This is a genomic window from Pseudomonas sp. RIT-562, assembly GCF_026241895.1.
Taxonomy (GTDB): domain Bacteria; phylum Pseudomonadota; class Gammaproteobacteria; order Pseudomonadales; family Pseudomonadaceae; genus Aquipseudomonas; species Aquipseudomonas mandelii_F.
Map to the genome: position 1 here is coordinate 56,569 of NZ_JAPJIV010000009.1, position 56,485 is coordinate 113,053.

The following is a 56,485-nucleotide window of genomic DNA, read 5'->3' on the forward strand; positions in this document are numbered from 1 at the left end:
ATCGAGATCCCGGCCTGTTGCAAAGTGGACAGGCTGCGCGGCAACACCTGGCCCTTGGGGAAACTCCCGGAGCTCAGCGCTACGAAACCGGGCGGTGCCAGATGATTAAACACGGCTTCGGACAGGATGCTGCGGCAGCTGTTGGCCGTGCACATGAACAGGACTCGCATGAGGTGCTCCTGCCGCCTCGGCGGCCATAAAAGAAGGGGTTTCAGCAGCAGGTGGCTTCACGCACGGGCCGTCCATCCATGTTCTGCAGGCGGGAGGTGTTGTCCGTGAGCCAGTCGGCGTTGGCGGTCGCCGTTGCTTGCAGGATGTCGCGAACCCAGCCCGGCAGTTTCGGATTGAGGCGGTAATAGACCCACTGGCCCTGCCGCCGATCCAGCAGCAACCCATTGCTGCGCAGTTGCGCAAGGTGGCGGCTGATTTTCGGTTGGCTGTCGTCGAGCGCACACATCAATTCGCAGACACACAGCTCGCCCTGTTGGGCAATCAGCAGAGTGGCGCGGACTCGGGTCTCGTCGGCGAGGCTCTTGAACAGTTCAAGGGGGGTGATCATCGCAAGCGCTCTTAACATATGGATAGCCAAATATACGGATATCCATATGTGTTAAGCAAGTCGGAATTTCCAGCCGCGCTTATCCGAGGTGGCGCCGCGAGTCTGCGCGCAGCGCGTGCTCCAGGAAGTCGATGAATGCGCGCACTTTGGAATTCAGCGCAGAACGCTCGGGGACACATGCATAGATGTCCATCGGCTCAGGCTGCGCCGTGGCAGCGTCTGGATGATGCGATTCGAACAACGGCACCAAGCGTCCGAGTTCGATCAGCGGCTGAGCGACGAAGTCTGCGAGGCGCGCGATACCGCCGCCATTCACGGCAATTTGCGCGAGCATGTCGATGTCATCGCAGACAAATTCAGGGTTGGTTTTGACCTCGAACGAATGGCCGTTGCGCACGAAATTCCACGGCAGGTAGCGCCCATCAGTGGGATAGCGAAACACCAGGCACGCATGTTTGTGCAAATCCTCGGGGGCCGCAGGTACACCGGCACGCTGCAGATAGGCAGGGGAGGCGCAGAACATAAAGGGGCGCGAGGCAATCTGGCGGGCGACCAGGCTTTCGCTCAACTGCGCCTTGATCCGGATGCTGACGTCGATGCCCTCCAGGCGGTGATCGACGCGCCGGTCAGTGCTGATCAGCTCGATGTCGATACGCGGGTAGGCGGTCTTGAAAGCGGGCATCAAGGGTGCCAGCACATGGCGACCGAATGCCGCCGTGGTCGCCGCGCGCAGAGCACCTTGCGGCTCGCTGGTCATGGTGGCCGATTGCGCGGCGAGGTCGATGTCGCGCGGAATGTGCCGGACTTTCTCGAAGTAGCGCGCACCGCTTTCAGTCAGCGCCATGCTGCGAGTGGTCCGCGACAGCAGGCGTACACCCAGGTGCGCCTCCAGCCGCGACAGGCTCTGGCTGACGGCCGCCGCACTCTGGCCCTGGGCGCGGGCTGCGGCGGCAATGCTGCCGGTTTCCACGACCCGAATGAAAGTGTTGATCAAACCCAGAGTATCCATTAACTGCCAGTCTGCTCGATTCGTTGATAATTTTTAGTATTGATTCAATGGCAGGCCAGGTACTGGTTGACTGTGAGGATTGTTAACGTTGGCGCTTATTGATTATCCGAGAGCCACAGATGACTGCCGAGTCCACGACATACACCTCCAGACTGCGCTTGCCGAACCGTGCTTCGCCTTACGTATTCGCCCTTTACATGGCGACAATAATGGCGTTCCTGATGTGTTTGGTGATCACCTTAGCCGAATTCGGACTAGATGAGCATTACCTGGGAAATGTGATGAATGCTTATCGGGTAGCGATGCCGTCGGCGTTTGTGTGCGTGCTGGTGGTCAGGCCGATGGTTGCCAGGCTTGTGGCGTGGACTGTGCACGCACGGTAGGCGCGTCCGACCGTATCAGCTATCAGTTGCCGTGTTCGGATCCTGAGCAGCCTCAGCTTGCATTTTCAGTCGGTCAGCCTTGCTGATGTATTTCTCCTTGGCCGGCGCCAGTTTGGCACTGGCCTTTTTCGCGTGGGCCTTCAACAACTGCTTTATTTTTTTCTGACGGTTCATTTTTCTCTGCCCAACTTGTAAGTTCAGCAATGATATCAGCTTACAAATTGAGACAGATTCCCATATGGACATAACCTCCTGCGACCTTCCTGGGCTGTGTCGCGCGAGGTGTTGCTCGGCAAGGGTTTTTGCGAGTCAGCGCCTGGGTGCTGGACGGCAACGAACGCGCCAGTCACTTCTACCGCAAACTCGGCTTCACGGCAGAGGCGGCCAGCCAGCGCACTTTCGAGGAGAACGGCGAGCCGTTGCCGCTGACTCGCTATAACCTTCAGCTCAACGCTGGGTTGTGATCAATGGCGGGCCCAGGAATTCGCTGATCAGTGTGGTCACCTGCTGCTGGATCAACTCTCGAGACCGCCCGCCGTCGCCATCCGCGCAAATCATGCCATCTCCCGGCGACGCCTCCTCGATCAACGCCACCGCGCCAGGTTTGCACACCGCCATGAAGCTGAAATGACTGGCGTCGCTGATCTCGACGTAACGATTCGACGCCTTGGGCAGGCGCCTGGCGAGATCAGCCGATTCCAGCTCGGCGGGAAGGTCTGCAGAAGGCACGCCCGCAGCGATCACCAGTGTCGGCACTGGAAATGCCGCAAGGCTGGCATCGGTCATTCCGCGTGATTGGCCCAAGTCCAGGCTGACGATGGAGGTGACACGTTCGTCGCGCAAATCGGCAGCCAGCCGGGCTTTCGCGGCCGGGGTGCTGGCGGGGTTGATCTGTTGATAGACCGAGCAGCTGGCCAGCTTCGTGTGAACTTTGCAGTCCTGGTCGAAGCGCTCGGGGTCAAAACGTGCCCCGGCGATTTCCAACGCGGTCCAGCCGCCAAGCGAATGACCCACTACGGCAATCTGACCCTTGGCAACCGCGCCAAACTGCTGCGGCTGAGCCAGGACCGCGTCGATGGCCCGGCTCAAGTCGGCAGGGCGCTGCCATAACTGTGCAGCGGCTTGGGGGTTGGTGTCCTTGCTGGTGGTACCAGGGTGATTGACCGCAGCCACGATGTAACCCTTATGCGCCAATGCACTGGCCAGCCACACCTGATTGCCCCAGTTGCCGCGAAAGCCGTGGGAAATCACCACCAGCGGATGCTCGCCGGCGGCCACTGGCGCGTCGCGCACGGCAAGGGCTCCGACAAAGACCGGATTGTCGGCGATCAATTGCGCAGTGGCCGTGGTGGTACTGGGGTACCAGACGACCATTTCCAGCGGGCGCTCGTTTTGCGGGTCGGGCAGCGTGGTGGTGTGGAACCCGATAGGGGGAGTGTCAGCGACTGCACTGGTGGCCAGGCAGAGGAGCAGAAGGGTACCGATAGCGGTTTTCATTGTTTTTATCGTCCTTGAGTGGATGCAGCACGCGCATTAAAGCGCAAATCATGCCGTGGTCTGGCGACTTCACACAATGTCGATTAGGTGCGGCTGGTTGGTGTGCTTGTAGCAGCTGCCGAAGGCTGCGTTCGTGGCGTCTCTGATGAGTCGGCCCTGTTTCCAGAAGGTCTAGTCCTTATAAGGTTTGCTATGGGGTCAGAGCTTGTCAGGCGGATAGTTGGAAAACGTCGCATTGAGCGCTTCGGTGACCAGATCTTTTAGAATTGGTTTGGAGGTCGAATCCATCTCCCTTCCTATGTCGGACTGTTGCGCCATGACTTTCGGCACGTACCTGGACGACCGAAATTCCTTTGCCAGCGATGCCAACTCCTCTGGAGAAAAGAATTTTTCATATGCGAGGACAATATTCTGATCCCACATCGGCTGGTATTTAGGTAAAGCGCATTGATCTCTTTTGATACTGCCGTAGATGCGCCTGCACGGCCCAGTTTTTTCGCGATCACCGCGAAAGTTACGGTTTGCTGCGCAACTGAAAGCGCGATGCCAGGAAGGTTTCGACCAATTTGTGCCTGGCTGACAAACGCCTGAGCATCCCGATGTGATCGGGTTTCAGCGGACGATGCGTTCGGGGGGAGGAAGAACATCGCAAGGGCGAGGGTGACAGACTTTATCCTTGTCATTATCCGGCTCCATCAGTGTTGAAAATTGGTTTTACGCAATACTTGGCACAAATTTTCGAGCATAGGCTGAATTGTTGGAGTCGGTAGATAAATTCTTTTCACTGCTCTTGTAGGAAAAGTCTTCTTTGTTGTAGCGAAATTTCCTAATCGTTGTTTTTGGCCTGCCAAGGGGGCGCGACGCAGTTAGCGTCCGCCTTATGATTTGCGCCGCCCTGATACTCACCCGGTCTGCTGCGCTTGCCCGGAGGACGGGATGAAAACTCATAGTTTCCAGGAGGAAATCACCGTGAATGCAACTGTGCGCCCTGTCTACACCAACGAAGTCTCCCAGGAGTATCTCGACAAGCTAAACAAGCCACCTTTCACCGAGGAAGAGCTAGCACGATTTAATGAGCATTTCTTGGCGGCTGAACGTCAACGGCAAATTACAACCGAGAAACATCCGGCCATCGCCGTATTCCTGTTCGCACTCGAGGGAAGCCAAACCCGCGATGGTGGCGTTGTCCAGGACGGGACAGCAACGTCCAACTACCACCTCGAAGACGGTCAGACTGTGCAGGGGGCGCGAAAAGGCGACTACGTCATATATCCCGATGGCAGTAAGGCACAAATCATCACGGGGGCCGGACGAGCCTACGGTGATGACGCGCTGGTCGGGAGCTTGCTCAGCAACGGCGACGAAATTATTAATTCTCCGCAAGGCGCCTGCGTTTGTGTGCAGTACAAGGGGCTCCCAATGCCTGATGATTTCCTTCCATCTGTCAATGGTTAAGCGATGAATACGTGGCGCTGATCAGTTACTTTCCGGCGCCGCGCAACACCAATCAGCCGAAAATAAATAAATCGCAATTTACAGTCGGAATCTGCCTGAAACCGACCGTATTAAAGTGGAGAGGTAATCGATGAGCGTGGGATATTTCATTGGTCTGAACGACAAGACCACCTGTGGCGGAAAAGTCCTGGATGGTGACAACAGGCTCATGATGTACGGACTGGCACATGCGCGCGAAGGCGACCGGGTCACGTGTGGAGAGGACGGGGAAACTTATAAGATCGTCGGTGGCATCTCGCACATGATCAGCCACGGAAAACACGTCGCCGGCACGCTGGACAGCTACAGCAGCTGTCCCTGTGAAGCCCGTCTTATCCCCTCGGTATTCACTGCCACCTACGTCAATGCGTCGAAGCCTGCGCGTCAGGCCGCGAGCAGCGTGGCTCAACCGATCGCTCCAGCGGCCACTTCCAATCCGGCAGCGCCGCAGCAGTCTGCTTTCGCCCCTTCTGCCAGCCCTATACCACCACCCTTCAACAGGGTTGAGCCACAGGAACCCGGCTTTTATGTTGTGCCCAAGAGCATGACCCGCGAAGCCTTGGAAGCTTCACTTTTCCCCGCCCCCGATCCGGCCGTAGTCAGAAAATTCCGGGCACTCAACCCGGGGCATGGCAATTTCAAAGCCGGGTCTTTGATTGTGCTGAGCGATCCGAACAACTCGTCCTGCACTTATCAGGAAGCTCAGCTGATGCAGGCGGCTCAAGAGGTGAGTGCAGCACTTGATCCGCTCACAGATCAGGAAGCCGAATTCCTGCTGCGTCACGGCGCCGAGATCGCCAGTTTTATGGGCCAGACTTCCACCTGGCTTGGCGTTAGCGCGGTAGTGATGGAGAAGCATCTGACCAACCTGCGCGATACCCTTCAAGCCATGGAGCGCTTGCATCAAGACAGTTATCGCCAGCACGGACATTTGAAATCGCCTCAGTTCCACGCCGATCGTCAGCGTCTTCTCGGTCAGCTTGATGCGCATTTGCTAAATTCCACTCGGGTGCGTGGCCAGACAACTTTGGGTGATCACCCAAAGTTAAAAAAGGCCTTAGGGATTTCGACTCGCAGCTTGGTGCATCATTGGGACAAGGCCGGCGCGCCGGGGCAGATACCGGGGTATGCGACGCATGTTGACTCGACCAGTCGGGCGGCTAAATACATGAAGGCAGGTGGCTACATCGGTATTGCCATTGGTGGAGTTTCGTCGTTGCTGGCTGTGCAGGAAGTCTGTAATGGCGGATCTGAAACAGCTTGCGAGAAGGTCAGATTGAGGGAAGGCGGAAAATTCGCACTATCAACCGCTGGCGGATATTTGGGCGGAGAAATAGGCTTCTCCGTTAGCGCTCCTATTTGCGTTGCTCTTACGGTTTCTACGGGAGTTGGAGGTGTGATCTGCGTAGCGACCTTGGTTGGCGTTGGTGCGTGGGCTGGTACGAAAGTTGGTGCTAATGCAGGAGAGATTATGGGGGATAAGCTCTATGGAAGCTTGCGTCAATGATTGACCAGTGGTCTCCATGGATCGCGGTGGTTGTTATTGCTGGGCCGTATTTTCTGGTGATCGTAAGTATTGGATTCAGCTTTTACATTAGTCAACGTCACTTGGATGCAATGTTGGAAGCTTTACCAAATAGTCGTCACGTTCTTATTTGGGGAGCGGGTCTACGCTATCAAGGATCGTTCGCACGTCTAATGCTGGTCGCTAAACTTGGAGGGGTAGTTCTTTGGTCAGGACCTTGCGTTCGCGCGGGTGAGATGGATGCAGGGGATTTAAAGAATTTTCCTCCTGATTTAAAGAGATTGCTCCAAGTAAAGCTGGTTCTGACGATCGTTATTGTTATCTGGATGGCGCTGGGGTACGTCTTAGTAATGTAGAGTTAAGGAAAACGGACTTGAATGGACTGCTGGGAAAAATAAAAACAGCATAAATACTGGGAATGGATGCATTTTTCTTCCTCTTTTTTAATGAATAAATCCGTCCCCTTTTTCGGTCCCCTTTTTTCGAGGGAATGACCGGTGAGGAAGCGGGGGAGATTGTTGTCAGAGAAATTTACAGTGATAATTGATGAGTTTTCGAAATCTTCGCTAGCGATTGGGCTTTTGATCACCCCAATGGTGCTGAGTATTGCCAGTTTTATATTCAGTATCTATCTAAGTCGCCGTCATTTGGATGCCATCATGGAGGCACTAATAACTAGCCGTTTTTTAATTGTCTGGGGTGCCGGTTGGGGTCGGCAAGGCTGGGTTGGAGGAATAATACTGATTACGAAAGTCGCTGGAATTTTTGTAATGCCCACTGTACATATACGCTACGGGGAGGTGGACGCTATCGAGATAAGAGATTTTCCTCGCCATCTTAAGCGTCTGCTCATAATTTATGTGGTTATGGTGGCTGTTTCAATAGTTTGGGCTGCATTTATGGTCTTACTGTTTAAGCTTTGATTAGTAAGCTGAGTGAATTCTATAGCTTGTACGTTATTGGATTCTCACGAAAAGCGGACTAGAGATAGAGGGGCACAAAAGGGCATGGAACTGCACAAAAGGAGAAAAGGGGACAGATCTGTTTTTTACAAGGTGGCCTTGTATGGAAGAGTAATAACGGGACGTGTTCATTTATTTGTCTTCGTTTTCGATAAATAAATCTTTCCCCTTTTTTTCCATTTTTACGTTTAAGTTGCTAACTCGCGAACTCATTTCAGTGCCACGCATTGATTCACACGCCCGCGTCATCGTTCACGTCCATCGCGGGCGAGCTCGCTCCTACAGGGGGGCAATGGTGATGAGCTAGGGCGAGCACTTTGATCTAGCCTTAGATGATCTCACTCGGGAGAAAAATCATGCCCACCCCAGTCAGTCATCTATGTGCCTTAACTTTGGGTATTTTGTATTGCACAACCGCATCCGCCCAAGGCGCAGCAGACCCCCAACACCCCCCAGCGATACTCCCACTCGAATCCGAAACAGCCCCAGCACTCGTCGCCTATCCACCCCTGGCCGAGCCGCTAGCCCGTGGTGTGGTGATCATCCAGTATCGAACCGAGCACGCGCGAATCATGCCGGTATTTGGCAAGGCGGCCGTTGAGGTATCACCGCGTCTCAGTCACCTGCACGTGACCGTCGACGACTGGAAGGGCACCTGGGCGCATACCAGTGAAGACCCCATCATCCTGGTCGGCCTGACGCCTGGTGCGCACAAGGTTTTGCTTGAAGTGGCCGATCCGACACACAAGATCCTCACCAGTACGACCGTGAGTTTTATCGTGCCAGAGAAGACGCCAATGGCTGTCGCCCACTGATCAACCGTCGGTCACCTCCAGCGCTGTTTTTCGCCTCGAGGGCCAAACTTGAACGTGCGACTCTAAACGGAGGCGTACGAAAATGAGCACTACCTTACTGAGCGCCATGACCGCAGCGCTGCTCACCGCAACCTGCCTCACCGCGCTTGCCGACCCACCGAAAAAGCACAACCGGACAACCAACGTGGATGAACCTGCAGCCTTCCAGACCTCTGCTCCGACGGCTTCGGAAGACGGCTATTCCGCAGACGGCTCATCCGGACACATCCAGGCAGTTGGAAGAACCGGTTCACACTCGATGCACCCCAGTGCGCCAGTAGCATCCGAGCAATTTGCTGACGATGATACGAAGGCGCAAATACAGACTGGAGATCAATAGCGACAGGCTCTCTGGAGCAACCGATATCAGCGCATAAGTGTTCGACGCCCGCAGCCGTCAACGGCCTTTGCTGGACTGACGCTCATCCAGCATGGCACCCACCTTTGGCCTTCGCGGGCCTCAATCACTCGCCAGCCGCAGCCGTCCAGCGCCCCCGATAAACTCCCGGTGGACACCCCAACCACCTCAAGCACGCTCGATTGAAGCTCTGCACATCGCCGTATCCCAGTCGATCGGAAATTTCCACCAGCTCCAGTTCCGCGTCCTGCAACAAGTCCTCGGCTTTGTAGCGTCGATACTCTTCCAGCAGCTCGGAGAAACTCCATCCCAGCGCTTTCAGCCGCCGCGCCGCCGTACGCTCGAGCTTGTGCTGCTCGGTGCAGAACTGCTGCCAGTGGGCATTGGCTATGTCCGCGATCAGGTAATCACTCACCTGCTCCAGTTCCTTGGCAATCAGGTCGGTGGGCTCGATCAGCGTGATGGTGCCGCCGGTGGGCAGGCTCTTGCCCATCCCCGAATCCACCTGGCCTTTTTCGCCCTGCGGCAACAGGCTGCCGAACTGGTACTGCGCGCGCCGGCTCATCGCGTTACTGGCGTAGACGTTTTCGCTCATCACGTGTTCCATGAACCCGGAGGGCGCGAACACCTTGACCTTGCCAGCGCGCACGTCGGCCTCGTCGATGACCCCGCGCACGCCGCCAAAATGGTCAACGTGGGTGTGGCTGTAGATCACCGCCACCACCGGTTTGTGCGGTCGATTGTGGTAGTACAGGTCCAGCGCGGCCTTGGCTGTCTCGGCCATGGTCAGGGGGTCGATGATGATCAGGCCATCGTCGCCTTCGATGATGGTCGTGTGCCAGGCACGCCGTGATCAGACAGGTCAGCAGGCCGCGAGGGCTCATAGGAAAGCGGGGCATGGTGTCTCCGATTTTTATCGTTATGGTTAGACCAGCCTCCAGGTTAGGGCCCCGAGGGAGCGGGGCGGCAATCGTTAACGGACAAAAAATATGCAGGGGCGTGGCGATGGCCAACATAGACGACAGGCCGGGTTGATCTAGCCTTGCGTGACGCCCGCCGGGAGAAAAATCCCCTGTCCAGTCTTGTGAGCATTGATCCACTCCCGGCTATAACGCAGCACCCTGTCCGCCAGCGCCGTCGGAAAATGAATGAACCCATGTGCGCACTCCGGCAACTGATGTACCTCAACCTGCGCAACTTTGCCCCAGCGTTCTGCGATATCAAGCGTGTCGTCGCGCAGTGGGTCCAGCTCACCGACAAACATCAGCGCCGGTGGCAGGCCGCTGAAGTCGCCGTACAGCGGCGACAGGGGAGGCTGGCGGCGTTGTGCATCGCTCAATTCAGGGGTGAGCATGCGCAGCGCCTCGACCATCCCCGGGCCGTCCAGTAACAGCGTATCGGGACCTGCGGTGCGTACGCTTGGCGTGCCGGTAAGGTCGTAGACTCCGTAATAGAGCATCGCGCCGCGCACTCGCTTGAGCAACTGCGGCCAGGCTTTCAAACTCAGCAGGGTCGCCGCCGCGAGATGCGCGCCAGCGGATTCGCCGACGACGATCACCGGCAGTCCGGCAAACTCTTCACACTCACTGCCGAGCAACCAGCGAGCGGCGCCCAGGCAATCATTCATCAGCTCGGCAATCGGCGTCGACACCGCCAGCCGGTAATCGACCGAGACGGTGGCAACATTGCAGGCCTTGACCATCGCCAGGTTAAAAGCGTCATCCATCTGCGCATTGCCAATCACCCAGCCGCCACCGTGGAAGTCCAGCACCACCCCTTGGACTTTGCCTTCGGGGCGTATTATCCGCAGGGGCACGGCTACTCCATCCACGGCAATTTTCCGAGTTTCAGCGGTCAGCCCATGCCTGGCCAACTGCTGGTCACCGCGCAGCTGGCTGATGCGCAAGAGTGCCTGGATCACCCGTGGCGTTACTCGATTACGGATTTTGAATCGCGGCATCCACGCGAGTTTTTTGTTGAACTGGCGCATCTGCGCCAATTCAGCGGGGTCACATTTGGCAAATTCCATGTGCACTCTCGGCTCAGGGGATGGAAGTCTTCGCAGGCTCCTAGCGGATCAACGCGCTGATCGCATGGAGCTCTTGAGAAGCGCATGCATTATCCGTTGCCCGTACAAGCCCACGCCGAGGCCGGACACGATAAGAACCACCGCCACGATTTTGTTGAGCGACAGGTTCTCATTGAAAATCAGCGCCGAACCGAGCAGGCCGAATACCGGCACCAGCAACGATAAAGGTGCGACCGTGGACACCGGATATCGTTTCATCAATGAGTTCCACACCCAGTAGCCCAACAGCGTATTGGGGTAGACCTGGAACAGGATCGACAAGACTGCGCGGTAGTCCAGCTGGCTGATCAACGCGTGGTAACCCGTTGAGCCGTGGACCAAATAATCCAGGGCAAACAGCGGGATTGGCGAAAACGCACTGGACCACACCAGGAAGGCGAAAACCTGGGGAGTCCTGGCTTTCTTGTTGATGACGTTGGCGGCACTCCAGGCCAGCGCTCCCAGCAGGACCAACAGCAGGCCTGCGGTGGTGACGGTTCCGTCAGCGATGCCGATGATGCTCAACAAACCGCACAGGGCCAGACCCATGCCGGCGTACTGGAAGCGTGAAATCGATTCCTCGAAGATCCACGAGCCCAGCACGATGGTGAAAAAAGCGCTTAATTGAAGCACCAGCGAAGCAATACCCGCCGAGAGGCCGCACTGGATGCCGAGGTTGACCACTCCCCAGAGTCCGATACCGAATACCAGGCCGTAACCGACGATATAGCGCCACTGCACATCAGGTTTCGCAACGAAGAAAATCGCCGGGATCGCGCACAGCGTGAAGCGGATGCCGGCCAGAATGAATGGATCGACGGTGGTCAGGCCCAGTTTGATTACCGAAAAATTCACGCCCCATATGGCAGTGATCGTGATGGCGAGTAGCAGATGCCTGGCTGTCATGAGGACCTTCCTTGCTGAGGCATTGAACGAGCGTTGAGCAACCAGACCACCAGTGCCGAAGCGCTGATCAGGGCGCCCAGCAGGCTGACGGCTGACCAGCCCCACAGTGCATAGACCTGGGTCGCGGCCGCTGCCCCCAGCGCGCTGCCCACCGAGTAGAAACACATGTAGGCGCCGACCATGCGGCTTTGGGCGTCGGGACGTGCGGCGAAGATGATGCTCTGGTTGGTGACGTGCACGGCCTGCACCGCAAAATCAAGCAGGATCACGCCGCAGACCAGCGCAAAAAGGGACGTCTCGGCGAAGCTGATGGGCAGCCAGGACAGCGTCAGCAGCCCGAGGGAAATACCGGTCACCCGTTGCCCCAGTCCCCGATCGGCCCAGCGCCCGGACCTGCGGGCAGCCAGTGCGCCAGCGACCCCGGCCAGGCCAAACAGACCGATGGCAGTGTGCGATAGCGAAAGTGGCGGGGCGCTCAGGGGCAACACCATGGCAGTCCACAGCACCGAAAATGCCGCGAAGATCAGCAACGCCAGCAAACCCTTGGCTCGCAGCGTCGGCTCGCTGATGAATAGCTTGAACAGCGAACCGATCAGCGCCAGGTACGACTCCCGCTGCGCAGGCGTCGCTGTGACGGGCACCAACTTGCACAGCACTGCCGCGATGGTCAGCATCAAGCCCGAGGACACGAAGTAAACCGCGCGCCAGCCCGCAAAGTCAGCGATCAGGCCCGAGGTGAAGCGCGCCAGCAGGATGCCCAGCACTATGCCGCTGGTGACCGTCCCTACGGCCTGGCCCCGTTGTGACGGGGTGGCGAGCACGGCGGCGTAAGCCACGAGTATTTGCACCACCACCGCCAGCACGCCTACTGCGATCATCGCGCCCAACAGGGCCAGCCATTGCTGAGCGGCGCCGACTGCTGCGAGGGCGACTGCCGACAGCAGGAGCTGGGTCAGGATCAACCGTTTGCGATTGACCAGGTCCCCCAGTGGCACGATGAACAGCAGCCCCAGGGCATAGCCCACCTGAGTCGCCGTGACCACGATGCCGATCATCGATGAGGCGACGCCCAGGCTCTGCGCCATTGAATCGAGCAGCGGTTGCGCGAAGTAGACGTTGGCGACGGCCAGGGCGCAGGTCACCGAGAACAGCAAGGTTAGCGCCGGGGAAAGGCCCGGTGTCTCCTTGGTTGACGCTAGAGTGATTGATTGGGCATCTGCTGGCATGGGCGCCTCCGTGGCGGTAAGCTGGTTGCAATTAGAAACTAGTTCAATTGTTGCGGTATCTAGTTTTAAATTGCAACCACATAGCGCGAGGCAGGACGATGCTTGATAACAATTCACCGCCAGGCAGCGAGTGCCCGGTCGCGAGGACACTGGAAGCCATTGGCGATCGCTGGTCGCTGATGATCATTCGCGACGCTTTCGACGATATTCGAAGGTTCAGCGAATTTCAGAAGAGCCTGGGCGTGGCGAAAAATATCCTCGCATCGCGCTTGAAGACGCTGGTTGAGGTTGGGGTGTTCGACGTGTGCCCGGCGTCGGATGGCAGCGCGTACAAGGAGTACGTGCTGACGGACAAGGGCCGGCAGATTTTTCCGGTGGTCGTCAGCATGAGGCAGTGGGGGGAGCGGTTTTTGTTTGAGGCGGGGGAGACGCGGTCGGTGTTATTGGACAAGGCATCAGGGGAGCCCTTGATGCCGATCGAGGTTCGCTCGGCAAGTGGCCAGCCGCTTGGACCTGCTGATTGCCGTCGGGTAAGAGTGGTTGCACCGGACGTGTAGGAGCCCGGCTTGCCGGCGATGGCGGTTTTGCGGGCGTCATCGCTGGCAAGCCAGGCTCCTACGGTTGATCCGGGTGTATGGGGGAATTGGGTTCGACACAAATCCGTAGGAGCCCGGCTTGCCGGCGATGGCGATCTTGTGGATGTCATCGCTGGCAAGCCAGGCTCCTACGGTTGATGCGGGTGTACGCGGGGATTGGGCTGGGCACAAATCCGTAGGAGCCCGGCTTGCCGGCGATGGCGATCTTGTGGATGTCATCGCTGGCAAGCCAGGCTCCTACGGTTGATCGGGGTGTACGCGGATTTGGGTTCGACACAAATCCGTAGGAGCCCGGCTTGCCGGCGATGGCGATCTTGCGGGCGTCATCGCTGGCAAGCCAGGCTCCTACGGTTGATTCGGGTGTATGCGGGAATTGGGCTTGGCGCATATCCGTAGGAGCCCGGCTTGCCGGCGATGGCGATCTTGTGAATGTCATCGCTGGCAAGCCAGGCTCCTACGGTTGATCGGGGTGTATGGGGGATTTGGGTTCGACACAAATCCGTAGGAGCCCGGCTTGCCGGCGATGGCGGTCTTGCGGGCGCCATCGCTGGCAAGCCAGGCTCCTACGGGGGATTGGGGTGTACGCGGGAATTGGGCTTGGCGCATATCCGTAGGAGCCCGGCTTGCCGGCGATGGCGATCTTGCGGGCGCTATCGCTGGCAAGCCAGGCTCCTACAGGGATTGGGGTGTACGCGGGAATTGGGCTTGGCGCATATCCGTAGGAGCCCGGCTTGCCGGCGATGGCGATCTTGCGGGCGCTATCGCTGGCAAGCCAGGCTCCTACGGTTGATCCGGGTGTATGCGGGAATTGGGCTTGGCGCATATCCGTAGGAGCCCGGCTTGCCGGCGATGGCGGTCTTGCGGGCGCCATCGCTGGCAAGCCAGGCTCCTACGGTTGATGCGGGTGTATGCGGGATTGGGCTGGCACACATCCGTAGGAGCCCGGCTTGCCGGCGATGGCGGTCTTGCGGGCGCCATCGCTGGCAAGCCAGGCTCCTACGGTTGATTCGGGTGTATGCGGAATTGGGTTCGACACAAATCCGTAGGAGCCCGGCTTGCCGGCGATGGCGGTCTTGCGGGCGCCATCGCTGGCAAGCCAGGCTCCTACGGTTGATCGGGGTGTACGCGGAATTGGGTTCGACACAAATCCGTAGGAGCCCGGCTTGCCGGCGATGGCGATCTTGTGAATGTCATCGCTGGCAAGCCAGGCTCCTACGGTTGATCCGGGTGTATGGGGGATTTGGGTTCGACACAAATCCGTAGGAGCCCGGCTTGCCGGCGATGGCGATCGTGCGGGCGCTATCGCTGGCAAGCCAGGCTCCTACGGTTGATGCGGGTGTACGCGGGGATTGGGCTGGGCACAAATCCGTAGGAGCCCGGCTTGCCGGCGATGGCGATCTTGTGGATGTCATCGCTGGCAAGCCAGGCTCCTACGGTTGATCGGGGTGTACGCGGAATTGGGTTCGACACAAATCCGTAGGAGCCCGGCTTTCCGGCGATGGCGGTCTTGCGGGCGCCATCGCTGGCAAGCCAGGCTCCTACGGTTATTCGGGTGTATGGGGGATTTGGATTCGGCGCACATCCGTAGGAGCCCGGCTTGCCGGCGATGGCGATTTGGTGAGCGCCATCGCTGGCAAGCCAGGCTCCTACGGTTTGGTTGCAAGTCGTACAGCATCCGCCTGGCAGCTCAATCCAGATCCTGCGCCTGATGCCGCTGCGCAACCTGGGTCGCTTCATCGCCCCAGGTCCGGTTGACCCGCTGGCCACGGATCACCGCAGGCCGCTTGGCGATCTTCTCCGCCCAGCGTTGCAGATGAGTGTATTGCTCCGCCGAAAGAAACTCCGAAGCCGAATAAACGTTGTTGCGCACCAACTCGCCATACCAGGGCCAGACCGCGATATCGGCAATCGAGTAGCTGTCGCCAGCGAGGTACGGGCTCTCCGCCAGGCGACGATCGAGCACATCCAGCTGACGCTTGGCCTCCATGGTAAAGCGATTGATCGGGTACTCGAATTTCTCCGGCGCATACGCATAAAAATGCCCGAAGCCGCCGCCCAGATACGGCGCCGCGCCCATCTGCCAGAACAGCCAGTTCAGGGTTTCGGTCCGTCCCGCGAGGTCGGTGGGCAGGAACTCGCCAAACTTCTCGGCCAGGTACAGCAGGATGGCGCCGGACTCGAACACGCGAATAGGCGGCTGCGCACTGCGATCCAGCAACGCGGGAATCTTCGAGTTTGGATTGATCTCGACAAAACCACTGGAGAACTGGTCACCCTCGCCGATGCGGATCAACCACGCATCGTACTCGGCGTCGGTGTGCCCCAGCGCCAGCAGCTCTTCAAGCAGAATCGTGACTTTGACGCCATTGGGCGTCGCCAGTGAATACAGCTGCAACGGGTGCTTGCCCACCGGCAGGGTTTTCTCGTGAGTCGGGCCAGCGGTGGGGCGGTTGATGTTGGCGAACTGGCCACCGGACGGGGCGTTGTTCACCCAGACTCGTGGCGGGACGTAGGGTGCTTTACTCATCGGATAAGCCTCAGGATTTATCGATAACTAAGAGGTGTGAGCCGGTCGTGGTCGCGAAGTGTTCATCGGATCAAGGTGCTGAGCTTACAGGTATCGCCCGTGAGCGAGTATTGCCGATTCAAAGGCCAGCGCCTGCGGGAAATCCATCGTTAAATGCACTTTTATAAAGCGCGACGCCGGCTCGCGCGCACCAGTTGGAAGCGAAAACCACCCGTTCTCCTGAAGTCGTTTCGCCTCCTGCTGCTGCCTGCATAGTCTCTAAACGTCATTTTCCAACGCCTGCCAACTCTGGCACAAAGCCTGCAGGTCCCCCATCAGGTCTACCGGAAAACATCCGGTCAGGCTGCCCCCTCGATCAACGACGATCGATCGGCCAGACAGGTCATGGGCAACAGCGGAGGATCAGGCGAAGTCGCCCGATTGATCCCGCATAAGAACAGGCAAAGACGCCTGGAACCGCAAGGTTTCAGGCGTTTTTTTTTGCTTTTTTAACCGTGATGGGCTTTGTCGGGTGCTTTATATGAATTCCAATGTTGCCGCGTTGAACGAGTTGAAAACCCTGATCGTGGTCGGTAACGGCATGGTCGGTCATCATTGCGTCGAGCAACTGATCGAACGCGGTGCCCTGGAACACTACCAGCTGCACGTGTTCAGCGAGGAACCGATGCGTGCCTACGATCGAGTGCACCTTTCCGAGTACTTCACCGGCCGGGATGCTGAATCCCTGGCACTGTCGGATGCCGCGCTGTACCAGACGCCAGGCGTCACGCTGCACCTCGGGGTACCGGTGCTGGAAATCGACCGCGAGCGTTGTCAGGTGGTCACCGCACAAGGCTGCATCGCCTACGACAAGTTGGTGCTGGCCACCGGATCTTATCCATTCGTGCCGCCGATCGAGGGCGCCGAGGGCGACTCGCGGCTGGTGTACCGCACCCTTCAAGACCTCGACGCCATTCGCGCCGCTGCAGTCAACGCCCGACGTGGCGTGGTGGTGGGCGGTGGCCTGCTCGGGCTCGAAGCCGCCAACGCGCTGAAAAGCCTGGGCCTTGAAGCACACGTGGTGGAGTTTGCCCCGCGCCTGATGCCGGTGCAGCTGGACGACCTCGGTGGCCTGGCACTCAAGTCGCAGATCGAACGGCTTGGCGTTGGCGTGCACTTGTCGCGTGCCACTCAGTCGATCAGCGCGGGTGAGGAATACCGTTACCGGATGAATTTTGCCAATGACGAATTCCTCGAAACCGACCTGATCGTCTTCTCCGCCGGGATCCGCGCCCAGGACGCCTTGGCCCGCCAGTCGAACCTGGAGATCGGGCCGCGCGGCGGAGTGGTGATCAATGACGAATGCCTGAGCTGCGACCCGAACATCTACGCGATCGGCGAGTGCGCGTCCTGGAATGGCAGCCTGTTCGGCCTGGTCGCGCCGGGCTACCAAATGGCCCGGGGCGTCGCCGCACTGTTGTGCAATCAGGCCGCCGAGCCGTTCATTGGCGCCGACATGTCGACCAAACTCAAGCTGCTGGGGGTCGACGTAGGCTCCATCGGCGACGCCCACGCCCACACTCCGGGCTCGCGCAGCTATCAGTTCATCGACGAAGCGACGGCCAGCTATCGACGCCTGGTGGTGGACGCGGCGGGCAAGCATGTCCTGGGCGCGGTGCTGGTGGGCGACAACAGCTACTACGACACCCTGCTGCAATACATGCAAAACAGCATTGCGCTGCCGCAGGAACCTGCCAGCCTGATCTTGCCGTCGTCCGCCGGCGCGCCTGTGCTAGGCCCTGGCGCGTTGCCGCAATCGGCCACCGTGTGCTCGTGCCACAACGTCACCAAGGGCGCCATCTGCTCGGCGATCGACGGCGGCTGCACCGACCTCGGCATCCTCAAGTCGCAAAGCAAGGCCGGTACCGGCTGCGGGGGATGCGCCGGTCTACTCAAGCAGGTGTTCGAGCATGAGTTGATCGCCCGTGGGGTCAGTGTCGACAAAAGCCTGTGTGAACACTTCGCCTATACCCGCCAGGAACTCTATGCCCTGGTGCGGGTGGAGGGGGTGATCACCTTCGAAGAACTGCTGGCCAAACACGGCCGCGGTCACACCGGTTGTGATATCTGCAAACCGGCCGTGGGCTCGATCCTCGCGTCGTGCTGGAACCAGCCGATCATGGACGCTTCGCTGGTGCCGCTGCAGGACACCAACGATACGTTCATGGCCAATATGCAGAAAAACGGCACCTACTCAGTGGTGCCGCGCATACCCGGCGGCGAAATTACTGCCGACAAGCTGATCGCGATTGGGGTGGTCGCGAAGAAATACGATCTCTACACCAAGATCACTGGCGGTCAGCGCATCGACCTGTTCGGCGCACAGTTGCATGAGTTGCCGGACATCTGGTCGGAGTTGATCGAGGCCGGTTTTGAAACCGGGCATGCCTACGGCAAATCGACGCGCACCGTGAAGTCGTGTGTTGGCAGCACCTGGTGCCGATATGGCGTGCAGGACAGCGTGAAAATGGCCCTGCTGATCGAGGACCGCTACAAGGGCCTGCGCTCGCCGCACAAGCTCAAGTTTGCGGTGTCCGGCTGCACTCGGGAGTGCGCGGAAGCCCAGAGCAAAGACGTCGGGGTGATCGCCACCGAGAAAGGCTGGAACCTCTACATTGCCGGCAACGGCGGCATGCGCCCGCGCCACGCCGAACTGTTCGCCACCGACCTCGACGATGAAACCCTGATTCGCTACATCGACCGATTCCTGATGTTGTACATCCGCATGGCCGACAAATTGCAGCGTACCTCGGTGTGGCGCGAAAGCCTGGAAGGCGGCCTGGATTACCTCAAGGAGGTGGTCATCGACGACAGCCTTGGCCTCGGTGCCGAACTCGAAGCGCAGATGCAACTGGTGGTCAACCGCTATGAGTGCGAGTGGGCCAACGCCCTCAAGGACCCGGAAAAACTCAAGCGCTTCCGTACCTTCGTCAACGATAAGCGCCCGGACCCGGACATCCATTTTGTCCAGGAGCGCGGCCAGCGCCGGCCGATCATGGCCGCCGAACTCAACCTTATTCCCGTCATTGAGGAGATTGTCTGATGAGCCAGTCCAACACTCAGCGCAGCCTTGCGACCTGGAAAACGGTCTGCAGTGAACAAGACCTGGTGAGCAATTCCGGGGTTGTGGTGTGGTTTGAGGGGGCGCAAGTGGCGCTCTTCTACCTGCCTCACGCCGAAGGTCGATCGCTGTATGCAATCGACAATCACGACCCGCAATCCGGGGCGAACGTGATTGGTCGCGGCTTGATCGGCAGTATCAAAGGCGAAATGGTGGTGGCAGCACCGATCTATAAGCAGCATTTTCGCCTGGAGGATGGCCATTGCCTGGAATCGCCGCAGCAGCGCTTGCGGGTTTGGCCTGTGCGGTTAAACAGCGGCATGGTTGAACTCGGTCTGGACTGAGGGAGCTGCAGCGCCTGCCTATGATTTCACCTGCGAAGTGGTTAATATACGATTCATATATATTACGTATGGTTGAAATCATGGGCATCGTTAAAATTTCCGAAGGCATGCACGAACATCTGCGAGTCGCCAGTGACGCGCTGAGTCGCTCGATCAATGCGCAGGCCGAGCACTGGATGCGCATCGGCATGCTCGCCGAACTCCACCCGAACCTCGACCACAGCGACCTCTGCCGCTTGCTGGTGCGCGCCGAACTGGCTGGCGGCCTGGATTTGCATCAGCTGTGCAACCTCACGCCAGACTCGCCGAGCCTGCAACTCGCAGCAGCCAGTGGAGCCGGCAAATGAAGGCGAATGTCCCGATCAACACCCCGGCGCAAATCGCTCAGTCACGCGTTGCGGCACAACTGGCTGCCGAAGTGCTGGCGATGATCACTCCCTATGTGAAGGCAGGGGTGACCACCAATGAGCTCGATCGACTCTGCCACCACCATATCGTCAACGTGCAGAAAGCCATTGCCGGCAACATCGGCTATCACGGCTTCCCGAAAACCGTGTGCACCTCGGTCAATCAGGTGGTCTGCCATGGCATTCCTACCGATGAACCACTAAAAGACGGCGACATCCTCAACATCGACATCGCCGTGATCAAGGATGGCTGGTACGGCGACACCAGCCGCATGTACTTCGTCGGCGAGCCGGCCCCTGAGGCGCTGCGCCTGGTCAAGACCACCTACGAAGCCATGTGCGCAGGAATCCGCGCCGTGCGCCCCGGCGCAACCCTGGGCGATATTGGTTACGCCATCCAGACCGTCGCCGAGCGCGACGGCTTCAGCGTGGTGCGCGAGTACTGCGGTCACGGCATCGGCAAGGTCTATCACGATGAGCCGCAGATCCTGCACTACGGTTATCCGGGGCAGGGACTCAAGCTCAAGGCCGGGATGATCTTCACCATCGAGCCGATGCTCAATGCGGGTAAACGGCATGTGAAAACGCTGGCCGATGGCTGGACCGTGGTGACCAAGGATCAATCCCTTTCGGCGCAGTGGGAGCATATGGTGGCGGTGACTGCGGAGGGGTTTGAGGTGTTGTCGGCTTGGCCGGATGGTGTTGAGGGGTTTGCTGCGATTTTTTAGTGGTCCAGTGAGCTTGTCAGGGTGACAGGGCCGACCATACATACCCCAGGTCGGCAGCTGTCACAGGTGACGTTTATTCAAAAATACTTCAGCCAACCAATATCCCGCCGCCGAGCTTTCAGCGCCGCAAACCAGCGCACCGGTAAATAAAGCGAGGTGGCCAGAAGCAGCGCTGTCAGCCACACGGCCCAAACGCTGTCGAAACCGAAATGGCTCCCCTGGTTCAAACCAAAAACCGCAACGCTGATCACATACAGCACCTTCAACACATACAGGTGCAGCAGGTAGAAAAACATCGGTGCCGCACCGAACACCGCCAGGGTGCTGATCCACTTGCGTTGCTGGGCGCGCTCGAAACCCAGGAGCAGCAACAGGCCCACGCCTAGCGTCAGGGAAAGGAACAGCAGGGAAGGCGGGTACTTGGTGATGTTGAAAAAGCTCATCAAGGTTTGCGTGGTGCTTTCATAGTCGACCCACTGCGCTTCGCCGTACCCATTCAACAGGCGCAATACGAAAAACCCCAGCAACACTCCGGCGCCTGCCACCAGCAGCTTGCGTTGACGCACGCTGGCGCTGGCCGATCCGCCAAACCAGGGGCCGACGCAGTAACCCAGGGCGATCACGCCGAGCCACGGTAGAACCGGGTAGGAGGTGCGCAGCCTCAGCCCTTCGGCCACTTCGATCCAACCACGATCATGCAGAATCGCCCAAGGCACGTGCAGGCCTGAGCCGACCGGGAAGTGCAGGCCGTCGAGCAGGTTGTGCCCGGCGACGATCATCACGCCCAGCATGAACAGCAGTGGTCTTGGCAGCCAGACCATGATGGCGAGGGCAATCATGCTGACGCCGATGGCCCAGATCACTTGCATGTAAATCACGCTGGGCGGGAACTGGAAAGTCCAGGCGAAATTCACCAGGGTGAACTCCAGCACCACCAGGAACAGGCCGCGTTTGAACAGGAAGGCGGATACGTCGCTTTTGCCCTGGTGCTTTTCGCCGTAGAGATAGGCAGAGAGTCCAGTCAACAGGACGAATACGGGCGCGCACAGATGGGCGAGGGTGCGGCTGAAGAATAGGGCCGGTTCGGTGGACTCGATGCCCATCGGGTCGGCGACTTGACGGTGCAGGAGAAATGTCTCGCGCACGTGATCCAGGAGCATGAACAGAATGACCAGGCCCCTGAGGGCGTCGATCGATAGCAGGCGTTGGCTGATGCGAGTGGCGGGGGGGAGCGGAACGGGGATGGTCATGGGCAAGTCGCAGGCAGGGATAGAATAGTAACGTTATTCTATAACAATTGGCCTGCGGTTGCGCTACGGTTGTAGGAGCCTGCTTGCTGGCGATCGCAGCCCTGCGGTGTGCCAGGCACACCGCCATCGCGAGCAAGCTTTGCTCCCACACAAATCGGCACACGGCATTGACCTGTAGGAGCCTGCTTGCTGGCGATCGCAGCACTGCGATGTGCCAGGCACACCGCCATCGCGAGCAAGCTTTGCTCCCACACAAATCGGCACACGGCATTGACCTGTAGGAGCCTGCTTGCTGGCGATAGCAGCACTACGGTGTGCCAGGCACACCGCTATCGCGAGCAAGCTTTGCTCCCACACAAATCGGCACACGGCATTGACCTGTAGGAGCCTGCTTGCTGGCGATCGCAGCACTGCGATGTGCCAGGCACACCGCTATCGCGAGCAAGCTTTGCTCCCACGGGGGAGAGAGTAAGCCGCGGTGGTTAGAACCGGTACTTCGCCGAAGCAGTAATGCTGCGCGGTGCACCGTAGGTCAGCGCGCCATAGGCATCAAAGACGTCGAAGTACTTCTCGTCGGTAACGTTGTTCGCATTGACCTGCGCCGAGAGGTTCTCGGTGATCTCGTAGCGCGCCATCAGGTTGACCAGCGCATAAGCATCCTGCTCGATTTTTTCGGGGTTGCCGGCCGGGTTGGTGGCGTAGGTGTAGATCGAGTCCTGCCAGTTGACGCCGCCGCCGATGGTCAGCTTGTTGAACGCCCCCGGCAGGCGGTAGGTGGTGAAGGTACGCAGCAACTTGGTTGGGTACAGCGTGTTGACGTCGTCGCCATTGGCATCTTCGGCAGTGAACTGGGTGTAGCCTATCGAGGCATTCCAGTCGGTGGCCAGTTCGCCGGACACTTCCAGCTCGAAGCCCTTGCTGGTTGCGCCTTCGCTGGCCTCATAGGCAAAACCGCTGATCGGGTTCGAAGGATCGATCAGCGCCCCGGTGCTCTGGCCGAGGTTGTCCTGTTTGATCTGGAAGATCGCCGCCGAGGTATTCAAGCGGCCGCCGTAGAACTCACCCTTCAGACCGAGCTCGGTGCTCTCGCCAACGATCGGGTCCAGGGTCTGGCCGCTGCTGTCGCGCACCGACTGCGGCAGGAAGATTTCGGTGTAGCTGGCGTAGGCCGAGATGTTGTCGTTGAGGTCATAGACCACGCCGGCATAGGGCGTCAGTTCATGATCGACATCGACCTTGCTGACTTCCGAGAACACGTCATCACTGGTCTTCTCGTACCAGCTTTCACGCGCGCCAAGAATCACTTTCAAGTCGTCGGTCACGTTGAGGCGAGTGGCGGCATACAGGCCTTTCTGGCGAGTTTCGCTGTACCCGTAGTCGGTCCGTGGGCCCCACACCGGCTCAGCGAAGTTGCCGCCGTAGGCATCAAAATCGGCGACCCCTTCAAAGCCGGTTTGCGCATCCAGCGAGTCGGCGTCGAATTTCTGCTTGCTGTCCACGTAACCGAAGGCCAGCTCGTGCTCACGGCCCAACAGCGAGAACGGCCCGTTGAAGCGGATGGCGTAGTCGTCCTGGTTGGTCTCGGTCTTGTAGGTCGCCGGGAATGACGACATGGGTGCGCTACCGTTGCGACCCGGGTTGCCCGAGAGGTACAGCAAGGACGAATCGCCGGTGCGCTCGCCACGGTTGTAGCTCAGGTTCATCTGCCAGTCGTTGGCAAATTTGTGGTCGAGGTTAACGAAGTAGGTGTCGTAAGTGGTGTCCCACTTGCTCCATTTTGCCGAGGTAGTCTTCGAACGGCTCCAGTTGGTCCGACCGCCGTCTGCGTACCAGACCGGCAGGCCACCCCACATCGGCGAGTCTTCCTTGTTTTCCTGATGGCTCAAGCCAAACCACAGGGTGGTGTCCGGCGTCAGGTCGATGTCCATGGTGCCGTACAGGGTCTGGCGTTTGGTCGAGTTCATGTCGATCCAGGTGTCGCCCTCGTTGGTCTCGCCAACCAGACGCGCCCGAATCGTGCCTTCCTCGTTCAACGCGGTGGACACGTCGGCCTCGACGCCATAGGTGTCCCAGGTGCCGGCGCTGAGTTCTACCGAACCCTTGAGGGCAGTGCTGTTGGCGCGCTTGCGCACCATGTTGATCGACGCCGAAGGATCGCCCGCGCCCGTCATCAATCCGTTGGCACCGCGCACTACTTCCACCCGGTCATACATGGCCAGGCTGCTGAAAACCTCCCCCGAACTCCACGGCTGCTCGTAGATGGTCGGCACGCCATCGATCATCAGCGAGTTGAGCTCAAAGCCACGGGCGTTGAACTGCGCGCGGCTGGTCTCGTAGCGGTTGACCGACACCCCGGTGGTGTTGTTGACCACGTCGAGGATGGTGTGCAGATCCTGGTCCTGGATGCGCTGCTGGGTCACCACGCTGACCGACTGCGGAGTCTCGCGCAGGGACATGCTCAACGGCGTTGCCGTGCGTGCCGCCTCGGTCGTGTAGGAGTTGGTGTCCTCGGTCACGGCACTGCGTTCGCGGGCGGCGGTCTCGGTGATGGCGATCGGTGCCAGGGTCAGAGAGCTTCCATTCTCTTTTTGTTCAGTCTGTTCCGCCGCTTGCAGGGAAGGCGCGGTGAACGCGATACCGGCGGCAAGCATATGCACTGCAAGGGCAAGCGGGCGCACTTGGGAGGGCGAGCGCAGCATGGCGGAGCTTGGTGAACGCAGGGAGATAGGGGCGATCATGCGAATTCTCATTCGGTTTGCTGTTATTGAGAATCCTTATCATACGCAAATGTAATTATATGTGAAATGAGGTTTTTACTTATTTGGGAACATTTATCACTTGTGATAGCGTCTTGCCTTTCCGACCTGACCGTTTGCTGATTTATGGCCCTGCATGAACGCCTTACCCTGACCCAATTGGTTGAGGTCCATTACGAGGACATCAAGGGTTATATCCAGCGCAAAGCCGGCTCGGCAGCCATTGCTTCGGACGTTGTCCAGGAGACCTGGCTGCGTGCTGCCAGGCATTCGGCCCGACAGCCGGACAAGCCGCTGGCTTACCTCTATCGCACGGCGACCAATCTGCTGCTGGACAAGCAGCGCCAGGACATGACCCACGGTCGTTACTTCGGCGACAGCGAATGGGGCGAGGAGGCCGAGTGCCCGTTGGCTCCGCCGGAAGAGGCTGCCGGGACTCGGCAGGAGTTGGAGTTGCTGGCTGAGGCGGTGGGGGCTTTGCCGGAGAAGTACCGTGTGGTGTTTTTGCTGTCGCGTTGCGAGGGGTTCACCCAGCGTCAGATCGCTGCGCAACTGGATATCAAGGAAAGTACGGTGGAGAAGCAGATTGCCAAGGGGATGCAGCATTGTCGGGCGTGTTTGCAGCGGGGGTATGTTGGGCGAAGAGATCAGCGGGGTTTGATCGACTGTTGAAACCTTCGGGGAAAGGGCGGCTTGAAGTGTACATATCCGTTGCTGCAGTGATGGCTGCTATTGGTTCCGCCCTCACGGCGGGTAGCACCGATTGTCCTGTAGGAGCTGTCGAGTGAAACGAGGCTGCGATCTTTTGATCTTGTCTTGTGTACATATCCGTTGCTGCGGTCACGGCTGCTATTGGTTCCGCTTTTACAGCGGGTTACTTTGAAAGGCTGCGCGCCCCGGCGCAAAGTAACCAAACGCTTTTTGCCCCACCACTCGGCACCTCGCTTAGGCTCGGTGTGCCCGAACCCAGGCATTGCTCCGCGGGTCGCCGCGATGGGCCGTCCCTGGCCCAGCGCGGCTAAACCGGCATCCTTGCCGGTTTCCCCGCTACGCAATACCTGCGTTCGGCCAGCGTGGTTAATGGGCGTCCGCGATCAACAACCGGGCCGTGGCGGCCTTCGGGCCGACCAAGGCAGCAAGCCGGCGCGCTGCGCTTGTCTGGTGTGCGGAGCCCACGGGTGGTTGCCGAGATGAACGACTACCAGTTCAAGGTCGTACGCATCGAGGGCGAGTTCATTTGGCATTCCCATCCGGAAACCGACGAGGCATTTCTCGTGTTGGAAGGAACGCTGCGCATTGATCTGCCCCATGGCAGCGTCTATGTCGGCCCAGGCGAACTGTATGTGGTGCCCCGAGGCGTAGAGTAACGAGCGCAAAATACATCTGTCCCCTTTCGAAGATTAATACGCCTGAAAAAGATGTTTTTTTACCTGCTTTCCGGTTTTATGCGAACAGCGGATGTGCATGCTACTCATTTCATGCTACCGGGCGACGGCTGATTCAGGCTGCCGAAAGCCGCACGGCAGCTCAACGTTGAATGGTCGGAACAATAAAATGGAAATCAAGATTGGTTTATTGGATTCTCCAACAGAAAAGGATCAAGCAGTTTTGAATGATAGGTTTTCAGAATATCTTCGAATTCAATATCCGGATCTGCCGCCAGAATCGGAAGATAAAAAATTTATGGTGGTTGCACACGATGAAGTTGGCGACTACATCGGCGCAATAGGCTGTAATTGTTATTGGGATGGTTTGGAAATTGATACCTTTTGGGTCAAGGAATCTCATCGCGGTAAAAAAGTTGGTTCTATGCTGTTGGAAAAAGCAGAAACGATTGGCGCCAACAATGGGGCAGTCATCGCCTTCTTAAAAACCGTTGATGCTAAACAGTTTTATGAGCGGCACGGATATCAGGTTTATGGTGTTCTTGAGGATCGACCAATCGGGACTAACTTGTATCATTTGAAGAAGCGGCTAATAAAACGGGCATAACAACTGGTCAAGAACGTCCCCTTTCGAAGATTCAATCTCCGTAGGAGCTGCCGAAGGCTCGGGCCGCGGTCGGACGATCTTTTGATCGGGTTTATAAGAATCAAAAGATCGCAGCCTCGTTGCACTCGACAGCTCCTACCGTCCTAAAACAAATCCCTCGTCGCGGCGCTGGAATCCGGTCAAATATCACCGGGGTGCGGCGAACGCAATCAGCAAATCTTCAACCAAAGCTTGCTGTGCCTCGCTTGGCTGGCGGGCACTATGGTTGGCCAAGTGGAATTGCACGCTGAATTCTAATGTTTCAGGGCTTAGTGCCTGCAGCAAGCCTCGGGCTTCCCAAGGCGCAGCTACGTGGCGAGGTAAGTAGCCGATGTGTGCGCCAGAAAGGATAAAGGCCAGACTTCCTTCGACCTGCTCGGTGCTCACACTGCTGTAATTGAACTTGAATGCTTGCGCTGAACCAGTAAAACGGTAGGGGTGGAGCACCCCGTCACAGGCACGCAGCTGTGTGTCGCCGGGGTGTGGGATACCGAATAGCGGATGACTTTTACCGCAGTAAAGCCGTTGCTGCTCCTCGAACAGCGGATGATAATTCAGTGCACTTTGCTGGCCGGAAAAGTAGCTGATGGCCAGGTGCAACTGGTTCTGCAACAACCGCCGCTCCAGTTCTGCCGGCATGGCACTGAGCACCTTGATCTGCACATCCTGGTTACGTTTGCGAAAACGCCCCATTGCGTGCGAGATACGCTCGGTTACCTGTGAGTCGAGGGCTTCGGACAGGCCGATTGACAATTCGCCTAGCAGTTTGTCGGCCATGCCCTGGGCTTCACACTTGAATGCCTCTATGGAAGAGAACAACTTGCGTGTGGCTTGCAGCACCAGGTCTCCCTTGGGTGTCAGGCGAAAACCTGCCTTACCGCGTTCACACAGACGGTAGCCTAGGCGGGTTTCAAGCTTGGCCATTTGCGTGCTGATGGTCGACTGGCCGATTCCCAACTCACCCTGGGCGGCGCTGAAACCGCCGCATTCCACCACGCTCACAAACAAGCGCAGCAATTGCAGATCGACATCGTGCACTTGGTTGAGCATGTGGCTCCAAACATTGATGGTGGTGAATGCCAAGGTAGCATACTTCGTATTTATTGAAGATATGCCACGGCATAGGATTCGCGCATCGTTGCTAACCGCGGAGTTATGACATGCGTGCCTTGATAGGGTGGTTGTGCTTGTGTTGGTGTTTGGGGGCGCACGCCACCGATACGCAATTGAGTATTTATACCTGGGCCGAGTACATCCCTGAACAGGTGCTGCAGCGCTTCAAAGCCGAGACTGGCATTAAGGTCAAACTCGACGTCTTCTCCAGCGCCGAGGAGCAGGACAGCAAGTTGCTGACCGGACACAGTGGCTACGATGTGGTGTTCCCTTTGCCAACGCCAACATGGCGGCCACGCCGTTGATCGATCCGGCCGTGACGAATGATCCCGATATCTACCCGTCCGAGGAAGTTCGCGGACGCCTGTTCAGCGAGCAGCTGTTGCCACTACACGCCCAGCGTGACCGAACTCGTCTGTGGACCACGTTCCGCACCAAAATTTGAGGATTTCACCATGGAAGTATTTCAGGGCAATGACCTAGCCATCACCCGTGATGGTCTGTACGGCACTCAATCTGAACCGACCTACGGCGGCATCACCAGTTTCATGCGCCGGCGTTACACGCGTGATTTGAATGGCGTCGATCTGGTCGTCAGTGGCATACCGTTCGATACCGCTACCAGCAATCGCCCAGGAACCCGTTTCGGACCAAGGGGGATCCGTGCTGCCTCTGTCCAGTCGGCCTGGGAGCGCCCTTCCCCATGGGAGTTTGATCCATTCGATCATTTGGCTGTGATCGACTACGGCGATTGCAACTTCGATCATGGACAGCCGCAGAAGACGCCTGCCGCCATCGAAGCGCATGCCGATCACATTTTGGAGGCGGGGTGCGGGATGTTGACGTTGGGGGGTGATCACTTCATCAGCTACCCATTGCTCAAGGCCCATGCGAAGAAACACGGCGCTTTGTCGCTCGTGCACTTTGACGCTCACAGTGATACCTGGCCGGATGCCGAGGACAGTGAGCAGGGAATTCATCACGGCACCATGTTCTATCACGCCGCCCGACAGGGCCTGGTCGATCCGGGCCGTTCAGTGCAGATCGGCCTGCGCACGACCAATGACGACACGATGGGCTTCCAGGTACTCGATGCCCGGCAAGTTCTCAGCAGCTCACCGAAGGCGATTGCCGAGTTGATTCGCGCGCGGGTGGGCGATAATCCTGTTTACCTGACATTCGACATTGACTGTCTCGACCCGGCCTTCGCTCCCGGCACGGGTACTCCGGTCTGCGGCGGATTGAGTACCCATCAGGCATTGGAAATCCTGCGAGCGTTGCGCGGTATCAACCTGGTCGGAATGGATGTGGTGGAAGTCTCGCCGCCTTACGACCACGCGGAAGTGACGGCGCTTGCTGGCGCGACCATCGCTATGGAAATGGTCTGCCTATATGCCGCACGACACAAATTACCCGCCAGTTAAATCTGCACGTTGAGGCACAGTTGCCGTTACGGCAACCTCACTGAACAAACGACTCGGGTTCTGCGGGTATACAACGCAGACGCAGAAGGAAATCCATAAAGGGGGAGACCGCAACTCGCTGCCGGGGATTTCCGACAGCGTGATGCGGGCGCAGATCACCGTGAATTGATGTCGAATCAAAAGATCGCAGCCTCGTTGCACTCGGCAACTCCTGCAGTGCCTTATCGCGCCAGCCCCTCAACCGCCTTGCGGTACCACCCGCGCTTCATTCCCCGACCCCTGGATATAAACCTTCATGCCTTTACCCAGGGACGAATTGATCGGCTGAGTCACCGACACCAGCACCCCACTGGTGACCCGCACGATGATCTGTTGCGCCTCTACCGGCTGGTCGTATTTTTTCTTCTCTGCGTAGTTGCCGCCGACCGCACCGGCTAAGGCGCCGGCGACCATGGCGACATCGCGGCCGGTACCGCGGCCGATCAGGCTGCCTATGCCCAGACCGCCAAGGCCGCCAAGTACGGCGCCGACTCCGCTGTCGTGGTTGGTCTGCATCTGCGTCAAGGAAATCTGCTCGATGGTGCCCGAGCGAATCTCGACCTCACCGGCGCCACCATCGGTCGAGCTCACGGCGGAGCAGGCGCTGATCAGCACCGCCACTAACGTCAGCGTCAGCCAGGACTGGATTGCTTTCATGTGCGTGCACCTCGTTATTGATAGCGGATGGCAATGCCTTTGAGCTTGCGGCCCTGGATGGTTTCAATGTCGCGGCTCCACAACGGGCCAGACACGTACGCAGCGACGGGCTGGATATTGTCGTACACGACCACTACCGCGTTCGCGCCGAGGGTCGCGGCCTGCTCACGCAGTTTCTGTTCGACCTGGGTGATGGGCGGGGCAGGGTCGACGCTGGCATCGATCAGGATTTCCCCCAGGCGTACATGCGGCCGGGTGGGTTCGGTGCGCAGTACCTGAACTTCGCTGGCCAGGGTCGGTGCAGGGTGTTCCACGCCGACATAGGCGGTGGTCTGCGCATCGACGGTGGCGCAGGCCGTGAGTGCGAGCGCGCAGGCGAACAATGCTGCGCCCAGCAGTGGGCGCTGAAAACGTGAGAGTCCTGGTGATGGAGGCCGCATGGCGAATGTCCTCTGATTGATGGGTATTCAATCGCCGACCCGGGTCGGCGATTGCGCGCTGCTTAGCTGCGGATGAAAGCCCACAGATCGGCGCTGACTTTATCGATCGCCGCCTTGAAGTCCTTGGCGGTGATCTGCTGGCTCTCGTTTGAGAGCTGCGTGCCAAACACCTTGCGCACCACTTTGGCCACCGTCTGGTTGTTGCTCGGGTCGATGAACTCGGCTTCGATGAACAGGTTGGTGTCCTGGTCGCGATGGCCGGTCGCCGCTTGTGTCGCGCCGACCACGGCCGCAATCGGCACCACTTCGTACCATTTCATACCTTCGTTGGACGCCCAGCGCGTCGAAGCACCCAACAGCAAACTGGCGAACTCGTGGAACAACAACGACGGTAACCGCAATTTTTCCTCGGGCAGCCCGGTTGCCCAACGCCTGGACGTGATGTCCGAGCTGGACGTGGTGTACCGTAAACAGATGGGTTTTCGCGTCAGTGCCAACAGTTGGTACGACCACGCCTACGACGACGTCGGCAGCGATAACGCCGCCACCAATCAGCTGAACAACGGCCAGCCAGATTCCCGTCACATCAGTGGTTATGCCGACCGTTACTACAACGGTCCGTCGTCGGAGATCCTTGATGCCTTCGTGTTCGGCAGTGTCGAAATCGGCGATGAATCGCTGTTGAGCGGCAAGGCCGGCAAGCACACCCTTTATTGGGGTGAAAGCGTATTGGCGTTCGCCCACCGCAACAGCTACGGCCAGTCGGGGCTGGACTTGTCCAAGGCGCTCGCGGTTCCTGGCACCGAAGCCAAGGAGCTGTTCATTCCGCGCAACCAGTCGTCCACCAGCTTCACGGTCAACCAGGAGCTGACCCTGGCGGCGCAGTATTTCCTCGACTGGGACGCGGCGCGCCTGCCCGAGTCCGGTACCTATCTTGGCTTCAACGACGGTATCCAGAATGGCGGGCACAACCTGTCGTTGATCGCTGCGCGCAATCCGCTGTTCGGAGTACCGGGCCCGGCGGGTAGCAATGAGTTCCTGCGCCTGTCCAACGGCCACACCTACACCCCGGATCACAGTGGCGACTTCGGGCTCATGGCGAAGTGGAGCCCGGCCTGGCTCGATGGCACCTTGGGTGTGTACTACCGCAAAACCTCGGACATCCTGCCCAACCTGGTGCTGCAACCGGTGGCGGTCGGACTGCCCCAGCTGATCTCGGGCAACGTCGGCAGCTACAACCAGTTCTACGTGGATGACATTGACGTCTACGGCTTCAGCCTGTCGAAAAACGTCGCAGGCGTGAGCGTCGGTTTTGACCTCAACTATCGCCACAACATGCCATTGGCCAGTGTCCCGGCCACCGTCAACCCGACACTGGGCGCAGCGAAGGCCCCCGGGTTTATCTCCAGCTTCAATGGCGAAAATGGTGTGGCCCGCGGCAACACCGTGCACGCGGTGCTCAATGGCCTGACCACTTTTGGCGACACGCCGCTGTGGGATTCCTCCTCGTTGCTGGTCGAACTTGGCTACAGCCGCTGGCTCGACGTCACCGAGAACAAGCAACTGTTCAAGGGGGAGGACTGGTACAACGGCGTCGACAAGGTTTCCAAGGACAACTACATCGTCGGGGTGAACTTCAACCCGACCTGGTACCAGGTGTTCCCTGGCATCGATATGTTCATGCCGGTCAGCTACAACGTCGGCCTGGCAGGCCAGTCCTCGGTGCAGCTGGGCGGCAACAAGGGCACTGGCAGCTATTCGGTCGGCGTCGGCATGGACGTGCGCAGCCAGTATCGCTTTGACCTCAAGTATGTCGATAACTTCGGCGATTTCGACACCTGTGACTCCGCCGGCAGCGCCGGTGCAGCAGGCGATGGTGCCGCACCGGGTGCCAACGGTCAGTACAACTGCGTTCCCGGCCAGACCACTGCGTTTGCCGGTACCGTGGCCCAGCTCAAGGATCGCGGCATGGTCACTTTCACTTTCAAAACCACCCTCTGATCCTCGAGCCGTGCGTTAACAGGAGACACCCATGAATTTCGTTCAATCCGTATTGGCCAGCGCCCTCGCGCTGGCGGTCGCAAGCTCCGCCCATGCAGCGGTCAGCGCCGACCAAGCCGCCAAACTTGGCACCAGCCTGACTGCAGTCGGCGCTGACAAGGCGGCCAACGCCGATGGCAGCATTCCGGCCTACACCGGTGGCCTGAGCAGCATTCCCGGCGGATTTAAAGCCGGCGATTCGTTCCGTCCCGACCCCTTCGAAGCAGAAAAACCGCGCCTGGTGATTACCGCGCAAAACCTCGCCCAGCAGAAAGACAAACTCACCGCCACCTCCCAGGCGTTGCTCACTCGCTACCCGAGCTATCGACTCGACGTGTACCCGACCCATCGCACCGTTGCCCTGCCGCAAGCAGTGCTGGACAACACCGCGAAAAACGCCGTAACCGCCAAGACCACCGACGGTGGCCTGGGCCTGGAAAACGCCTTGCCCGGCGTGCCGTTTCCGATACCTGCCGATGGCAACGAGGCCATGTGGAACCACCTGCTGCGCTACCAAGGGCAGGCGATGACGAACAAGTACGACTCCTGGAACGTCGATTCCGCCGGCGCGGCGTCGTTGAGCTCCACGGGGGTGTTCAACATCGAATATCCGCTCTACGCGCCTGAGCGTCCGGCAGGTCCGGTTGCAGCCGACGAGACCTTCTACAAGATCAAGCTGACCTACACCGGGCCGGCGCGCCGTGCCGGTGAAGCGCTGCTGCTGTTGGACTCGGTCAACCCGCTGAAACAGCCTCGCCGTGCCTGGCAATACCTGCCGGGGCAGCGTCGGGTGAAGCTGGCGCCGGACCTGGCGTATGACACGCCGAACCCGGGCACGGTGGGCGCCGCAACCTACGACGATGCCTTCCTGTTCAACGGTGCGATGGACCGCTACGACTTCAAGCTGGCCGGCAAAAAAGAACTCTACGTGCCGTACAACACCTACAAGCTGAGCTATCACAAGGAAGCTGCCGACGTGATGAAAGCCAATCACGTCAATCCCGACCTGCTGCGCTGGGAGTTGCATCGGGTGTGGGTGGTGGAAGCCACGCTCAAGCCAGGCAAACGCCACATCTACAGCAAACGCACCTTCTACCTCGACGAAGACAGCTGGATCGTCCTGGCTTCCGATGAATACGACGGCCGTGGCCAGCTCTACCGCGGTGGTTTCTCGCACCTGACCTACAGCTACGACGTACAGGCCCCGGACACGATCAATCACATGCTCTACGACCTGATCTCCGGTGCCTACAACGTCAACGGTTTCTACGGGCCTTACGGTGGCCTGAAGTACATCGCGCCGCTGTCCAAGGCGCAGTGGTCCTCCGAGTCGCTTGCGGGAACTGGTATCCGCTAAACCCAGCACATTGGCGAACCACTGTAGGAGTGAGCCTGCTCGCGATGGCGGACTGGCAGTCGACATCTGATTTGGATGTGCCTGCGTCATCGCGAGCAGGCTCGCTCCTACAGGTGGGCAGTGGCGGTTTGTAGTCCGCGTACGTGCACCCGAGATAATAATAATGACGATGATCAAGTGGTTTCTGCTGACCGCACTGGCAGCGGCAATGGCCATGCCGTTTACCCGTCCGGTGATTGCCGGTCAATTTGCCGATGTCCTCGATACGCCAGCGCTGCGTAGCGACCTGGCGGCAAATGCGCTGATGACCGGGCTGACTCGGGCCGGCGAGCGCCTGGTTGCCGTGGGCCAGCGTGGGCACATTGTGTATTCCGATGACGGCGGCCAGCATTGGCAGCAGGCCGCAGTGCCGGTCAGTTCCGACCTGGTGGCCGTGCACTTTCCCGTCCCGCAGCAAGGCTGGGCGGTGGGGCATGACGGCGTGGTCCTGCACAGCAGCGATGCCGGCCAAACCTGGAGTCGCCAACTGGACGGACGTCAGGTCGGTCCGATCATGCTCGATTACTACCGACAGCAACTCGCCGACCAACCGGATGACGCCGACCTGCAGGCAAGGGTCGCCGAAGCACAGCGCATGGTCGAGGAGGGCGCCGACAAGCCGTTCCTGGATGTGTGGTTCGCCAGCGAGCAGGTGGGTTACATCGTCGGTGCGTTCAACCTGATCTTCCGTACCGACGATGGCGGCCAGCACTGGACACCGCTGCTCGACCGTACCGACAACCCCGGCGCCTTGAATCTCTACGCCGTGCGCCCGGCTGGCGCTGACGTGTTCATCGTCGGCGAGCAAGGCCTGGTGCTGAAGCTGGATCGCGCCAGCGGGCGTTTCGTGGCAACGCCCACGCCGTACAACGGCAGCCTGTTCGGTGTCACCGGTACACCGGCTATGACGCTGGTGTACGGCCTGCGCGGCAACGTTTTTCGCAGCACCGACGGCGGGGCGAACTGGACCCGGATCGAGCTCGGCCTGCCCCTGAGTATTACTGCCAGCAGCGTTACCCGCGATGGCCGCATCGTGCTGGTCAGCCAGGCCGGCCACGTGCTGGTGAGCGCTGACGAGGGGCGCAGTTTCCAACTGCAGGCCAATACCGTACTGGCCCCCGTTGCCGCCGCGCATGTGGACAGCGGCGGCAAGCTGGTTCTGGCGGGTACTCGTGGCCTGCGTCAACTGCACCTCGAATAAGCCTGGCACCACAAAGAGAACAACATGATGAGTCACTTCGAACTCGAAACAATGCCCGTGGTGCGCGAGCTCAAGGGCTTTGATCCGCGCTCCGGCAACCTGCTGGAACGGCTGATTTTCAACAACCGCCTGTGGGTGGTGCTGGCCTGCCTGCTGGTCACTGTGGTGCTGGGTTACTTCGCGGCCACACGGCTGACGCTCAACGCCAGCTTTGAAAAAATGCTGCCGCAGAGCCAGCCCTTCATCCAGAATTATCTGCACAACCGCCAGGCGCTGCGGGTCCTGGGCAATGCGGTGCGGGTGGTGGAGAGCAGCGACGGCGATATTTTCGACCCGCACTATCTGGAGGCGCTCAAGGAAATCAACGACGAACTGTTCGTCACTCCTGGCGTCGACCGGGCGTGGATGAAGTCCTTGTGGACCCCGGCCGTGCGCTGGACCGAAGTCACCGAGGAAGGCTTTCAGGGCGGCCCGGTGATGCCTGACTCCTATGACGGATCCGCGCAGAGCGTGCAGCAACTGCGGCAGAACATCGCCCGCTCGGGGATTGTCGGCAGCCTGATCGGCAACAACTTCAAATCCAGCATGATTTTCGTGCCGCTGCTGGAGAAAGACCCGGTGACCGGGCAAGCCATCGACTACCACCAGTTCTCGAAAATCCTCGAAGAGAAACTGCGCGACAAGTACGAATTTGCCGGCAGCGTGCGAGTGGCGGGGGAAGAGGGCAACGGCCCGCTGAAGATCCGCGTGATCGGCTTCGCCAAACTGGTCGGCGACCTGATCGATGGTCTTGTGCAGGTGATGCTGTACTTCGGTGTGGCGGCGCTGATCGCCACCCTGATTATTTTCTACTTCACCCGCTGCGTGCGCAGCACCGCGCTGGTGATCATGTGCTCGGTGATTGCGGTGGTCTGGCAGTTGGGCCTGGTCGCGTTGTGCGGCTATGCCCTTGACCCGTTTTCGATTCTGGTGCCGTTCCTGGTGTTCGCCATCGGCGTGTCCCACGGCGCGCAGAAGATGAACGGCATCATGCAGGACGTCGGGCGCGGCACCCATCAGCTGATCGCCGCCCGTTATACCTTCCGCCGTTTGTTCCTCGCCGGCCTGACCGCGTTGCTGGCCGATGCCGTGGGTTTTGCCGTGTTGATGCTGATCGACATCCCGGTCATCCAGGACCTCGCGATTACCGCCAGCCTGGGCGTTGCAGTGTTGATTTTCACCAACCTGGTGCTGCTGCCGGTGTTGCTGTCTTACTGGGGGGTGAGTCGCAAAGCCGCCGAACGCAGTTTGCGCGCAGAGAACAAGGAGCTGCGTGGCAAAGGCATGGGCGCGCTGTGGAGTTTTCTCGACCGGTTCACCGAGCGTCGCTGGGCGACCGGCGCCCTTGTGGTATCGGGCTTGCTGGCGGTGGGCGGGATTGCCGTCAGCCAGCACCTGAAAATCGGCGACCTCGATCCCGGCGCACCTGAGCTGCGCTCGGACTCGCGCTACAACCGCGACAATGCCTACATCACGGCCAACTATTCGCTGTCCAGCGACCAGTTCGCAATCATGCTCAAGACGCCCACGGAAGGCTGTCTCAAATACGAAAGCCTGGTGGAGGCCGATCGCCTGGGCTGGCTGCTGCAGCAGCAACCCGGGGTGCAAACCACCGTGTCGCTGGTCAATGCGGTGCGGCAGATCACGGCGGGTTCCTACGAAGGCAACCCGAAAATGCTCACCATCGCGCGCAATCAGAATGTCCTCAACTACGGCGCGCAGCAGGCCTCCGTGAGCAGCCCGGACCTGTTCAATAATGACTGTTCGATGATGCCAATTGTGGCGTATCTGACGGATCACAAGGCCGAGACTCTCGACCGCGTGGTGCAGGTGGCCGAAACCTTTGCCCGCGAGCACAGCAATGGCGAGCGCCAGTTCATGCTGGCCGCTGGCAGTGCCGGCATTGAGGCGGCGACCAACATCGTGGTGCGCGAGGCCAACCGCACCATGTTGCTCTACGTCTACGGCGCAGTGATTGTGCTGTGCTTCATCACCTTCCGCAGCTGGCGAGCGGTGGTGGTGGCTGTCGTGCCGCTGATGCTGACCTCGATTCTCTGCGAAGCCCTGATGGTCTGGCTGGGCATGGGGGTAAAAGTCGCGACCTTGCCGGTCATCGCCCTGGGAGTCGGGATCGGCGTGGATTACGCGCTGTACCTGCTGAGCGTGCAACTGGCGCAGCAGCGTGCCGGCCTGTCGCTGACCGAGGCCTACCGCAACGCCGTGGCGTTTACCGGCAAGGTGGTGGCGCTGGTCGGCATTACCCTGGCCGCCGGCGTGATCACCTGGGCCTGGTCACCGATCAAGTTCCAGGCCGATATGGGCATCCTGCTGACCTTCATGTTCATCTGGAACATGGTCGGGGCGTTGATCCTGATTCCTGCGCTTTCGCATTTTCTCTTGAGGAAAATGGGTGACAGGGTGGTTTGAGGTTATCGATTGCGGTTACCCAAGCCACCCCACCAACAGCATCGCGCTCAACGCCACCAACGCCGTATTCAGGCACACCAGCCCGAAGCCGAACCTCACCAGCGCGCTTTCCTCCCGGGCCTGGGTCTTCGCCAGGCCCAGGATCAGCATGACAATCGATAGCGAGCCCAGCGCGGCATGGCCTGCCGCGCTGTTCTGCACCGCGGCCAGCAGCAGGCGCGAGGATTCGGGCAGCATTGCGATGGCCGGCATGAAGATCGCGTTGCCGCCCACGTTCGAGCCGGTCATGTAGCCGGACAGCCCGCCAAGCAGCGCTACCAGCGAAGTTGCAGCAGTGGGTGACAGGCCAGCGAGCAGTTGCATCAAGCCCGCGAGGAAACCGGCTTTGACCATCATCTGCGACATCGCCAGGAAGAAGAAAATCGTCAGCAGGGGGCGTTTCGCCCGCGCTGCCAATGCCGCCAGCACGCTGACGTTTGGGCTTGCCTCACGCGGTATGTTGCGCGTGTAGAAGCCCAGGCCGATCAGCACCAGGAGCAGCGCCACGCCGGGTGAAGCCAAGGGTTTCCAGGTGACCTGGGCACCCTGGACAATCCACAGGTCCTGCCAGCCGGTGATGCTCCACAGCGTTTTCAAGCCGACGATGTACACGATCAGCAGCAGATATGGCCAGGCCTGGCGTGGCCATTGCACCGGGCCGCGCTCGGCAGCGCTGCGGCGCAGGCGCCATAGCCCGACGGCCAACACAGCGCCGGCGGTCACCAGGCCGGCGGCAACCCCGGCCACTTCCGCACCGAGCCAGCGGCTGGCGGCGTACAGCACTGCCACGAACAGCAGCCAGAAAATCCCCAGGGCGCGCCATTCCCGCGCCTCGCGAACGCCTGCCAGGTACAACGCCATGGCACTGAGGGCGAGAAATACCGGGGCGCTGGTCAAGGCCGACGTTGCGGCAAGCGCCGGCGCGTCGACATGACCCAGCGAGGCGCCAATCACCGAGGCCAGGCCCAGGGTGCCCCACGGCATGATCGCCATGCCGGCCAAGGCGATGCGCAGTGCGACCTGGCGTTCGAACAGGCTGAGCAGCAGCGGCACCGTGGCGATCAGTGACACGCCGAAGCCGGTCATCGCTTCCAGTAACGGTGCCAGGCCAAGGACGATAAACACCAGTTGATCGCCGCGACGCAGGCCCAGGGATTGCACCCATTGGCTGAGGGCCAGGTTGACGCCCAGGCGCTCGATGAAAATCACGAACGCCAGCCCCGGCACTATCACGAAGGCGGTGCTGGCAAACAGTACGGCGGTGTCTTCAGCGGCGGCGAGCATGCTGCCCAGGCGCCACGCGTCGGCAGCCCCGGCCAGCCACAGCACCACCACCAGCAGCGTGCCGGCGAGGGCGGCGTGCACGGGGGGGCGGCGCAGTACCACCAGCATCGCGGTGACCAGCAGGACAGGGGAAAGATGAAACAGTGCGAGCATGCCGAATATCCTGTGAGAGTGGCCGATCAGGCTGCGGAGGCAGGCTGCACGCAAGATAATATTTCTCGTGGCTAGATAAAGGGTCGCGGTTTTCTGCTAGTTTTCGGGAAATTTTCTCGCGAGGCGCGCATGGCTGACAAGGACGCTGCATTTGAATCACTGGATAAATTCGACCGTGCAATCCTCGACCTCGTCCAGCGCGACAACACGACGCCGCTGCGGCTGATGGCCGAGCAGGTCAATCTCTCCACTGCCGCCGTGCAGCGCCGCATCAAGCGGATGCAAGAGAAGGGCGTGATCATCGGCAACGTGGCCATCGTCGATCCCACTGCTGTCGGCCGGCCGATCACCATCATTGTCGAAGTGATGGCCGAGCGCACCAGCATCGACGCGCTGGAGGCGATGAAGGCACATTTCGCCGTGCCCGAGGTGCAGCAGTGCTACTACGTCACCGGCGAGGTGGATTTCGTGCTGGTAGTGACGGTCGCCAGCATGCAGGAATACCAGGCCCTGGCGCGGCGGTTGTTTGCCGAAAATGCCAACGTGACCTGGTTCAAGACCATCGTGGCACTCGACCGGGTGAAGGTTGGGCTCGCAGTGCCAAGCATGGCCGGGTGACAGGCGCATTTTTGCAACCGATGTAGTGTATTTCGCGATAGCTTGTAGCGGGCCACGCGATTGGTCGTGCGCACAGCCGCTGGTTAAGGTGCCTGCAGGAACATCCACCTGTAGCGGAACCGCATGCGTTATCGACGTCTTGACCTGAACCTTCTGGTTGCCCTGGATGCCTTGCTCAGCGAGTGCAGCGTGAGTCGGGCGGCGCAGCGCTTGTGCCTGGGCCAGTCGGCGACGAGTTCGGCACTGGGGCGCCTGCGCGAACACTTCAATGACCCGTTGCTGCTGCCGGTTGGCCGGCGCCTGGAGCCTACGGCGCTGGGGCTGGAGTTGCTGCCGAAGGTGCGCGCGGCCCTGGCGCTGACGCGCGACATTGTCGATTCGCCGCTCGGGTTCGAGCCGGCGACCTGCACTCGCCAATTCACGGTGGTGGCGTCGGATTATGTCGCTGGTGTATTGCTGCCTGCAGTGAGTCTGGAACTGGCGCGAGTTGCTCCCGGCGTGCGCTTGAGCCTGCGCGACATGCCTACGCCACGCGACGGCGATGTCGTCAGCGAGGCGCTGGACTATCGGCGCAGTGATGTGGTGATCGTGCCGCAGCGGCGCCTGAATCCGGCCTTTCCCCATGTGCCGTTGCTCAATGATGAGCTGTGTTGCATCGTCTGCGCCGCTCAGGCGCAGTATGCCGATGGCCTGAACCTGGCCAGCTATTGCGCGGCGGAACACGTGGTGCGCGAGTTCTCCGACGGGCGAAACCTGGCGATGGACGCCGTGCACCTGCAGGAGCTGGGCGTGCAACGCCGGGTGGCGGTGGCCGTGGAAAGCTTTGCGCTGATACCGGAGTTCGTCATCGGCACGACGCGGATTGCCACGGTATTTCGCCGGCAGGCGCAGCGGTTTGCCCAGCGTTACCCGCTGCACATTCACCCCGCACCGCTGGAGTTTCCCGAGGCGGCCCAGGTGCTGCAGTGGCACCCTTATCAAGAGCACGACCCGGCGATGCGCTGGTTGCGCAGCCTGCTGGTGCAGCAGGCCGCGTTGCTTGATCAGCCTGCGGGTTGATCTCCGGTATCCGCCACCCATCCGCACTGCTCGATGGCCAGCAGAGCGCAGCGTTCGTCATTGTCCGAGGTGTCGCCGCTGATGCCGATGGCGCCGATGAGCTGCCCCTCGCCATTGCGGATCAGCACTCCACCGGCCACGGGAATGACTTCGCCACCGGTCAAGCTGTTGATCGCGTCAAAAAACGCTGGCATCGCTTGCGCGCGACGTGCCAGTTCCCGTCCACCGAAGCCCATCCCCAGGCAGCCGCGAGCCTTGCCGGTGGCGATTTGCGGGCGCAGGAAACTGGCGTGTTCATCGCGCAGGACCGCCAGCGGATTGCCGGCGGCGTCCAGTACTGCAACGGCCATGGGCTTGAAGCCAGCCTGGCGGGCAATGTGGATAGCGCGGCTCGCCAGATCGGTGGCCATGAGTAAATCGAGCGGGTGCATGTCGGCAGTCCTCATAAGGCCCACTTGCCCAATTGGGCAACGCGGTCGCGCGTATACAGATCGGTCCATTTCAATGAGTTGAAGTCCGAGACCTGTTTGGGGTTGTAGGGGCTGCGTTGCATGTTGACCGGCTGACCACCCTTGTACACGGCCTTGAGGCGCGAGCGATCCTGCAACAGGCGGATGTCGTGCAATGGCGAGCCGTCGAGCAGCAGGAAGTCGGCCTGTTTGCCCACCTCCAGGGTGCCCAGGGTCTCGCCGCGCGGCATGCAGCGCGCGCCGACGTTGGTGGCGGCGTACAGGGCTTCGGCCGGAGTGAAGCCCAGGCGAGTCACCAGCAGTTCCAGCTCGCGGGCGTGCCATTCGCCGTAAGGCGTCACCGCAAAGCCGCTGTCACTGCCGCAGGCGAACGGCACGCCGGCGGCCTTGGCGCGCTTGAGTACGGCCGAGCCGACCTCCAGGGTCCGAGCGCAGTAGCCAGCGTAACCGGTGGTGATGGCGGGGTCGTGGGGCTGGCAGAAGTCCACGGTGTTCTGCGGGAAAGTCATGGTCGGGGCCAGGATGCTGCCGGCTTCGAGCAAGGCTTCGATGCACGCGTCGTCCATGTAGAACGCGTGGAAGACCAGGTCGACGCCCGCGCGCGCAGCGTACATCACCGCCTCGCGCCCGTAGGCGTGGGTGGCGACCTTGCAGCCCAGGCGATGGGCCTCGGCCACCATTTCGTGAGTTTCTTCGGCGGTGAACGCGGCGACGATTTCACCGTTGGGGCGACGGTGGGTGCCGTCCATGGCAATTTTAATCAGGTCGACGCCGTCCTTGGCCTGCTTGCGGATTTCCGCCAGGGCATCGCTGCGGCTGGTCACCAGGCAGGCGGTGAAAAATTCCGGGGCGCCCATGCGGCTCGGAAACCAGTCGTTGAGACTCTGCCGATTGGTGATGACCCGGCTGCTGGCAGCAATTCGCGGCCCTTCGAACAACCCGGCGCCGATGGCATTGCGCACGGCGATGCTGAGCTGCCCGCTGTCGCCCGGGCAGACCATGCTGGTGACGCCGGCCGCCAGCACATGCTGGGCGAAGAACGTGCCGCGCAGGGCGCGAAACTCGTCGCTGGTCCAGATATCGATGTCTTCTTCGCTCTGCGCATTGCCGAACGCCAGGTGGGTGTGCACATCCACCAGGCCCGGCATGACAAAGCTATCGCCGGTATCCACACAGGTGTCGCCGGGTCGAGGTGCAGGCGCGGATGCAGTGGGGCCGACGTAACTCAGCAGACCGTTTTCAACCACCAGGGTTTGCTGCTGACGGGTGTCGAGGCCGGTGCCGTCGAACAGCGTTTGGCATTTCAGGTGCAGGCTATGCATGGCGTCTTCGCTTGGCTGATTGTTATGCGAAAAGAGCCTAGGGGGACTGGCAGGTACTGCACCAACAGATTGCGTCGATGGCCGGGTATTGATTGGCTCAATAGGTCCTGGGAGCCGCTGTTTTAAAGGCTTTGCGACGAGATATCACCTAGGGAGGAGGGCATCGCGAGTTACGATGACAGGCATCGTGATCGACGATTTTTACACCGCTGCTACGGCGTTTATGGTGCGCGAAACGCTATTGCTGCCATGCGAATGACCTTCGCCGGGCACTGGTCGAGGAGGACTACGCGCGAGTCGCGCTACTCGGTTGTAGGAGTGAGCCTGCTCGCGATGACGGCCGAACATTCACTACTTACGCTGACTGACACAACGAATCGCGAGCAGGCTCACTCCTACAGCTGACCTGCGCCATACACAGATAATGTGCGCGCAGCAGATCCCTGTGGGAGCGCGGCTTGCTCGCGAAGGTCTTTCATTTGACGAATCTGTTGGCTGACACACCGCTTTCGCAGGCAAGCCAGCTCCCACAGGGATGGTGTTCAACCAGCTGCTTGTGCGGTGCCGATCAACCTCCACAACCGCAGCGTATGGCTTTGTTTTCGCTGATTGAACATACCTCAACAGCGCTTGTTTAAAAGCCGTCAGTTTTACCTCTTGAAAGCTACAAGATCTTGCGCCATTGCCTACGGCTACGCCAGAATCCGCCGGCTTGTCCACCTTGGCCTCGGAGCTTATCGTTTCCTGACCACTGCCCTTCAGTGGTCGGGTTTAGTAGCCCGAGGTGTTATCAGTAAGGTGCATGAGCTCTGTCAGGCAGGTAGTTTCTTACCTCACTTGATGGTGGCTGTGCGCAGGGCGCTTCGGCGCGCCGGTAATTGCTGGTACTCCCCGGTCTACTAACCTGCACACAGCCGCCACCCTTCTTTTAGTAGAGAAGCATGCGCGGCCCGTTGCGGAGTATCAGCGAATGTTCAAGGTTACACCGAATCCTCCGGACGCAGATCCGGCTTCCCTGAACAACCTCGATTACCAATCCCCGTCGATCGCCGACATCAGATCCGCCCCGCGAACACCAAACAAACTGTTCTCAGTTGACCCCCAGGCCACTACTGAAACCTTGGTGGTCTATCTGGTCGAAACCCTGGCTTCAGTGGATGTGATGGTCCACCACTTGGTAGATCACCTAGACGATGGTTCGCGAAACGCACTGTTGGGCATCTCCAACAGCATCATGTTGGCGGAGATTACGGCAAACCGGGTTTTGGATCAGATCAGTCCGCCTGATTAAGATCCAGGATTGGTCTTTTCGGCATTTGGCATTATAGTTAATGCCAAATGTCAGATTGGCGGAGGTTGCCATGAGTGCAAGAAAGAAAACTGCCCCAGCTGACGAGGCGGTACCGAAGAAGATTGACCTGAGCAGAGCGAAAGTACGCGATTTGGAAGCTGCGCTCGATCGTTTGATCCAAGCGTCGCCCGTGACATTGGAAGTCACGAATGGACGGCCACGCATGGTTTCGATCTTGCTCGCCGATAGAGCTGGAGACGACCGAATGGCTATATACAGGGCAGTTAAGAATGGATTTCCGCTGCAATCGGTGCTCGACATGATCGATAGCAGCGAGGTGTACAAGCAGCGTGGCGTGCTGTCGAAAATCGTGGGGGCGTCCGATCGAACCCTGGCGCGGCGGCTGAAAACACCGAATGAAGTGCTGACTCCAGAGCAAAGCACACGGGCACTGAACTACGCCGAGGTTTTTGAAAAGGCGACTCAGGTGCTGGGCTCTCGTGAACTCGCGGAACAGTGGATGGTTAAACCTGCGCGAGGTCTGGATGGAGAGATACCCATCGATCTCATTGCTAATTCGGTGGGGTATGAATTGGTGAACGATTTTCTGATCCGCATGGAATATGGGGTCTATTGATGGCTAAAGACCCACTGAGCAACGAGGTTCATTTCTGGCGGCTGGACGCTGCGGAATTTGCACCCACCTGGCACTTGGGGGTGGGAGCTGAAAAGGTCGGTGGGCGTTGGAACCCTAAAGGTATGGCGACTGTATATGCCAGTCTGGATGCATCCACCGCAACCCTGGAGGTCGCGGTACATAAAGGTTTCGAGGCGCTGGACTGCAAACCTCATCGCTTGACTCAGGCGCGCGTGCTGGACCCTTCGAGCATTTATGTCGTGCAGCCCGATCGGATCGCGAATCCTAATTGGTTGGTGCCCGGCACTCCTAGTCGCAGCCAGCAACAGTTTGGCGCTGAGTTGCTGAACCAGTATCCGTTTGTGGTGGTGCCCTCGAGCGTGTCGCCACACAGCTGGAACATGTTGATGAACCCGCTGTTGGCTGATGGGCTGTACGAGGTGGTGTTGCAAGAGGCATTTGGCCTCGACGGGCGACTCAATAAGCCATCGGTGTGAGAGTCTGAGGCTTTTTGTAGGAGCGAGCCTGCTCGCGAAGAACTCACAGGCACCGCGTTTTTTCAGGCTTCACGCGTCATCGTTGACGTTTTTCGCGAGCAGGCTCGCTCCTACAGGGGTGCAATCAACCCGTGTGCCCACCCAGGTTTTCAGCCACCCAGTCGGCAATGTACTGGCCGGCATTGATGCTGTTATCAAAGCTCGAATGCTGCACTCCACCTTCACGTTCAGTGAAGATTTTCAGCTCGCGCTTGGGGCTGTTGACCAGTTGCTCGTAGGTGCGGTGGGCCCATTTGAGGGGGATTTGTGAATCCTTTTCACCGTGGGTCACCAGGAATGGCACTTTGATCCGGTCCAGCACGCCGTCCAGGTGGACGTTCTCGGCGATGGCCATGAACTCGTCGACATCGTTTGCGCCCCATACCCAGCACACGTGCGACCAGTAATGCGGGACCGGGAAGCTGCCTTCTTTTTCCAGGCGACGTTTTTGCACATCGCGCCAGTCGTGGTTCGCGCCCCACACCACGCCGCAGGCAAAGCGCGGCTCGAACGCCACCGCGCGCGGGCAGTAGTAACCGCCGAGTGAAACGCCTTCCAGGCCAATACGCCGCGGGTCCACTTCGCTGCGGGTCTCCAGCCAGTCGACTACGCGGCTGGCCCAGTGCTCGCTGTCGTAGCGGGCGATCAGGTTATGCAGGCGCAGCGCTTCACCGGTGCCCGGCTGGTCGATGATCAGCGAAGACACTCCGCGTTTGGCCAGCCAGGCGGGGAGGCCGACGCGGTATTTCATTTCCTTGGTCGAGTCCAGGCCGTTGACCTGCACCAGGATCGGCGCCGGGCCGCTCACGCCTTCGGCGCGTACCAGCAGGCCGGAAATGTGTTTGCCCTCGTAGGGGATCTCTACTCGTTCGCAGTTCTCCCGCGACAGCTCGATGCCGCGCTTGAAGGTCTGCAGGAAGCGCTGGTACAGCTCGACACGACCTGCTGCCCCATGGGCCTGCAGGCGTTCGCAGGTGAGGTAGTAAGTGGCGGCGCGGTTGTATTTTTCGCCGGCGGATAACAGCCGGCCCTGGGCTTCGTCTTCCTCGGCCAGGCCGCAGAGTTTGTCGGCCATCTTCGCCCAGGTCTCGCGGAAGGCCTTGGTCCCGGCAGCGTCGGGTTGTTTGGCGGCTTCCTGCAGCGGCGCGCACATCTCTTCGATCTCGCCCATGCGGGCGCCCATCTCGATGGCCAGGTTGACTGAAAGATTCCACACGTAGTTGGTCGGGAAATAGCGGAACATGATTATTGTTGTCCTTGTGGTTGCCTTGGCGTTCCAGGCGCACGTTAAGGACCACCCGACTATTTGGCCAATCGTGACTCGGGATGGGAGGTATCGCGAGCGGCGATAGGATGCTCCTCCAAGTGCTGGATGAATTCGCTGATGCGCTCACGCAGCCAGCGATGCATGGGGTCGCCGTCGACGCTGCGGTGCCAGAGCATCACCTCGCGCATCACCGGTATTTTCACCGGCGGCTGCAGGATTCGCAGCGGCAGATGCTCGGCATACAGGCGCGCCAGGCGCTGGTGCATGGTCGCGATGCGCTGGGTGCCGACGACCAGCTGCGGCAGGGTGTTGAAGTCGTTGGTGATCACCTCAAGGCGTCGATTGAAGCCGTACTGGGTCATGAACCACTCTTCGATACTCATGTGCCGGGTGCGCCCGAAGCCGACCGAGACGTGGCCCATTTCCATGTATTGCTCAAGGGTCAGGCTGTCGCCCACCAGGGTGTTGCCCTGCCACACCACGCACACGTGGTCTTCCTCGAACAGCAGCTTGGAGGGGTGGCCTTCGATGGTGTAGCGCTCGGGCACGATCATCAGGTCGACTTCGCCACGCACCAGCAGCTCACCGGAATTATCGCTGGGGCCGAGCATCTCGAAAGTGATGTTGGGTGCTTCCTGGTGGATCTTCTGGATCACCTGGGCGAACAGCACGCTGATCAGGTAATCGGAGGTCACCAGGCGGAAGTGGCGCTTGCTGGTGGTGGGGTCGAACACCGGTTTGGCGGTGATCGACGACTGGATCGTCAGTAGCACTTCACGCACCGGCTTGGCCAGTTCCAGGGCGTAATTGGTGGGCTGCATCTTGCGCCCCACCTGGACCAGCAACTCGTCTTCGAAATAGGTTCGCAGGCGCCCCAGCACCCCGCTGGTAGCCGACTGGGTCATGTGCAGGCGTTCGGCGGCGCGGGTGATGTTCTGCTCTTCGAGCAACACATCGAGCGCTACCAGGAGGTTCAGGTCGAGGTGATTGAAACGCATCAGGCACGTCCATTGTTGTATTTATTTTCGCGATACATTCGGACGAATACAGTGCCGCGTCAAGCCTGCCCGAAAGGCAATCTGCGCCGCCATCAGGTATCGCGTTTGCCGATAGGTCGCATCCCCACACGCGATTAGTCAGCTGCCCATCCTCAGGTCAATCTTCGCCGCAGTCGGACCTTGAGCCGACACCACCACCGGGGGCGTTGCCAGGCTGATCCTGATCTCGAGCGTTCAGCCAGCCGTTCCCGGATCATAATTTCAATGGAGTGGTAGGCATGAACATCATTGGCCTTGATGCCCTGATTTTTGGCGTCGATGACATCCAAGCCTGTACCGATTGCCTGCGTGACTACGGCCTTGCGCCGGTTGCCGTGGGCAGCGAGGGCGGGCGTTTTGAAGCACTGGACGGTACCGCCGTGATCATTCGCCGAGCGGACGACCCCGGTCTGCCGGCGGCCATTGGCCCGGCGCCGTCCATCCGCGAAACCGTGTACGGCGTCGCCAGCAAGGCGGACCTTGACGCCATCGAAGACGAACTGGCCCGCGATCGCCAGGTCACCCGCGACCAGGACAACGTGCTGCACAGCGTCGATGACATGGGCTTTGCCATCGCCTTCCAGGTCACAGTGCGCCGGGCGTACACCGCCCCGGACGACCTGACCAACGCCGCCGGCCACGCGCCGCAGCGACCGCTCAACCAGCCGGGCATCACCCTGGACATGAGCGCCGCGCCGCGCACCTTGTCGCATGTGGTGTATTTCGTGCCGGACGCCGCCAAGGCCGAGTCGTTCTATGCCGAGCGCCTGGGATTCAAGACCACCGACACCTTCATCGGCGCCGGGCCGTTCATGCGCCCGGCGGGCTCCGATGATCACCATTGCCTGTTCATGATCCAGACCCCGCCGCACATGAAGGGCTGCGAACACTTCACCTTCCACATGGGCAGCGGCACCGAAGTGCTGCTGGCCGGTACCCGCTTCGAGCAGAAGGGCTGGACCAGTTTCTGGGGGCCGGGCCGTCACCTGTTTGGCTCCAACTGGTTCTGGTACTTCAACAGCCCGTTGGGTTGCCACATCGAATACGACGCCGACATGGACAAGCACGATGACGCCTGGGAGGCACGCCGCGCGCCGCTGTCGGCGGATAACTCGCAGTTGTTCCTGTTCAACTCGAAAGAAAAATGGGCCCCCGGTGGTCCGCCGCCCAAGCTTGGTTGAGCCATGAGTCACAGCGAAGCCTGGCTGTGCAGGGCGCAGGAACTGGAGGACGGGCAGGCGCGCGGATTTGATCCCTGGCAGTGCGGCAAGGACAGTGTGTTCGCCGTGCGGCATCAGGGGCAGCTGCGGGTTTATCGAAACAGTTGCCCGCATCTGGAGGTGCGCATGGAGTACCGCAAAGACCGATTTCTGAGTGCCGACGGCCAGTTGATCGTGTGTTACGCCCACGGTGCGCAGTTTCTCCCGAGCACTGGCGAATGCGTCTACGGCCCGTGTCTGGGCCAGAAGCTGGAGGCGTTGCCATGGCGCCTGGAGGAGGGCTGGCTGGTGTTGCAAACACCGGGCCGCGCTGCGTCGCCGGCACAGATCGAGGTATCGCGTACGGCGATACATCGCATCCTTACTCGCGATTAGTCAAATCCCTGGTTTGCCGGGAAGCTGGACCCAACGACGCAGTGCCCGACGCTGCATCGAATCACAAGAATAAGAAGTGAGAATGCCATGAGTGCAGTGAACAACGTTCTGATCGTGGGCGGTGGGATTGGTGGTTTGTGTGCAGCCATCGCGCTGCGACGCAAAGGGATTGCCGTGGATTTGATCGAACTCAAATCCGAGTGGACGGTTTACGGCGTCGGGATTATCCAGCAGAGCAACGTGGTCCGCGAGATGGCCAAGCTGGGCGTGCTCGACGGCTATCTCGATGCGGCCTTTGCCTTCGAAGACGTGGCCATCTACGGCCCGGCCGGGCAGCAATTGGCGCGCATCCCGGGGCAGCGCCTGGCAGGGCCGCAGTACCCGGCCAACGTCGGCATCTCGCGCCTGGCCTTGCATAAAGTCCTCAGTGAAACCGCCCTGGAACTGGGTGCCAACGTGCGCCTGGGCCTCAGCGTGGAATCCCTGGAAGACCAGGGGGACAGCGTCGACGTGCTGTTTACCGACGACAGCCGCGGGCGTTACGACCTGGTGATCGGCGCCGATGGCCTGTTCTCCAAGGTGCGCCAGTTGCTGTTCGGCGACACCTACACGCCGCGCTTCACCGGCCAGGCGGTGTGGCGCTACAACTTCCCGCGCGACCCGCAGATCGATCACCTCGCCAACTACCAGAGTGCCGCTGGCAATGCCGGTTTGGTGCCGCTGGCGGGCAACCTGATGTACATGTTCCTGACCTCCCACGAACCCACCAATCCGTGGATGGCGCCCGCCACCATGGCCGAGCAGATGCGTGAGCGGCTCAAGGGTTTTACCGGGCTGATCGGCGAACTGCGCGAGCAAATCACCGACAGCAGCCAGGTGGTCTACAAGCCCATGGAAGTGATCTTCGTCAACGAACCCTGGTATCGCGGGCGCGTGCTGTTGATCGGCGACGCCGCCCACGCCACCACGCCGCACCTGGGCCAGGGCGCTGGCATGGCCATCGAGGACGCCATCGTACTGAGTGAAGAACTGACCACCGATGCAGGCGTCGAGCAGCAACTGCAGCGCTTCATGCAACGTCGGTTCGACCGCTGCAAATACATCAGCGAAAGCTCGATATTGGCCGGCGACAAAGAGATGCAGCACGACCGCGACTTCGATCGCATCGGCTTGGTCAAGCAGATGCTGTCCCGGACGGCCGAGCCGATCTGATTTCGCCCGGCAGTTCTTCCTCAGCAGTTACCACTATAAAAACAAGAGGTTAACGCGATGGTTAGTTCCAAGACTGCGACGCTCGCGCGCCGCCAGGTCAGCTCGTCTGCACCCTTTGGTTTCAGTTTGGCTGCGGCCTTGGTGCTGTGCACCCAGTCGGCGCAGGCTTTTCAGATCGATACCGGTAACCCGGATTTCAAATTGCGCTGGGACAACACGGTCAAGTACAGCGCCGCCTGGCGCACGCAGGACCCCAGCAGCAAACTGACTCAAGGCCAGGTGGCGCTCAACCAGGACGATGGCGACCGGGCGTTCAAGAAAGGCCTGATCTCCAACCGCACCGATATTCTTTCCGAGCTGGACATGTCCTTCCAGGACTTCGGCGCACGCTTGAGTGGCGCGGCGTGGTACGACACCGAATACCAGCAGGACAACGACAACGATGACCCGGCGCGTGCCAACCAACGCTCGGTGGCCTATGACGAGTTCACCGACGACACTCGCCACCTGCATGGCGGCGACGGCGAATTGCTCGACGCCTTTGTGTACTGGAACGGCTCAGTCGCCGATCGCGCTACCTCCGTACGCGCCGGGCGGCATGGCCTGATCTGGGGCGAGAGCCTGTTCTTCGGCGCCAACGGCATTGCCGGTGGCATGGCCCCGGTGGACGTGGTGAAAGCCCAGTCGGTGCCCAACACCCAATTCAAGGAAATCACCCGGCCAGTCAATCAGCTGTCAGGCACTTTCCAGCTGACCGACGACGTCTCGCTGGGCGCCTACTACCAGCTCGAATGGGAGGAGACTCGCCTGCCCGGTGCCGGCAGCTACTTCTCCACCAGTGACACCATCGGTGAAGGCAACGAACGCCTGATCGTCGGCGCGCCGTTCCCGGCATTTCTGGGTGGCAACCCCGCCAGTCCGGCGGCGTTCTTCCACGGCAATGACAAGGAGGCGCGCAGTTCGGGGCAGGGCGGCCTGCAGTTGAAGTACAGCGCCGAAACCGTCGAGTACGGCCTCTATGCAATCCAGTACCACGACAAGACACCGAAGCTTTATCTCAAGCCATCCAGCGGCGCACCGAACTTCGCCACCGGGCAAATCGGTGAGTACTACTGGGTCTACCCCGAAGACATTCGCGCCCTGGGTGCGAGCTTTTCCACCACCATGGATGAGTACAGCTTCGCCGGTGAAGCGTCGATGCGCTGGAACATGCCGCTTGTATCCAATGGGCAAACCGTTCTGCCGGGCGTGGTGGCCGACAACGATGACGACGCACTGTACGCGGTCGGACGCACTGCTCACGTCAACCTCAACGTCCTGGCCTCGTTCGGACCGAACTTCCTGGCCAGGGAGTCCGGATTCGTTGGCGAGATCGCCTGGAACCGCCTGCTCAATGTCACGAAAAACCGCGCGGCCCTGGACCCCAATGCCACGGATGACGGGCTCGGCTTCAAGATGGTCTACACCCCGACCTATCGCCAGCTGTTCTCCGGCATCGATATCAGCATTCCGCTGGGTGTCAGCTATTTCCCCCTGGGCAAGTCGGCTGTGGTCAGTTCGTTCGGCCCGGACAACGGCGGCGACATCAACATCGGCATCACCGCCACCTACCTGGACCGTGTCACTGCGGGGCTGACCTACACGCATTACTACGGCGCCGAGGACACCAACCTCAACGCGCTCAGCCAGTTCAATTACAAGCAATCGCTGAAGGATCGGGATTACCTGGCCTTTTCCGTCAAGACCACGTTCTAAGAGGACTTGCGCATGACCTCCAACAAGAATAATCCGGCATTCAAGCTCAAGGCACTGTGTTTCGCGCTGCTCGCAACCCTGGCCGTCTGCAGCCAGTGGGCGGTGGCGGCTACGGCTGAAGAAGCGGCCAAATTGTCCAAGAGCCTCACGCCGATGGGCGCCGAGCGTGCGGGCAATGCCGACGGCAGCATTCCTGCCTGGGATGGCGGTTACACCAAGGTCGACCCTTCGTTCAAACAGGGTGGCAAACGCAGCGATCCGTTCGCAGCGGACAAGCCGCTGTTCAGCATCACCTCGAAGAACCTCGCGCAATACAGCAGCAAACTCACCGACGGCACCAAGGAAATGTTCAAGCGTTTCCCCGACACCTATCGCATCGACGTCTACCCGACTCGTCGCTCCGCAGCGGCGCCGCAGTGGGTGTATGACAACACCCTGAAAAACGCGACCCGCGCCAAACTCGTGGAGAGCAGCGCCGGGCCGGTACCCGAAGGCGCCTTTGGGGGTATCCCGTTCCCCGTGCCGCACAACGGTGCGGAAGCGATGTGGAACCACGTGCTCAACTGGCGCGGCACCTCGTTGTCGATGCATTTCCGTCACTACCTGATGACCGCCGATGGCAAGCAGGTGATGACCACTGACGGCCAGGCGATCCAGGAAATGCCCTACTACTACCAGGACGGCTCCCCTGAATCCTTCACCGGCGACTATTGGCTGTTCCGCCTGCTCAACGTCGGGCCGCCATTGCGTGCCGGCGAGCAGATCATGGGCCGCACCAACATCAATGGCGACAAGTCCCAGGCGCACGTTTACCTGACCGGCCAGCGGCGGGTGCGCAAGCTGCCGAATGCCTGCTGCGACACACCCACTCCAGCGACTGCCGGGGTCATGTCATTCGACGAATTGAGTGTGTTCCAGGGCCGCATGGACCGCTTCGACTGGAAGCTGATCGGCAAGCAGGAAATGTACATCCCCTACAACACCAACAAGGTGCAAACCGCAGCCAAGCCGGAGGATCTGTTCCTCGCCCATCACATGAACCCCGACTACGTGCGCTGGGAACTGCACCGCGTTTGGGTCGTGGAAGCCGACCTGGCTCCAGGCAAACGCCACCAGTTGCCGAAGGGCCGCTACTACCTCGACGAAGACACTTGGCAAGCCATGCTCGGCGACCGCTGGGACGCCAATGGCCAACTGGCCAAGACCCTGTGGTCGTTGCCAGCGGTGCTCCCGGACTTGCCGGCGCAGGCGCAACTATCCTCGGGCTTCTACGACCTGACCTCCGGCGCCTGGTTCATCCAGAACGTCTACACCGGCTTGCCTGAGCAGTACGGCGTGGTGGATCGCTACAAGGCTTCGGAGTTTTCGCCAGCGGCAATGGCGGGTGCCGGGGTTCGCTGAGTCGGACCGGATCACCCAGTCTTTGGGTGATCCGGTGTCACAGGGTTTTCGAGGTTGCTGATGAATACAATCGGTAGGTTGATATGCCTTCTGGCACTGCCGTGGGTGTGGCCTTTGAGCCAGGCGCAGGCCGCCACGGTCGGCGATACATTGAGCACTGCGGCGATGCGATCGCCCCAGGCCCAGCACGCGGTTTTGCTCGACCTGGCGCGCGCGGGCCAGCGTCTGGTGGCGGTGGGCGAGCGGGGCATCGTGCTGCTCTCCGACGACAACGGCGGCAGCTGGCGTCAGGCCGAGGTGCCGGTATCGGTCAGCCTCACGGCGGTGCAGTTCGCCGATGCCAACAACGGCTGGGCGGTCGGGCATGCCGGCGTGGTGCTGGTGTCCCATGACGGTGGCGAGCACTGGGCGGTGCAGCTGGATGGCCGGCGCGCTGCCCAGCTTGAACTGCAGGCGGCGCGCGACGAGCTGCCCGCTGCAATCGACCAGGATGCCGCCGCCGCACGAGTGCAAACGGCCGAACGCCTGGTCAGTGACGGCCCGGACAAACCATTCCTCGCCCTCAATGTCGTCGACCAGCAGCACGCCCTGATCGTCGGCGCGTATGGCCTGGCCTTCGCCACTCGTGACGGCGGGCGCAGCTGGCAGTCCCTGGTCGGGCACATCGACAACCCGATGGGCGCACACCTCTACGCCATCGCACGCCAGGGTGAACGATGGTTTATCGCCGGCGAGCAGGGTTACCTGGCGCGCTCGGACGATGACGCAAAAACATTTGCCGCCCTGGAGAGCCCTTACCCGGGAAGTTTTTTTGCCCTGCAGATCCGCGACGACGGCACCTTGCTGGCGGCCGGCTTGAAGGGTAACGCGTTTATCTCGACCGACTTCGGTGACAGCTTCCAGCCTGCGCCGGTGCCGATGCCGGTGTCCTTCAGCGATGCCATTCGCACCGATGACGGTCAGTTGCTGCTGGTCAATCAGGGCGGCGCGCTGTTTCGCACTGGTGCCCGGCCGGGTGCGCTGGAGCCCTATGGCAAACCCCTGGGCAAACCCGTCGCCAGTGTGATCCAGGCCGCTGACGGCAGCCTGGTGCTGGCAGGTTTCACCGGTTTGACCCGCGTCGCGCCGCCAACTGCTAATGCTTCGGAGTGAGGATATGAAGTCTTTCGACAACGCCACGGCCAGCCTGGCGAATTTCGATCCACGCTCCGGCTCGGTGGTGGAGCGCACCTTGTTCAACCACCGGTTGTGGGTGCTGCTGGTGTGCGTGATCACCACGCTGTTCCTCGGTTATCAGGCGACGCGTATCGAGTTGAACGCCAGCTTCGAGAAGATGATCCCAACGCAGCAGCCGTACATCGCCAACTACCTTGAGCACCAGAAGCAGCTCAGTGGCCTGGGCAACGCGCTGCGCATCGTCGTGGCCAACCGCAAGGGCGATATCTACGACGCCGACTATCTGAAAACCCTGCAGGCCTTGAGCGACAAGCTCTACCTGCTGCCGGGTGTCGATCGTGCGTACATGAAGTCGCTGTGGACGCCGGCCACTCGTTGGGTGGCCGTCACCGAAGATGGCCTGGACGGCGGGCCGGTGATTCCCGACGATTACAGCGGCACCCAAGCCAATCTCGAAGCCCTGCGGCGCAACGTGCAGCGCTCCAATGAACTCGGGCAACTGGTGGCGCTGGATCAGACCTCGAGCATCATTTATGTACCCTTGCTGGCCACCACTGCAGACGGTCAGCCGCTCAATTACTCGACCTTGTCCGATCAACTGGAGTCGCTGCGCAGCACTTATCAAAGCGCTGGCATCGACATCCACATCACCGGTTTTGCGAAAAAAGTCGGCGACCTTATAGCCGGCCTGAAGCAGATCCTGCTGTTCTTTGCCGTCGCGATCCTGATCACCACCGCCGTGCTGTACTGGTACACCCGCTGCCTGCGCAGCACTTTGCTGGTGGTGTTTTGCTCGCTGGTGGCGGTGGTCTGGCAACTCGGTTTGCTGCCGCTGTTGAACTACCAGCTGGACCCGTATTCGGTGCTGGTGCCGTTCCTGGTGTTCGCCATCGGCATGAGCCACGGCGCGCAAAAAATGAACGGGATCATGCAGGACATTGGCCGCGGCATGCATCGGGTGGTCGCTGCGCGGTTCACTTTTCGCCGGCTGTTCCTGGCCGGGCTGACGGCGCTGCTGTGTGACGCCGTGGGCTTCGCCGTGTTGATGCTGATCAAGATCCAGGTCATCCAGGACCTGGCAGTGATCGCCAGTATTGGCGTGGCCGTGTTGATCTTCACCAACCTGATTCTGCTGCCGGTGTTGCTGTCCTACGTCGGCGTCACGCCTCGGGCGGCGCAACTGAGCCTCAAGAGCGAACAGACCGAACAGGCCGGCCAGCGTCGGCATGCGTTCTGGCGTTTTCTCGATCTGTTCACCCAGCGCCGCTGGGCCAGCCTGTGCATCGCCATCAGCCTGGCCCTGGCTGCGGTCGGCTTCCTGGTCAGCCTGCAACTGAAGATCGGCGACCTGGATGCCGGTGCGCCAGAGCTGCGGGCCGACTCGCAATACAACCAGGACGACGCCTTCCTCACCCGGCATTACGGCGCCAGCAGTGACCTGTTTGCGGTGATGGTGAAAACCCCCGCTGGCCAATGTGCCCGCTACGACATCCTGGCCAAGGTTGATGCGCTGGATTGGCAATTGCGCGCGCTCCCCGGGGTGGATTCGACCAACTCGCTGGCGCTGCTCAACCGCCGCATGCTGGTAGGCCTGAGTGAAGGCAGTCCGAAGTGGTACGAGCTGCAGAACAACCAGGCGATGCTCAACATGATCACCGCCAGCGCGCCCCGTGGCCTGTACAACGAAGATTGCAGCTTGCTGACGTTGTACGCCTACCTCACCGACCACAAGGCCGAAACGCTGACTCGGCTGGTCGAGCACGTGGAGGCGTTTGCCGCCGCCAATAACAGCGAAGACGTGCAGTTCCTGTTGGCCGCCGGCAATGCCGGCATCGAGGCGGCGACCAATATCGTGGTCAAGCAGGCCAACCGCGAGATGCTGTTCTGGGTGTACGGCGCGGTGATTGTGTTGTGCCTGATCACCTTCCGCTCCTGGCGCGCGACGGTATGCGCGGTGATTCCTCTGATGGTCACCTCGATCCTCTGCGAGGCGCTGATGGTCTGGCTGAACATCGGCGTGAAGGTCGCGACCTTGCCGGTCATCGCCCTCGGGGTCGGCATCGGAGTCGACTATGCGCTGTATGTGATGAGCATTCTGCTCGGTCATCTGCGCCAGGGTGCGAGCCTGTCCGAAGCCTATTACCGGGCACTGGTGTCCACCGGCAAAGTGGTGATGCTGACCGGCATCACCCTGGCCATTGGCGTGGCCACCTGGATTTTCTCGCCCATCAAATTCCAGGCCGACATGGGCGTGCTGCTGGCCTTCATGTTCGTCTG

General features: G+C 60.1%; 54 protein-coding genes and 4 pseudogenes (2 of these 58 running past the window's edge). 35 read left to right on the top strand and 23 right to left on the bottom strand.

Translation table 11 applies throughout. The annotated features are described in order from the left end of the window. From ORL50_RS13475 to ORL50_RS13485, 3 genes are all read right to left on the bottom strand, one after another. Positions 1-170 carry the 5' end (the start) of an arsenate reductase ArsC gene (locus ORL50_RS13475; RefSeq protein ID WP_266015554.1) on the bottom strand. 301 nt of this gene lie to the left of the window's left edge, so 170 of the gene's 471 nt are visible here — the first part of the coding sequence; the start codon lies at positions 168-170; the stop codon falls past the left edge of the window. 41 nt (positions 171-211) lie between these two features. After that, positions 212-559 (bottom strand): metalloregulator ArsR/SmtB family transcription factor, encoded by a 348-nt coding sequence (locus tag ORL50_RS13480; protein WP_266015556.1) that lies wholly within the window; start codon positions 557-559, stop codon positions 212-214. Between the two features lie 79 nt (positions 560-638). Continuing rightward, complete coding sequence (locus tag ORL50_RS13485; RefSeq protein WP_266015557.1) at positions 639-1,568, bottom strand: LysR family transcriptional regulator; 930 nt, start codon at positions 1,566-1,568, stop codon at positions 639-641. Between the two features lie 119 nt (positions 1,569-1,687). On the opposite strand from ORL50_RS13485, the gene ORL50_RS13490 reads away from it, so the two are divergent. Next, the gene (locus tag ORL50_RS13490; protein ID WP_266015559.1) at positions 1,688-1,951 is read left to right on the top strand and encodes a DUF2798 domain-containing protein; all 264 of its coding nucleotides are present in this window, start codon (positions 1,688-1,690) and stop codon (positions 1,949-1,951) included. Between the two features lie 15 nt (positions 1,952-1,966). On the opposite strand, the gene ORL50_RS13495 is transcribed toward ORL50_RS13490, so the two are convergent. Then, on the bottom strand, positions 1,967-2,125 hold the full coding sequence (locus ORL50_RS13495; RefSeq protein WP_266015561.1) for a DUF2986 domain-containing protein: 159 nt from the start codon (positions 2,123-2,125) through the stop codon (positions 1,967-1,969). 128 nt (positions 2,126-2,253) lie between these two features. Here ORL50_RS13495 and ORL50_RS13500 point away from each other — a divergent pair, with 128 nt between their 5' ends. Next, positions 2,254-2,415 (top strand): GNAT family N-acetyltransferase, encoded by a 162-nt coding sequence (locus tag ORL50_RS13500; RefSeq protein ID WP_266015563.1) that lies wholly within the window; start codon positions 2,254-2,256, stop codon positions 2,413-2,415. Here ORL50_RS13500 and ORL50_RS13505 read toward each other — a convergent pair. Continuing rightward, positions 2,399-3,448, bottom strand: coding sequence for an alpha/beta hydrolase family protein (locus ORL50_RS13505; protein ID WP_266015565.1), 1,050 nt, complete (start codon positions 3,446-3,448; stop codon positions 2,399-2,401). The two genes, ORL50_RS13500 and ORL50_RS13505, sit on opposite strands and share 17 nt — an antisense overlap. 936 nt (positions 3,449-4,384) lie before the next feature. Between ORL50_RS13505 and ORL50_RS13510 the strand changes: the two genes are divergently transcribed. The 6 genes from ORL50_RS13510 (at position 4,385) to ORL50_RS13535 (ending at position 8,623) form a co-directional block, all read left to right on the top strand. Further along, complete coding sequence (locus ORL50_RS13510) at positions 4,385-4,903, top strand: hypothetical protein (RefSeq protein ID WP_266015567.1); 519 nt, start codon at positions 4,385-4,387, stop codon at positions 4,901-4,903. 130 nt (positions 4,904-5,033) lie between these two features. Then, a complete protein-coding gene (locus tag ORL50_RS13515) occupies positions 5,034-6,449 on the top strand; it encodes a PAAR domain-containing protein (RefSeq protein ID WP_266015569.1) in 1,416 nt (471 codons plus the stop codon). Beyond that, positions 6,446-6,823, top strand: coding sequence for a hypothetical protein (locus tag ORL50_RS13520; protein WP_266015571.1), 378 nt, complete (start codon positions 6,446-6,448; stop codon positions 6,821-6,823). Before ORL50_RS13515 ends, ORL50_RS13520 begins: the two co-directional genes overlap by 4 nt. Before the next feature lie 162 nt (positions 6,824-6,985). Then, positions 6,986-7,390 carry a hypothetical protein gene (locus ORL50_RS13525; RefSeq protein ID WP_266015573.1) on the top strand — a complete coding sequence of 135 codons (405 nt, stop codon included), beginning with the start codon at positions 6,986-6,988 and terminating at the stop codon, positions 7,388-7,390. A 395-nt stretch (positions 7,391-7,785) separates the two neighbouring features. Next, a complete protein-coding gene (locus tag ORL50_RS13530; protein WP_266015575.1) occupies positions 7,786-8,244 on the top strand; it encodes a DUF6130 family protein in 459 nt (152 codons plus the stop codon). A gap of 82 nt (positions 8,245-8,326) precedes the next feature. Continuing rightward, entirely contained in the window at positions 8,327-8,623 is a 297-nt protein-coding gene (locus tag ORL50_RS13535; protein WP_266015578.1) for a hypothetical protein, read from the top strand. Positions 8,624-8,747: 124 nt separating this feature from the next. On the opposite strand, the gene ORL50_RS13540 is transcribed toward ORL50_RS13535, so the two are convergent. The 5 genes and pseudogenes from ORL50_RS13540 to ORL50_RS13560 all read right to left on the bottom strand — a co-directional run bounded on the left by ORL50_RS13540 (position 8,748) and on the right by ORL50_RS13560 (position 12,991). Next, complete coding sequence (locus ORL50_RS13540) at positions 8,748-9,056, bottom strand: helix-turn-helix domain-containing protein (protein ID WP_266015793.1); 309 nt, start codon at positions 9,054-9,056, stop codon at positions 8,748-8,750. 3 nt (positions 9,057-9,059) lie between these two features. Next, positions 9,060-9,473 (bottom strand): annotated as a pseudogene (locus ORL50_RS13545) (MBL fold metallo-hydrolase); the annotation flags it as partial. Positions 9,474-9,677: 204 nt separating this feature from the next. Beyond that, the gene (locus tag ORL50_RS13550; protein WP_266015580.1) at positions 9,678-10,670 is read right to left on the bottom strand and encodes an alpha/beta hydrolase; all 993 of its coding nucleotides are present in this window, start codon (positions 10,668-10,670) and stop codon (positions 9,678-9,680) included. A 48-nt stretch (positions 10,671-10,718) separates the two neighbouring features. Further along, a complete protein-coding gene (locus tag ORL50_RS13555) occupies positions 10,719-11,615 on the bottom strand; it encodes an EamA family transporter (protein WP_266015582.1) in 897 nt (298 codons plus the stop codon). Further along, on the bottom strand, positions 11,612-12,991 hold the full coding sequence (locus ORL50_RS13560) for an MFS transporter (protein ID WP_323055232.1): 1,380 nt from the start codon (positions 12,989-12,991) through the stop codon (positions 11,612-11,614). Before ORL50_RS13560 ends, ORL50_RS13555 begins: the two co-directional genes overlap by 4 nt. On the opposite strand from ORL50_RS13560, the gene ORL50_RS13565 reads away from it, so the two are divergent. Further along, entirely contained in the window at positions 12,940-13,398 is a 459-nt protein-coding gene (locus tag ORL50_RS13565; protein ID WP_266015586.1) for a winged helix-turn-helix transcriptional regulator, read from the top strand. The genes ORL50_RS13560 and ORL50_RS13565 overlap by 52 nt on opposite strands. Before the next feature lie 145 nt (positions 13,399-13,543). Here the strand turns inward: ORL50_RS13565 and ORL50_RS13570 are convergent, their stop codons facing one another. Next, complete coding sequence (locus ORL50_RS13570; RefSeq protein WP_266015588.1) at positions 13,544-13,825, bottom strand: hypothetical protein; 282 nt, start codon at positions 13,823-13,825, stop codon at positions 13,544-13,546. Positions 13,826-15,124: 1,299 nt separating this feature from the next. After that, entirely contained in the window at positions 15,125-15,964 is an 840-nt protein-coding gene (gene yghU / locus ORL50_RS13575) for a glutathione-dependent disulfide-bond oxidoreductase (protein WP_266015590.1), read from the bottom strand. Positions 15,965-16,484: 520 nt separating this feature from the next. Between yghU and nirB the strand changes: the two genes are divergently transcribed. From nirB to map, 4 genes are all read left to right on the top strand, one after another. Then, a complete protein-coding gene (gene nirB / locus ORL50_RS13580) occupies positions 16,485-19,046 on the top strand; it encodes a nitrite reductase large subunit NirB (RefSeq protein ID WP_266015592.1) in 2,562 nt (853 codons plus the stop codon). Then, entirely contained in the window at positions 19,046-19,408 is a 363-nt protein-coding gene (nirD, locus tag ORL50_RS13585) for a nitrite reductase small subunit NirD (protein ID WP_266015594.1), read from the top strand. Before nirB ends, nirD begins: the two co-directional genes overlap by 1 nt. An 80-nt stretch (positions 19,409-19,488) precedes the next feature. Then, entirely contained in the window at positions 19,489-19,755 is a 267-nt protein-coding gene (locus ORL50_RS13590; RefSeq protein ID WP_266015596.1) for a ParD-like family protein, read from the top strand. Continuing rightward, positions 19,752-20,543, top strand: coding sequence for a type I methionyl aminopeptidase (gene map / locus ORL50_RS13595; RefSeq protein ID WP_266015598.1), 792 nt, complete (start codon positions 19,752-19,754; stop codon positions 20,541-20,543). Before ORL50_RS13590 ends, map begins: the two co-directional genes overlap by 4 nt. Positions 20,544-20,620: 77 nt before the next feature. Here the strand turns inward: map and ORL50_RS13600 are convergent, their stop codons facing one another. Both ORL50_RS13600 and ORL50_RS13605 read right to left on the bottom strand, forming a co-directional pair. Then, positions 20,621-21,793: an acetyltransferase domain-containing protein gene (locus tag ORL50_RS13600; RefSeq protein ID WP_266015600.1), complete on the bottom strand. Its 1,173-nt coding sequence runs from the start codon at positions 21,791-21,793 to the stop codon at positions 20,621-20,623. A 482-nt stretch (positions 21,794-22,275) separates the two neighbouring features. After that, the gene (locus tag ORL50_RS13605) at positions 22,276-24,531 is read right to left on the bottom strand and encodes a TonB-dependent siderophore receptor (RefSeq protein ID WP_266015601.1); all 2,256 of its coding nucleotides are present in this window, start codon (positions 24,529-24,531) and stop codon (positions 22,276-22,278) included. 144 nt (positions 24,532-24,675) lie between these two features. Between ORL50_RS13605 and ORL50_RS13610 the strand changes: the two genes are divergently transcribed. From ORL50_RS13610 to ORL50_RS13620, 3 genes and pseudogenes are all read left to right on the top strand, one after another. Beyond that, positions 24,676-25,221 carry an RNA polymerase sigma factor gene (locus ORL50_RS13610; protein ID WP_266015603.1) on the top strand — a complete coding sequence of 182 codons (546 nt, stop codon included), beginning with the start codon at positions 24,676-24,678 and terminating at the stop codon, positions 25,219-25,221. A 476-nt stretch (positions 25,222-25,697) separates the two neighbouring features. Then, positions 25,698-25,913: pseudogene (locus ORL50_RS13615) on the top strand (cupin domain-containing protein); the annotation flags it as partial. A gap of 190 nt (positions 25,914-26,103) precedes the next feature. After that, positions 26,104-26,541 carry a GNAT family N-acetyltransferase gene (locus tag ORL50_RS13620; RefSeq protein WP_266015606.1) on the top strand — a complete coding sequence of 146 codons (438 nt, stop codon included), beginning with the start codon at positions 26,104-26,106 and terminating at the stop codon, positions 26,539-26,541. Between the two features lie 186 nt (positions 26,542-26,727). Here ORL50_RS13620 and ORL50_RS13625 read toward each other — a convergent pair whose 3' ends face one another. Continuing rightward, positions 26,728-27,630, bottom strand: a complete 903-nt coding sequence (locus ORL50_RS13625; protein WP_266015607.1) for a LysR family transcriptional regulator — start codon at positions 27,628-27,630, stop codon at positions 26,728-26,730. A 110-nt stretch (positions 27,631-27,740) separates the two neighbouring features. Between ORL50_RS13625 and ORL50_RS13630 the strand changes: the two genes are divergently transcribed. The 3 genes and pseudogenes from ORL50_RS13630 (at position 27,741) to speB (ending at position 29,117) form a co-directional block, all read left to right on the top strand. Further along, positions 27,741-27,998, top strand: coding sequence for a type 2 periplasmic-binding domain-containing protein (locus tag ORL50_RS13630; protein ID WP_266015609.1), 258 nt, complete (start codon positions 27,741-27,743; stop codon positions 27,996-27,998). Then, positions 27,965-28,138: pseudogene (locus ORL50_RS13635) on the top strand (spermidine/putrescine ABC transporter substrate-binding protein PotF); the annotation flags it as partial. The gene ORL50_RS13630 and the pseudogene ORL50_RS13635, both read left to right, overlap by 34 nt. Before the next feature lie 10 nt (positions 28,139-28,148). After that, a complete protein-coding gene (speB, locus tag ORL50_RS13640; protein ID WP_266015611.1) occupies positions 28,149-29,117 on the top strand; it encodes an agmatinase in 969 nt (322 codons plus the stop codon). A 237-nt stretch (positions 29,118-29,354) separates the two neighbouring features. Here speB and ORL50_RS13645 read toward each other — a convergent pair whose 3' ends face one another. The 3 genes and pseudogenes from ORL50_RS13645 to ORL50_RS13655 all read right to left on the bottom strand — a co-directional run. Then, positions 29,355-29,813 (bottom strand): glycine zipper 2TM domain-containing protein, encoded by a 459-nt coding sequence (locus ORL50_RS13645; RefSeq protein ID WP_266015612.1) that lies wholly within the window; start codon positions 29,811-29,813, stop codon positions 29,355-29,357. Positions 29,814-29,827: 14 nt separating this feature from the next. Then, complete coding sequence (locus tag ORL50_RS13650; protein WP_266015614.1) at positions 29,828-30,253, bottom strand: hypothetical protein; 426 nt, start codon at positions 30,251-30,253, stop codon at positions 29,828-29,830. 62 nt (positions 30,254-30,315) lie between these two features. Next, positions 30,316-30,588: pseudogene (locus tag ORL50_RS13655) on the bottom strand (DUF3313 family protein); the annotation flags it as partial. On the opposite strand from ORL50_RS13655, the gene ORL50_RS13660 reads away from it, so the two are divergent. The 4 genes from ORL50_RS13660 (at position 30,581) to ORL50_RS13675 (ending at position 37,356) form a co-directional block, all read left to right on the top strand. Beyond that, positions 30,581-32,254, top strand: coding sequence for a DUF1302 domain-containing protein (locus ORL50_RS13660; protein WP_266015616.1), 1,674 nt, complete (start codon positions 30,581-30,583; stop codon positions 32,252-32,254). The pseudogene ORL50_RS13655 and the gene ORL50_RS13660 sit on opposite strands and share 8 nt — an antisense overlap. 31 nt (positions 32,255-32,285) lie before the next feature. After that, positions 32,286-33,650, top strand: a complete 1,365-nt coding sequence (locus ORL50_RS13665) for a DUF1329 domain-containing protein (RefSeq protein WP_266015618.1) — start codon at positions 32,286-32,288, stop codon at positions 33,648-33,650. Between the two features lie 163 nt (positions 33,651-33,813). Then, positions 33,814-34,890, top strand: coding sequence for a WD40/YVTN/BNR-like repeat-containing protein (locus ORL50_RS13670; protein ID WP_266015620.1), 1,077 nt, complete (start codon positions 33,814-33,816; stop codon positions 34,888-34,890). A 27-nt stretch (positions 34,891-34,917) separates the two neighbouring features. Next, positions 34,918-37,356 carry an efflux RND transporter permease subunit gene (locus tag ORL50_RS13675; protein WP_266015794.1) on the top strand — a complete coding sequence of 813 codons (2,439 nt, stop codon included), beginning with the start codon at positions 34,918-34,920 and terminating at the stop codon, positions 37,354-37,356. A 15-nt stretch (positions 37,357-37,371) separates the two neighbouring features. Here ORL50_RS13675 and ORL50_RS13680 read toward each other — a convergent pair whose 3' ends face one another. After that, entirely contained in the window at positions 37,372-38,832 is a 1,461-nt protein-coding gene (locus ORL50_RS13680; RefSeq protein WP_266015622.1) for an L-lactate permease, read from the bottom strand. Between the two features lie 129 nt (positions 38,833-38,961). Here ORL50_RS13680 and ORL50_RS13685 point away from each other — a divergent pair, with 129 nt between their 5' ends. Further along, positions 38,962-39,450 (top strand): Lrp/AsnC family transcriptional regulator, encoded by a 489-nt coding sequence (locus ORL50_RS13685; RefSeq protein ID WP_266015624.1) that lies wholly within the window; start codon positions 38,962-38,964, stop codon positions 39,448-39,450. Positions 39,451-39,573: 123 nt separating this feature from the next. Beyond that, positions 39,574-40,509, top strand: coding sequence for a LysR family transcriptional regulator (locus tag ORL50_RS13690; protein ID WP_266015626.1), 936 nt, complete (start codon positions 39,574-39,576; stop codon positions 40,507-40,509). On the opposite strand, the gene ORL50_RS13695 is transcribed toward ORL50_RS13690, so the two are convergent. Beyond that, complete coding sequence (locus ORL50_RS13695; RefSeq protein ID WP_266015628.1) at positions 40,494-40,940, bottom strand: GlcG/HbpS family heme-binding protein; 447 nt, start codon at positions 40,938-40,940, stop codon at positions 40,494-40,496. The genes ORL50_RS13690 and ORL50_RS13695 overlap by 16 nt on opposite strands. A gap of 11 nt (positions 40,941-40,951) precedes the next feature. Then, positions 40,952-42,301: a metal-dependent hydrolase family protein gene (locus tag ORL50_RS13700; RefSeq protein WP_266015630.1), complete on the bottom strand. Its 1,350-nt coding sequence runs from the start codon at positions 42,299-42,301 to the stop codon at positions 40,952-40,954. Positions 42,302-43,271: 970 nt separating this feature from the next. Here ORL50_RS13700 and ORL50_RS13705 point away from each other — a divergent pair. The 3 genes from ORL50_RS13705 (at position 43,272) to ORL50_RS13715 (ending at position 44,726) form a co-directional block, all read left to right on the top strand. Further along, positions 43,272-43,592 (top strand): DUF6124 family protein, encoded by a 321-nt coding sequence (locus ORL50_RS13705; RefSeq protein WP_266015632.1) that lies wholly within the window; start codon positions 43,272-43,274, stop codon positions 43,590-43,592. 70 nt (positions 43,593-43,662) lie between these two features. Next, on the top strand, positions 43,663-44,229 hold the full coding sequence (locus ORL50_RS13710; protein WP_266015634.1) for an Xre family toxin-antitoxin system antitoxin: 567 nt from the start codon (positions 43,663-43,665) through the stop codon (positions 44,227-44,229). Beyond that, positions 44,229-44,726 (top strand): RES family NAD+ phosphorylase, encoded by a 498-nt coding sequence (locus ORL50_RS13715; RefSeq protein ID WP_266015636.1) that lies wholly within the window; start codon positions 44,229-44,231, stop codon positions 44,724-44,726. The genes ORL50_RS13710 and ORL50_RS13715 overlap by 1 nt, the downstream gene beginning before the upstream one ends. 124 nt (positions 44,727-44,850) lie before the next feature. Here ORL50_RS13715 and ORL50_RS13720 read toward each other — a convergent pair whose 3' ends face one another. Continuing rightward, positions 44,851-46,008 carry an alpha/beta hydrolase family protein gene (locus tag ORL50_RS13720; protein WP_266015638.1) on the bottom strand — a complete coding sequence of 386 codons (1,158 nt, stop codon included), beginning with the start codon at positions 46,006-46,008 and terminating at the stop codon, positions 44,851-44,853. Positions 46,009-46,067: 59 nt separating this feature from the next. Continuing rightward, positions 46,068-47,030, bottom strand: coding sequence for a LysR family transcriptional regulator (locus ORL50_RS13725; RefSeq protein ID WP_266015640.1), 963 nt, complete (start codon positions 47,028-47,030; stop codon positions 46,068-46,070). 278 nt (positions 47,031-47,308) lie between these two features. Here ORL50_RS13725 and ORL50_RS13730 point away from each other — a divergent pair, with 278 nt between their 5' ends. The 7 genes from ORL50_RS13730 to ORL50_RS13760 form a co-directional block, all read left to right on the top strand. Further along, on the top strand, positions 47,309-48,250 hold the full coding sequence (locus ORL50_RS13730; RefSeq protein ID WP_266015642.1) for a VOC family protein: 942 nt from the start codon (positions 47,309-47,311) through the stop codon (positions 48,248-48,250). A 3-nt stretch (positions 48,251-48,253) separates the two neighbouring features. Further along, positions 48,254-48,664 carry a Rieske (2Fe-2S) protein gene (locus ORL50_RS13735; RefSeq protein WP_266015644.1) on the top strand — a complete coding sequence of 137 codons (411 nt, stop codon included), beginning with the start codon at positions 48,254-48,256 and terminating at the stop codon, positions 48,662-48,664. 87 nt (positions 48,665-48,751) lie between these two features. Further along, positions 48,752-49,876 carry an FAD-dependent oxidoreductase gene (locus ORL50_RS13740; RefSeq protein WP_266015647.1) on the top strand — a complete coding sequence of 375 codons (1,125 nt, stop codon included), beginning with the start codon at positions 48,752-48,754 and terminating at the stop codon, positions 49,874-49,876. Between the two features lie 57 nt (positions 49,877-49,933). Beyond that, positions 49,934-51,631, top strand: coding sequence for a DUF1302 domain-containing protein (locus ORL50_RS13745; RefSeq protein WP_266015649.1), 1,698 nt, complete (start codon positions 49,934-49,936; stop codon positions 51,629-51,631). Between the two features lie 12 nt (positions 51,632-51,643). Continuing rightward, complete coding sequence (locus ORL50_RS13750; protein WP_266015651.1) at positions 51,644-53,032, top strand: DUF1329 domain-containing protein; 1,389 nt, start codon at positions 51,644-51,646, stop codon at positions 53,030-53,032. Between the two features lie 60 nt (positions 53,033-53,092). Beyond that, a complete protein-coding gene (locus ORL50_RS13755; RefSeq protein ID WP_266015653.1) occupies positions 53,093-54,184 on the top strand; it encodes a WD40/YVTN/BNR-like repeat-containing protein in 1,092 nt (363 codons plus the stop codon). Positions 54,185-54,188: 4 nt separating this feature from the next. Further along, on the top strand, positions 54,189-56,485 hold the 5' portion of the coding sequence (locus ORL50_RS13760) for an efflux RND transporter permease subunit (protein ID WP_266015655.1). It continues 166 nt past the right edge of the window; 2,297 of the gene's 2,463 nt are visible here — the first part of the coding sequence; the start codon lies at positions 54,189-54,191; its stop codon lies beyond the right edge, outside the window.

Coding starts and splice junctions, on each gene's coding strand:
- ORL50_RS13730 (WP_266015642.1), top strand. CDS start 47,309: ATGAACATCATTGGCCTTGATGCCCTGATTTTTGGCGTCGATGACATC.
- ORL50_RS13695 (WP_266015628.1), bottom strand. CDS start 40,940: ATGCACCCGCTCGATTTACTCATGGCCACCGATCTGGCGAGCCGCGCT.
- ORL50_RS13535 (WP_266015578.1), top strand. CDS start 8,327: ATGAGCACTACCTTACTGAGCGCCATGACCGCAGCGCTGCTCACCGCA.
- ORL50_RS13670 (WP_266015620.1), top strand. CDS start 33,814: ATGACGATGATCAAGTGGTTTCTGCTGACCGCACTGGCAGCGGCAATG.
- ORL50_RS13750 (WP_266015651.1), top strand. CDS start 51,644: ATGACCTCCAACAAGAATAATCCGGCATTCAAGCTCAAGGCACTGTGT.
- ORL50_RS13740 (WP_266015647.1), top strand. CDS start 48,752: ATGAGTGCAGTGAACAACGTTCTGATCGTGGGCGGTGGGATTGGTGGT.
- ORL50_RS13685 (WP_266015624.1), top strand. CDS start 38,962: ATGGCTGACAAGGACGCTGCATTTGAATCACTGGATAAATTCGACCGT.
- ORL50_RS13480 (WP_266015556.1), bottom strand. CDS start 559: ATGATCACCCCCCTTGAACTGTTCAAGAGCCTCGCCGACGAGACCCGA.
- nirB (WP_266015592.1), top strand. CDS start 16,485: ATGAATTCCAATGTTGCCGCGTTGAACGAGTTGAAAACCCTGATCGTG.
- ORL50_RS13720 (WP_266015638.1), bottom strand. CDS start 46,008: ATGTTCCGCTATTTCCCGACCAACTACGTGTGGAATCTTTCAGTCAAC.
- ORL50_RS13555 (WP_266015582.1), bottom strand. CDS start 11,615: ATGACAGCCAGGCATCTGCTACTCGCCATCACGATCACTGCCATATGG.
- ORL50_RS13590 (WP_266015596.1), top strand. CDS start 19,489: ATGGGCATCGTTAAAATTTCCGAAGGCATGCACGAACATCTGCGAGTC.
- ORL50_RS13515 (WP_266015569.1), top strand. CDS start 5,034: ATGAGCGTGGGATATTTCATTGGTCTGAACGACAAGACCACCTGTGGC.
- ORL50_RS13650 (WP_266015614.1), bottom strand. CDS start 30,253: ATGCGGCCTCCATCACCAGGACTCTCACGTTTTCAGCGCCCACTGCTG.
- ORL50_RS13605 (WP_266015601.1), bottom strand. CDS start 24,531: ATGATCGCCCCTATCTCCCTGCGTTCACCAAGCTCCGCCATGCTGCGC.
- ORL50_RS13630 (WP_266015609.1), top strand. CDS start 27,741: ATGCGTGCCTTGATAGGGTGGTTGTGCTTGTGTTGGTGTTTGGGGGCG.
- ORL50_RS13700 (WP_266015630.1), bottom strand. CDS start 42,301: ATGCATAGCCTGCACCTGAAATGCCAAACGCTGTTCGACGGCACCGGC.
- ORL50_RS13745 (WP_266015649.1), top strand. CDS start 49,934: ATGGTTAGTTCCAAGACTGCGACGCTCGCGCGCCGCCAGGTCAGCTCG.
- ORL50_RS13520 (WP_266015571.1), top strand. CDS start 6,446: ATGATTGACCAGTGGTCTCCATGGATCGCGGTGGTTGTTATTGCTGGG.
- ORL50_RS13715 (WP_266015636.1), top strand. CDS start 44,229: ATGGCTAAAGACCCACTGAGCAACGAGGTTCATTTCTGGCGGCTGGAC.
- ORL50_RS13485 (WP_266015557.1), bottom strand. CDS start 1,568: ATGGATACTCTGGGTTTGATCAACACTTTCATTCGGGTCGTGGAAACC.
- nirD (WP_266015594.1), top strand. CDS start 19,046: ATGAGCCAGTCCAACACTCAGCGCAGCCTTGCGACCTGGAAAACGGTC.
- ORL50_RS13530 (WP_266015575.1), top strand. CDS start 7,786: ATGCCCACCCCAGTCAGTCATCTATGTGCCTTAACTTTGGGTATTTTG.
- ORL50_RS13755 (WP_266015653.1), top strand. CDS start 53,093: ATGAATACAATCGGTAGGTTGATATGCCTTCTGGCACTGCCGTGGGTG.
- ORL50_RS13645 (WP_266015612.1), bottom strand. CDS start 29,813: ATGAAAGCAATCCAGTCCTGGCTGACGCTGACGTTAGTGGCGGTGCTG.
- ORL50_RS13675 (WP_266015794.1), top strand. CDS start 34,918: ATGAGTCACTTCGAACTCGAAACAATGCCCGTGGTGCGCGAGCTCAAG.
- ORL50_RS13600 (WP_266015600.1), bottom strand. CDS start 21,793: ATGACCATCCCCGTTCCGCTCCCCCCCGCCACTCGCATCAGCCAACGC.
- ORL50_RS13725 (WP_266015640.1), bottom strand. CDS start 47,030: ATGCGTTTCAATCACCTCGACCTGAACCTCCTGGTAGCGCTCGATGTG.
- ORL50_RS13705 (WP_266015632.1), top strand. CDS start 43,272: ATGTTCAAGGTTACACCGAATCCTCCGGACGCAGATCCGGCTTCCCTG.
- ORL50_RS13680 (WP_266015622.1), bottom strand. CDS start 38,832: ATGCTCGCACTGTTTCATCTTTCCCCTGTCCTGCTGGTCACCGCGATG.
- ORL50_RS13490 (WP_266015559.1), top strand. CDS start 1,688: ATGACTGCCGAGTCCACGACATACACCTCCAGACTGCGCTTGCCGAAC.
- ORL50_RS13505 (WP_266015565.1), bottom strand. CDS start 3,448: ATGAAAACCGCTATCGGTACCCTTCTGCTCCTCTGCCTGGCCACCAGT.
- ORL50_RS13620 (WP_266015606.1), top strand. CDS start 26,104: ATGGAAATCAAGATTGGTTTATTGGATTCTCCAACAGAAAAGGATCAA.
- ORL50_RS13565 (WP_266015586.1), top strand. CDS start 12,940: ATGCTTGATAACAATTCACCGCCAGGCAGCGAGTGCCCGGTCGCGAGG.
- yghU (WP_266015590.1), bottom strand. CDS start 15,964: ATGAGTAAAGCACCCTACGTCCCGCCACGAGTCTGGGTGAACAACGCC.
- ORL50_RS13550 (WP_266015580.1), bottom strand. CDS start 10,670: ATGGAATTTGCCAAATGTGACCCCGCTGAATTGGCGCAGATGCGCCAG.
- ORL50_RS13710 (WP_266015634.1), top strand. CDS start 43,663: ATGAGTGCAAGAAAGAAAACTGCCCCAGCTGACGAGGCGGTACCGAAG.
- ORL50_RS13690 (WP_266015626.1), top strand. CDS start 39,574: ATGCGTTATCGACGTCTTGACCTGAACCTTCTGGTTGCCCTGGATGCC.
- ORL50_RS13665 (WP_266015618.1), top strand. CDS start 32,286: ATGAATTTCGTTCAATCCGTATTGGCCAGCGCCCTCGCGCTGGCGGTC.
- ORL50_RS13625 (WP_266015607.1), bottom strand. CDS start 27,630: ATGCTCAACCAAGTGCACGATGTCGATCTGCAATTGCTGCGCTTGTTT.
- ORL50_RS13495 (WP_266015561.1), bottom strand. CDS start 2,125: ATGAACCGTCAGAAAAAAATAAAGCAGTTGTTGAAGGCCCACGCGAAA.
- ORL50_RS13570 (WP_266015588.1), bottom strand. CDS start 13,825: ATGCGCCAAGCCCAATTCCCGCATACACCCGAATCAACCGTAGGAGCC.
- map (WP_266015598.1), top strand. CDS start 19,752: ATGAAGGCGAATGTCCCGATCAACACCCCGGCGCAAATCGCTCAGTCA.
- ORL50_RS13735 (WP_266015644.1), top strand. CDS start 48,254: ATGAGTCACAGCGAAGCCTGGCTGTGCAGGGCGCAGGAACTGGAGGAC.
- ORL50_RS13610 (WP_266015603.1), top strand. CDS start 24,676: ATGGCCCTGCATGAACGCCTTACCCTGACCCAATTGGTTGAGGTCCAT.
- ORL50_RS13510 (WP_266015567.1), top strand. CDS start 4,385: ATGAAAACTCATAGTTTCCAGGAGGAAATCACCGTGAATGCAACTGTG.
- speB (WP_266015611.1), top strand. CDS start 28,149: ATGGAAGTATTTCAGGGCAATGACCTAGCCATCACCCGTGATGGTCTG.